Genomic DNA, 57,671 nt, shown 5'->3' with positions numbered 1-57,671 from the left:
TCGTCACAAATGCAAATCAAATTACTTCGTTTCTTAAATGACGGAACATTTCGCCGTGTAGGTGAAGAGAATGAAGTTAAAGTGAATGTCCGTATTATCTGCGCTACTCAGAAAAACTTAATTGAATTGGTACAAAAAGGGGAATTTCGTGAAGATCTCTATTATCGGCTGAATGTTTTAACCATTACATTGCCTCCTTTGCGGGAACGTCAGGCTGATATCATGCCATTGACGGACTATTTTGTAGCGCGTTTTGCGGCAGAACAAGGCTTAGATAAACCTAAATTTTCTTCTGACTTAGAGCAATTTCTTTGTAGTTATCATTGGCCCGGAAATGTTAGGCAACTTCGAAATGCTATCTATCATGCACTGACTCAACTTGAGAGCAACAAACTCAGTCCGCAGGATATTCAGCTACCTGAATTAGAAGCAGAAGTGGCATTTAATGAAGATATTCTGGTGGGATCTTTGGATGAAATCAGCAAGCGTTTTGAACGTTCTGTCTTGACACGCCTTTATCGTCATTATCCCAGTACGCGTAAACTAGCAAAACGGCTTAGTGTTTCTCACACAGCAATAGCCAATAAATTACGTGAATATGGTCTGAGTGGTAAGAAACACACAGTTGAACATGAAAATGATGAATAGGCAGCAAATTCATCATTAAGCGTATAGCATTGGCTGCATGCATCAAATTTTTGCTCACAGCCAATGCATACGACTCAATTAGGCGAGAATTGCAATAAAAAGGTAGCATATAGCGGGGTCAGAAATCATTTATTTTTTATCAAAAAAATCTTCTCTTGTATTATAGGCATCTAAAACTGAATTGATTATCTTTTGTCTTTTTATTTCTATCGAGTTGCTATAATTTTTTTGTTGACATTTGTTCTCTGGATTTTGACTTCTGACTTCTCCGACGATTTTATGCCTATTGAAATATTCCATTAATTTATCACCCTTATTATTTACTTTAAGTGTATTCATATCCAAGTATTTAAATTTTTCCAATCTTGATAAATAATCATTTAATCTACTTTTAGATTGTGTATGTTTCATGAATTCTGGTGGAAAAAATATATTTGATGATGCAGTTGGAGTAAATCCATCTTGAATGAAATCATTTCTCATGAATTTTTCACTTTTACGTAGATTGTTTAAGTATATTGAATGCTTAAACATTTTTTTGCAAAAGAAAATGCTGAAAATAATGCATTCCCCCATGCTTTTTTGAACATCAGATGAAATAACTATAAGAGGAATGTTAAGGTTGTTGGTTTTCAATAAAAGCTTTATGTCATTTATTAACATACTTGGTACATTACCTCTTTCATCAGAGCTTATTATTGTAGCAGATTCAATACCTATTAAAGACGGATTTCCTTCTAACTTTCTATAATCTAAGGCAATAAAGTGCGTCAGATCGTTATTGCCTGTGCCAACAATAAATCTGGCAGAAGTTTCATTCTTATTTCTTAATTCTATTATTTTCTGTATTAATTCATTGGGGCTTTTAGCAATGTAAAGATTTAAGCGAGAGTTTTTTTGGTTTTCTAATTCTACTATTTTTGGTAATAGACTGAGATCTGCTCCTACAGCATAATTGGCTTCTATTTGTTTCTTGTTTTCTATATTGTATTTAATTAAGTTTTTATATGCCTTTAATTGCGCGATAATGTCTCCGGAATTTCTAAAAAAAACTTCATCCATGTTGGCGTAAAGTTGTTTTTCTGTATACATAATATTTATTCTCTATAGGAAATCTATTTGCTCTTCAATAGTGGATTTATGAAAAATACCACGATCATTCTGAATACAAATCTAATTTGTAAATTTGAATTGGAACCCACCTTGTTTCAGGGATACGACCAACTGATGATATTTTTGATCATTGGCGCTGGCGGAAAGCAGATGTTGACTAATTTGTGGTAGCAGAGTATTGGTCAAGATAGCATCCACCATACGGCCACCCGATTCGATTTCTGTGCATCGACTGACGATATACTCAACCGTGGCATCATCGAATGTAGCTGTAATGCCATGATTTTCCAATAAACGTTTTTTAATTCTATCCAATTGAAGATGAACGATATTTTTCATTACCTCATCACTTAATGGATAGTAAGGAATAACCAGTAAACGCCCCAGTAAGGCAGCAGGAAATACCTTTAATAATGGTTTTCTCAGTGCCGTACTGAGTTTTTCCGGATCAGGCATGAGATCTTGTTGTGTGCATAATGAACAGACCAAGTCGGCACCTACGTTGGATGTCAGGATAATAATGGTGTTGCGGAAATCAATGTGGCGGCCTTCACCATCTTCCATCCACCCCTTGTCAAAGACTTGAAAGAAAATCTCATGAACATCAGGATGGGCTTTTTCAATTTCATCCAGTAATACTACACTGTAGGGACGTCGTCGTACGGCTTCGGTCAATACTCCACCTTCACCATAGCCCACATATCCCGGAGGCGCGCCTTTTAATGTGGATACTGTATGCGCTTCCTGAAATTCACTCATATTGATGGTGATTAAGTTCTGTTCCCCGCCATACAGAGTTTCCGCCAATGCCAGCGCTGTTTCGGTTTTACCGACACCAGAAGGCCCGCATAGCATGAACACACCAACAGGTTTATTGGGATCATCCAATTTAGCGCGTGAAGTGCGTACCCGTTTCGCTATTAATTCTAAAGCATGGTACTGTCCGATGACTCGTTGGTTAAGCGTATCAGCCAAATGTAGAACAGCATCAATTTCATCTTTTACCATGCGGCTAAGAGGAATTCCTGTCCAGTCTGATACAACGGAGGAAACAACATTGCTGTCTACTGAAGCAAAGATAAGAGGGGTTTCTTTTTGCAACATTTTCAATTGTTGCTGTAATGCCGGCAGCTCAGTATAAAGCACATTGATATCATCATCCTGCTGTTCATGAATTTGGGTTTGCAGATGAATGATTTTATCAACCAGAGTGAGTTCTTGTTGCCAGCGATGTTCCAACTGAATATTTTGTTCTTCCAAAATGGATAGCTCGTCAAGGATGATTTTTGATCGTTGCTGATTGTCGACACCCACTTTTGATTCTCGTACGACAATTTCTGATTCAATCTTCAAAGCATTAATTTGATGTCGGCAATTTTCCAATTGGGGCGGTTCGGCGTGTTGGCTAATAGCTACTCTGGCACAAGCTGTATCCAGCAGAGCCACGGCTTTATCTGGTAATTGACGGGCTGGAATATAGCGATGGGAGAGGCGTACAGCGGCTTCAACGGCTTCATCCAGTAAGAGGATACGGTGATGTTTTTCCAGCGCTCCCACTAGACTACGTAGCATCAGAAGTGCTTTATTTTCATCTGGCTCATGAACTTGGACAACTTGAAAACGGCGGGTGAGGGCAGGATCTTTTTCAATATATTTCTTGTATTCTGACCAAGTAGTAGCTCCAAGCGTTCGTAACTGACCTCGTGCTAATGCGGGTTTAAGTAAATTGGCCGCATCACCGGTTCCCTGTTGTCCGCCTGCACCTATTAGCGTATGGATTTCATCAATAAACAGAATAATGGGAATAGGGCTGGATTGTACTTCATCAATCACTTTGCGTAAGCGGGATTCGAACTCCCCTCTGACACCAGCTCCCGCTTGTAACATACCAATGTCCAATAGCCAGAGTTGAACGTTTTGCAGAGGAGGAGGGACTTCATTGGCTGCGATCCGTAAAGCCAGCCCTTCAATGACGGCGGTTTTTCCCACTCCTGCTTCACCTGTCAGTAAGGGATTATTTTGGCGGCGGCGCATCAGGATATCAATAATCTGGCGGATCTCTTCATCACGTCCTGATACGGGGTCAATATCCCCATTGCGGGCCCGATCTGTTAAATCTTGCCCATATTGTCGCAAGGTATTCTCAGTAGCTTGTGGTTGTGTGGATTGGGAACTGTTGGGTGATGGCTCGCTATCTTGGGCTTCATCACTACTGCCGCAGATAGCGTTGAAATTATCTACCAGCGTATCTACACTTATTTGCTCAAACTGTGGTGAAATAGCTTTCAGGGTATTGCGTAGATTGAAGGTTTTTAACATACCAATCAGCCAATGCGCACTACGGATCTTATTAACGCCAAATTTTAATGAACCATATACCCAAGCACGTTCTACAGCACTGTCAATATGTTCGGAGAGATCAGAAATCGCGCTGGCTCCACGCGGCAGGCGATCCAAAGCTGCAATAATGTCTTTTGTCAGTTTGGCCTCATCTAATGCAAAGTAGCGGATAATCGATTGTAAATCACAGTTTTGTTGCTGCATGAGCTGATGGAACCAATGTACTAACTCGACATAAGGGTTACTGCGCAGCTTGCAGAAGGTTGTGGCGTTTTCCAGTGAAATGAATAATATACGATTGAGCTTACCGAAGAGCACTGAACGACTGATTTCTGACATAAGTATAATCCGCAATATGTTGTGAATAATGAGAGAATTATTTCAAATTAGCTTTTCAATGAGGCAGGGTTATAGATTAAATCGTCATAATGGGTTGTTTTTTTAACTTTTCCCAACCAACTATTGAGGCCTAATTTCATGGTTGTTTTTGACAGATGCATTTCTGTTATATCTGATCTATCAAGAATTAATTTAATATCCCATGCGTACTCAATACCCAAATATTGATAAACCCAATCACATACTTGTTGAGATTTCGGCTGTCCAGGCAAAAAATTATCATACTCTGTTCGAGTTAATGGTCCCAATTCAATACGGAATTTATGTTGAATATCATATACAGCAATTCCCAAAATTGCAGATTTACCTAAATTAGGAATATGGCGTCCTGCCGCCAATCGAGCCTGATCCTTTGTTTCGGTTTTCAACCATTGTGGAATATTTTGGACAATTCTTACGGGTATCTTGAAATAAAAGAATAGTATTTTTCTCAACCCTTCTGCACTGTGTCTTTGACGGGAAAGATGACCAGCCAACGCATAACGGGTATGGTTGCTGATAATACTATCGGTGTTAGTGGCATCGTTATTAATCGAATTGAAACTCTGTTGGGCTGGTAGCCCTGTTCCTATCAGGCAATCCATATAATGACAAAACTGCTGATTGTCTGGTCGATCTAATGATGAGGTAGGTTGTGCATTGGCCCAGGCACGATAGAACAAGGTTATCAGCCGATGGTGAAATAAATTGGCAAAGGCTCCCAACGTTGGATCTTTATAATTATATTCCCGTGAATAAGCATATTCAGTCAGATGCAAAGGTAATGGGCCATTAGGGCCAAATAATCCGAAGCTGTAAATAAGCATTTCATACAACTTTGAATTTTCCAGCTTACGGACTTTTGAAATTGTGCTGGGGGCGAATTCCATTGAAGCTTTTTGTCCCAAGCGCAAAGGCTCATATCGTGGTAGTGGGGCAGTCCCTAACCGATAAAACTCTCCCGACTGGGCATCAATGCGTCGTAAGATCTGAAATAGATCAAACTGCCAAGGTGTTTGAGTGAGTTGTTTCCAGAAATTTTCAGGCAAGCGGCATACACGATGAATGGAAATGACATTTGTCTTTATATTCATATGGCTTTTACCCCAACTTATATTTTTTATACCCTTCGTATTTCAAGTTGCCTCTTTGTTGGCTGCGTTCACTCACCCCGGTCACATAGTTATCTATGCTCCCGGGGATTCGCTCCCTTGCCGCTGCGACGCATCTTGAAATCCATTGGGTATATACCAACTTATACCAGTTCTTATATCAGTTTTTTGTTGCCCATGCGGGCAGGCCAGAAACCGATCTGCCCGCGTTGCTGGCTATGTAGGGTCATTTCAGTAAAGGAATTTATGGTGACAAGGCGTGAGAATAATTTTTCCAGCACACTGCCCAGAATCCACGGGCTGGCACCGACAAACTCTTGTTCATCGACTTCTAGTCTGATGCTGATACCACGGGCAAAGACGATAGGGCCTGGTTCAGGTGCTCTACGGTAGATTTCTTTTAATGAGCAGTGACGTATTCCATTGATTTGGCGCATTACCGCTGGTTCAGCAAGATCGGCATAGAGACTTAATAATTGTCGTATTGCCTGAGTTCCTTCTTTTTTATCTTTATCCATAAAGTGTGTGTAATTCATTTGCAGTTGACTGATTAATTTCCATGATATTGCCCCCTCTGCCAGAGCAGGGCGGGGAATCGTCGGTCTTTTAAGAAATTCAATTTTACTGATGGGGATGGAGTCCAGCATAGCAAAGCTATTGATATCCTGCTGCCGCAACATGGCGGGTAAATCTCGGTTAGTACACATAACGTCAGCATTCAGATACTTCAATGTGTTAGACCATGGAGAGTGTTGTTCATCAACAATTGAAATGAACGTCTCTGTGCCAATATAGCTGGTGCGGGTTCCATAATGATGGGCATGTTCAGACAATATGCGGGGGGTCCGACGTAGTGAGAAATAAGCACCGTAATTACCCGTATCATCGCTGTTAGTTGACCAAAAAGGGCGAAATATGCGTTCTTGCTTTTGCTGTGCATCCACACCGTGCAAGCGTTGCACGGAAAAAATTTCGTAATCCAGTGGGCGGATATTATCCACGACCAGATGATATTCATTGCTACTTTCATCTACGATAACCCGCTCGGTCATTTTGGGGAATAAATTAATCACGGGAGTACAGTTCAATGCCAGATAGGAAGTATCGATCAGACTTTCCAGGCCCCTATCGGTTTTATCCAGCAGTATGATTAGCTCGAATTCATTGGTTTTCTTGGTCTCCTGAATCAAAGGTTGCATACCACGAATACTGAAGAACCGGAAACGTGCCGGAAAGGCAAAATACTCTTGAACTTGACGATAGCCACTGAAATTACGGGGATCATTAGGCAAAATGGCCTGCTCATCATCAAATCCTTCATGATGTGGAGAAATATCAGGCAATGTCAGATATTGCGGAGTTTCATCCAGAGTTTGGCATACCATGCCAACGGAATGTTCCATAATCAGCTCCATCAATTTCTGAGACTGAATATCTGGCCCTGATAGAAAAAATGTCAGTTTATTTAGATCCAAATCGTGGAGAAAAAATTTTCCTTTGCAGGTAAGGCGGATCCGCAATGCACTGACAGCACCATATTGGTTGAGGTTTAATCCCACAAGAGGGATATTGGCAGGGATCTTGCCAAGCTCAACTTTTTGCAGCTTCAGAGGTTGTAAAACCACATCTTGAGTAGTGGAATATTGAAAAGTAATTCCATCTTTTTTCAGTGATTGGCTGAGCATAATAGTACCGCGTGGCACTAGAAAACCATGGCTGATATCTCCTTTGCTCATGTCGGGTTGAAGTTCAGTGATTGCCATTGAGGGAGTGGGAGCCAGATAGTTGGGATATAGCATTTCCAGTAAGTGCTGGGAAAAGTGTTGAAATTCGGCATCCATCTTTAACTGAATGCGGGAAGTGAGGAAAGCGAAACCTTCTATCAGGCGTTCAACATAGGGATCGGTAACTTCAATACCGTGCATTCCCAAACGGTTGGCAATTTTGGGGTAGCGTTCAGCAAATTCTTTGCCCATTTCGCGTAAGTACACCAGCTCGCGATTATAGTATTCCAGCAGTTTGCTATCCATGGTTTTCCCTCGTCATTTTTTTGCAGCATGTTTTTTTACAAAGTGCTTTTTCCCGAATATTTTTCCAATCTAGTTTTAGCTGGCTTCTTCCATAGTGAAATAACAGTGCTCGAGATCAATGTCGCTGCGAAACAGGAATTCTATTGGCCAGGGGATGCACCATAAAACCCCTTTTATTTCTATTGATAATATGTTGTATAGAGACAGTGAATTTATATTAGAGATACAATTCACTTGAAGCTCATTGGGAATAATACGTGGTTCAAAAATATGAATGGCTTTAATGATTTTATTTTTAATATCATTCCATTCGATATCAGACATATTTTTACCAGCCAATGGTGCTATGCCGAAGTTATAAGTAGAATGTTGTATTTCAGCAAAAGAAGAAAGCTCTTGATTAGATTCATTATTGATGCTGTTGAGCAACCATTGCAAATCCCGTAGTACATTTTGTCGAAAGGTTCTGTGTGATAACAAATAGTTGCTGGCGGCTTCTTTTTCCTTATCAGGTTCGTTATCTGTAAGCCTGTCAAGTAAAGAAGACTGCATTCTATCTCTGGCAGTTATGCGTGCAGGAGGTTTTCGAGAATGATAACCGCCATGTAACATGGTTATATTATCTTTCATTAGGTATCTATTAAATAAATATTATTGTTATGAAGAATCTCAATTGAGATGACGAGAAATAGCAGATAAAAGTTTTCTATTTTTTTATTTTATCTTGAGAATCTTTATATCGAATCATTTCTGATTTATAGGCTTGCCGAAAATGTTTACCAAACATGGCATAATCATGTTCAGTTTCCATAGTGATTTTTTGATGATTTTTGGTGAAATACTCCCATATAGAGGCTTTATAATTTGATGATAATAACGAGTTGGGAAGGTTACCTTCTTCTCGTGCTTTTTGCTCAATCACTGAGGGATCGAATGATTGTAAAATATCTGTCTTAATAGTACGTAACCCTGCAATCATACCCAATTGATGTGCTTGTAACTCGACTAAAATATCTCGTGTTGCTTGTTCTGATGACATAAATCCCGGCATATGATCACCAAACATTTGAACCAGTACCGCTTGGCCGGAAGGAAGAAGTTTAAATGGATTGTTAGCATCTGCCAGAACCTGAGTCCTATCCATATCAGACAGATGTTTCAACAGTGAGCGTGAAGCGTTTAGCGCTATAATGCCCTGGAATAATTGACTGAGCAGCTTCCCTAATTTATACATCGCATGTTCATCAAATTGTGGACTTTGGATATGATTGAGTCCCATGCCGTCCAACAAGGCTGCCAATAGTTTTCCTTCTAATTTAACGTCATCTGTTTGGCGGTGATTGGAAGAATATGTCATTGGGTCGATATCAAGGCGCTCATAGGTACGCTTGCCATTATTATTATGGGTAGAATTTGGATTTGATGAGCTGGGAGAGAAAATATTTTCCTCCACTTTATCTGTGATATTTTGCGTTAAGTTTTCTGTTATTTTCTCTGTTGTTTTTTCAGTGGTAAGTGGTTCAGCATTATTTAGTATCAAATTGAGGGGATCATCATTTTTAATACCATGTATATGCTGATCGGAAAATAGTACCAGAGGGTCAACTTCCTGCTTATCATTCTGACTACTATATTTATTACTACTACATTTATTATTACTGTATTTATTACTGCTATATTGATCACTTTGCTGCAATAAAGTACTGGGAGTCGTGTCAGTGAGAATGTTTTCTTGCTGGGATTCAGCATCCGCATTAAACATTGTCATTGGATCTGTGGCTCGAAGTTGCAGAGAATCCAGCCCGATCGTTGTCTCCATTTGCTTAAGAGGGTCTATTGGATTGCGCTCTTGATTTTGTTGATGTTTTGTTAGCGGATTATTGTCATTTAATTCCTGAAAGGAATGTTGGGGGTTCGTAGATGAGTTTGCATTAGATTTGGTGGAAGCTGCTGTGGCAAAGGTACTCTCCAAGCCATCCCAAACCATACTGGGGATATTTTCAGGTTTTCCGGAAGATGCCCGTATCGTACCAAAAATATTAGCATCCAGAGTGCGAGTTTCTGCTAACGGTGGTGTACTTGCACTTTGGTGGGTATTAATAATTTGAATTTGGTAATCACCAATATTGAGCACATCACCATTACGTATTTCAATCTGGCGCTCAGGAGCCATAGGTATTGTATTTAACAAAATCTCAGAGGCTGATCCTCGATTGGTAATACGGCATTCTCCATCGGTGGAAATAGATACAACAGCTTGTAAACGGGCTATGGCCTGCGCTTCATCGGGCAAAACCCAGTTATTATCCGGGCTGCGACCAATTGTGCCACCGGGTGGTATGAAATCGTAGCTCAATTGTTGTGGCTGATTTGTACCGATATTTTTAACAATGGTGAATCGCATAATTATGGATGCCTATTGTTGGAGGGAAATAACCTCCCCTATGGGGAGGTTATTGGTTAATTGAATAAGATTATTCGACTTTTTGTTTACTTATATCCCAACCCCAGGTGACTTCAGCCTGTGCTGTGCCTTTATAATCTGATGGTTTGTAATGGAACTGAATTTTTTTCATTACCAGACCAACAGTGATGACATTGTCAGCAGGTTGGCCACTATTGATTTCAGTAATATAAGTGTCAGTAAGTGTGTATTTAGTCCATAAAGTCGGCTCTTTTTCCCCAACAGTGCGAAGTGTATGAATTTCTGTTTTCGGAATATGTTTACCACTTGCAGCATATTTTTCTAAGGCGGTGATAGCCTTATCATAATTAATATGAAGCATAAAATGACTGAGAAAGCCTTTACCTGTACCCCAGCTTCCAACATCGGCCATGTTAAGAGACGGGTTAACTATTGCACGACTAATAAATTGGACACCGATCCAACCTTTATAATTCTCAGCTTCAGCTTCACCTGTAATACCGTCAAATTTAACAAAAGAATGTGTGTTATTCATAGATTTATGCCTTAACTGTGTGTGAGATAATGATTTATAAATAGTATTTAATGCAGGATAATGTTTAGTTAATATGGTCGCAGTTATATATTAATGAGAAATTAAAGATAAAAAATGACGCTATGAATCGTACGTTATGAAACTGTACTTTATGGAATAATAAAACTATTCCTGATATTGAAAAATTAATTGTCTTTTAATGACGGCAATCTTGAGACCAGACGTAAAGAAACCGTTAAACCTTCTAATTGGTAATGAGGACGCAGGAAAAATTTAGCGTGATAATATCCTGGATTACTTTCGATTTCTTCGACTTGAACCTCTGCGGCAGCCAATGGTTTTCGTGCTTTGGTTCCCGGAGAAGAATTTACCGGATCACCATCAACATAATTGATAATCCAGTTATTGAGCCAATTTTCCATGTCGCTGCGTTCCTGAAATGAGCCAATTTTATCGCGTACAATACATTTCAAATAGTGGGCAAAACGGCAGCAGGCAAATAAATAAGGTAAACGAGCTGAAAGATTAGCGTTGGCGGTTGCATCTACATCGTAATATTCAGTAGGTTTCTGAAGTGATTGTGCGCCAATAAATGCCGCCATATCCGTATTTTTACGGTGTAATAATGGAATAAAACCATTTTTTGCTAATTCGGCCTCGCGGCGATCACTAATTGCAATTTCGGTGGGGCATTTCATATCAACCCCTCCGTCATCGGATGGGAAAACATAACAAGGCAAATTTTCCACAAGCCCACCGGACTCTACACCACGAATAGAAGTACACCAACCATACAATTTAAATGAACGGTTGATATTAACAGCCATAGCATAAGCGGCATTGGCCCATGTATAGTTACTGTGGGTAGGGCCTTCAGTATCCTCCTCAAAATTAAAATCATCTACAGGATTCGTTTTGCTGCCATAGGGCAGGCGCGAGAGAAACCTCGGTAAGGTTAATCCCACGTAGCGAATATCTTCTGATTCACGTAAGCTGTGCCAAGCGGCATATTCCGTATTTTGGAAAACTTTGGTCAGATCCCGTGGATTAGATAACTCTTGCCAACAATCCATTTGTATAACACTTGGTGCAGCTCCTGAAATAAAAGGACAATGCGTTGCTGCACTAATTTGTGCGACTTCACGCAAAAGCTCAACATCGGGAGCTGTATGATCGAAATAGTAATCTCCAATCAAGCAACCGTAAGGTTTACCACCAAACTGACCATATTCCGCTTCATAGATCTTTTTAAAGATAGGGCTTTGATCCCAACTGACACCTTTGAAACGTTTGAGTGTACTGCTTAACTCTTTTTTGGAAATGCACATTACACGGATTTTCAACATTTCATCGGTTTCCGTGTTATTGACTAGATAGTGCAGACCACGCCAAGCCCCTTCCAGATTCTGAAATTCATCATGATGTAGAACTTTATTGATTTGCTGTGATAGTTTGCTGTCGATTTCGGCAATCAGGGCTTGAATAGTGCGGTAAGTGTCGCCGGATACCGTAACTGCATTTTCTAATGCCTGTTGTGCCAGGGTTGTTACTGCGTTTTCAACAGCACTACGTGCCTGATCGCTTTGTGGGCGGAATTCTTTATTCAGCAATACACTCAGTTCATCGGGAGTATACTCTTTTGGTGCCTGTTCTTGCTGAAGTTCGGTTTCTTGTTCAGTAGTACTCATTAATTACTCCTTATTCTCAGACCCTTCTTCGGTGGCACTTTCTATATCAGCGGTACTTTCTATATCAGCGGTACTTTCTATATCAGCAGTACTTTCTATATCAGCAGTACTTTCGGCAGATTTTGGTGCTTCGGCCAGTGATTTCAGCAGGGCAGGGTTTTGCAGGATATCGGCGATCAGTTGTTCTGCACCGCTTTTACCATCCATATAGGATAATAAGTTTGCAAGTTCGGTTCGTGCTTCCAGTAGCTTAGCCAGTGGTTCCACTTTTTTAGCAATAGAGTCAGGCTGGAAATCTTCCATTTTTTCAAAGGTTAATTCGATATGTAGCTCTCCGTCATTTGTCAAAGTATTTTCTACCTGAAAAGCAACCCGAGGTTGTATTGATTTCATGCGCTCATCAAAGTTATCAATATCAATTTCCATGAAGTTTCGGGCACTAACTTCGGGTAGGGCTTCGAGCGGTTTTCCGGCTAAATCACTCATAACTCCCATAACAAATGGTAATTGAACTTTTTGTTCTGAACCGTAAAGTTCGACGTCATATTCAATTTGTACACGTGGGGGACGATTTCGAGCAATAAACTTTTGTCCACTGGATTTCATAACAAATTCTCCATTACTAGCTAAGTCACTAAGTTAGATTGATGGGGTATAAATAATCTGTTAAGGCAGATTGTGTTAAGGCAGATTGTATAAAGTTCTAATCAGGACTATCTGGGAGAGATAATCCGAAAATAATTGCGAGCTGATTTAATCCGTCTGGGGCAAGATCACAAACAATGTCAAGAAAGTTACGATCAATTAACTGCTGAATACGATCAATCATAATTGGAGCTGGATGACTGGGTTCATGCGTGAGAAAATAGTTTTTGGCCTTTTCTAATAACATACGTGCTTCATCACGATTACTGGCTTCAATTTCATGTAAATGAATAGACATCCTGTTCGTTGAAAGTGTTTCCGTTGATGCGGGATCTTTTTGTTCTGTATTCGTATATACTGATTCAAGAATATTTTTTTGGGATGATTCCTGAGGGTTATTTTTTGTTTCTTGAGGTGTGGGGAGAAACTCAATCACTTTATTTAACTGTTTTAATAACTGAGATAATTTAGGAGCATGGCTTTCTGATAATTTCTGGCTAATAATATCGAGTATTACAACAAGATGGTTACGAATACTTATTACTGCCAAAACTTCAGAGCTACTAATTTGTTGTTTTAATTCATCCAGCAACCGAGAACGTCCGCCTATATAGCCGCTAATTTCGCTTATTGTTCCATCCAGCAATGAACAAGCCTCTAGAAATGATAAATCTTTCGAAATATTTTTCAACAGAATGGAATGTTGCATTTGCAATGAAAGAGGCGAATTATCCTCAATAGCAGCGAGTATGTTCAGACGAAATAAAGGATCATATTCTCCTTCAAATTCTAATTTTGGCCAAACCTCTTCCCAATAGCGTTCTAACGTCTTCTGAAGCAAATTTAGTCCATCCGCATAGCCACATAATCCCCGTGTTTCTAACCATGATTGTGTTAGCGCCATGATGATACGTAGGTCTTTAGTGCGACTTAACAGCTTAATGGATTGTTTTTCAGCCAGTTTCCAGTCGGGCGGCTCTGCCGGAATTGTGATATCACCGAACTGCTGTTCTGCTTTTCCGAGTAAGGAGTACTCTAGTGACATAAATTCAGAGTCGTATTCCAAATTTTCTCCACAAGGAGATTCTGTACTGATCGGTTCAAGTAAAGCGTCAATGTTCATAATAACCTTTTGCCCTTATTTGATGATTCAACATTTTGCCTATTTATTATGAATTTTTAGGCTAGGAAAAACGAAATAGGGTAGTTGAAACGGGCTATAAGTACTGTCTGAAGTAACGCCCAATAATACGAAATGACCGTGAATGTTTAATCTTATCTTCTGGGTTTCATTATTTCTGGAACTTGAGTTTAGTTTAGGGTCTGTATATTCATCTATCAGTCGATTCAGTGCCCATGGGCCATCAGTGTTTACTTTGGAGGTTGTTCCATCCGCTAAATCCAATTGAATATAAACATTGTTGGTATGGTTGGGACCGGGCCACTTGAATGATTGTGAAATTTGTGGGCCGTGGCTATATTTTAATATTTGACCATCAACATTCAGTTCCATACTCGATATATTATTATCCATCTTAATCGGATGCACGATCACATGGAATGAGGGTGTGGTTGATCCAGAACTAAACAAGGTATCTCGGATGGTTTTGGCTTGTTGGAATGCTTTCAAAAAACTTGTACTTTTTGGCGATGTTTTCTCATCTATTTCTCCCGACATAAAATGCCAGTTTGCTTGAGAAATATTGACTTTTCCTGCCAGATTTTTCCTGAAAAAGCTGTCCATGATACCTGTTTGGGGAGCAAACATCTGTGCCATATCATGTGGTTTTATATCGTCATGTGCCTCACGTGTCAGAGGATAGCGGTTGGCAATAGATTGATTGTAAAAATCGCCAACTTCTGTATCCAGTTGGTTACTGAGATTCTCAAAATTACTGTGCTGTATATCACTGGTGGCGGCCTTTAACAATTCAGAAAATATATAATTAAATGGTATGGGCAGTTCTTTCGCCTTATTTTGTAGCTGAATGAAAGATTGATCTAATGGATTTGGTTTCTCCCCCTGTTGCGTAGATTTAATCTCATATTCTCTAAGTTTACTAAAAAATTGATTTAGTGTTTTATCAAAAGCAATTTTATTATTTTTTTTATCAGAAATTTCAGTTAATTCAATGTATGATGAAAAATGCTTTTTTAATTTTTGTTCTAATGCGATTTTAGCATCTTCTTGTATTAATTGATTAGGTGAAATTTTTATAAATGGGTTAGTTTTATGATTAAATAAATCACTTATTACACCTGATTTTCCACTGTTTTTCTTTTCCTCTAGAGTGACATTTTTAGTGATATTAATTATTAAATTTCGTATGGGAGAGTTATTTGAATTAAGAAGTTTTATTTTATAGTTTAGTTCGTTAAAATTGTGTTCTTTTTCCTTGTCAAGATGAATTTTTAACAAAAAATTATCCCATGATCTCATATAATCATTGATATAAAATTCTAATGCTGAAATAGCAATATCTTTTAGTGGATATTTTTTTGCATAACGACCAAGTACCCAGTCTTTTTCATCGTTCAACCTAGATATTTTCTTATCAAGAATTACTTTGAATTTTTTATATCCTATGGGAGTGAATATTCCTGATATATATTGAGAGTCTGATGCATCTCCAGTGAGTAAAATAGCGTGTTCATCGTCATTGACTGTAAGATCTGCTAAGTATATAGATGGTAAACTTGGATCATCTGATAGCTCTTTTTTAAGAAGGATATAATCGATCTGTGCTGGTGAAATGTTGCTGAATAATTTTTGTTTTTCCTTTACCAGTTGTAGTTGATAAATATAGGGTGATTTAACGACTGAATATTGAAATAGTTTATATAAGTGTTTCTTTATTTGTTCTAACTGTTCTTTCTGGATATTTAATGGTAGATGTTTTTGCAAATATAGTATCATCCAATTATACAAAAAATCACCGTCGTATTTAGATTTATTATCCCCAGTATAATGTAAAATCTGATACGCTTTCAGCATATTATAATTATTAGACAAATCATTGTCGTTATCTTGTTGTATTTGAGAAATTATTGCTTGTTCCACTTGTGGTAGTAATAATTTTTGTAACGCTTTGTAGTACAGTAAATTACAGGCATCATGAATTTGTTTACTATAAGGTAGAACTATCTGGTCTGGTGGTGAAATAACCAAATTTTCCAGAGAATTCAGAATAGGTAGCCCGGCATAAATATCAGAAGAATAGTTATTGATGTTCTTTTTAAAATCACCTTCTAAATCTAGAGGTGAATTAGAGATAGTTTGGATATTATTTTGTACTTTTATTAGGTAGTTTTTATTGTCGTTATAACTGATAAAAAAATAGATGACCATCAATCCAAGAAATACAGCCAGAGCAGTATAACTTAACCCATTCAGTAGACGATTCCTGTATACCCACCAACGATTTTGACTGGCAAGCCCTGCCTCTTGAGATATATTTTCCAGCAGACTTTTCAGAAAATAGGCTTGACTAACGGGGGGATGCTCCAGTGAGTTTTTATTGTTTCCACATACCTGATTATTTCGCCATGATAGCGAATGACTGTCATTATCCGTCGGTAATTGAAGATTATGATTGAGTCTTTCCATCACGCTATCAAATGATGTGCCTCCCTGTGTTCCGCTAGTGAAGTAAAGCCCTCGTAGTAAATAAGGTATGTCAAATCTTGATTGAGCGAATGCGATTTCAAGATGCTGTGCAATCAATGATCGCAGTGCGGCGAATTCTTGTGGAAATAAATAACTTTCAGCGCAATGCCGGGGATCATTTAATTGCAATAAAACATCGGGTAATTCCGCATCTAATCGTTTTTGTAATAAACTATATTGTTGCTCAAAAAATTGTTGCTCAAAAACTTCGTTCAGACTCCAGTCTGTTTTATCCCAAGGGAAGTTGAAACCCCAGGTTTGATCACGTTGTGCTTTATCAAAATGGCTAAAGTAAGCACTAAATCCTTTCAATAAATCAATTTTGGTGACGATGACGTAAATAGGAAACTGGATTTTAAACTGTTCATGTAATTCCGCCAGACGTCTGCGTAATAGATAAGCTTGTTGATCACGTGCTTTCTTTGATGGATTTAATAAATCTTCCACGCTAATGGTAAGAATGACTCCATTGAGTGGTTGACGTGTACGATATTTTTTCAACAGACTAATAAAATATTTCCATTCACCAGCATCTTGTTCGTATAGAGTGTCTTGAGTAGTATATCGCCCGGTTGTATCCAGCAGGACTGCATTATTGGTGAACCACCAGTTACAATTATCCGTTTCTTTCATGCTGTACGCAGTGAGATTCCCAAAATGTTCTGCCAATGGAAAGGGCAGGCCGGAATTTGCCAGCATGGTTGTTTTTCCGGAGTTAGGAGCACCGATAACGACATACCAGGGTAATTGATATAGATATCGACGACTGAAAAAAGTTCTCCAGTTTGATTTGTATCTGCTTGGTTTATATTTATTTGATTTGTATTTAGTGTCCAGATTATAAAAATAGGCATTTTTCAGTAGCCGTAGAGCATCAGAAAAGTGTTCTGATAACGCAGCATATTGTGAATATTTTGACTGTTTACTCTCATTATCGTTTTCGTTCAATTGATTAGGAACTTTTTGAGTAGACAGTTTTTTGTTCCTCCATGTCTGGTATAAGAGAAATATTGACAGGATGAATAACCAGATAAGATATAAAAATAAAATGGTGACTATTCGTACCGCACTTGATTTAAAAGGTACTGTATTACCAATGGAAATAATCGGGCCAATAAACCAGATAATCGAAGAAATGATTGTGATTCCGAAGAAATTCCATGTTAACCGATTAGTAAAAATAGAAAGAATGGCATTTAACATATTTCAATTTTCTCACTCAGCCTGATTTACAGGAGAAACTAACAGTGTGATTTCTACTCGTCTATTTTTGGCTCTATGACTTGGCGTATCATTTGGTAATAGCGGATTACTATCTCCTTTTCCTTCTGTACTTATACGTTCGGGTTGATCCAGATATTTCTGAAGCTCTTTTTTTACAGAGTCAGCCCTAACGAGTGATAATTGGTTGTTGGATAAGTAATAGATGTTGTTAATAGGAACATTATCGGTATGACCAATAACTAAAATTTTCCCCTTAGTGTGGTTCATTTCCTCAGCAATACGTTTGATAACACTTAAATAACGGTTTCTAATCCGGGATGACCCCGTATTGAATAACCCATCACCTTGTAACGTGACGATACTCTTATTAGATGAATCACTTACTGTCAGTAATCCCTCTGCAATTTCGTTGCTCAGCATATCTTTCAGGTGTGGGGTTGGTAATATGGAGGAAGATATTCGATTATCGACTGACATATTGGGCAAATTGGTTCTTTCTATTATATCTGCGATTTTGTCTATTTTCGTTAATGATGGTTTGGCTATATATCCCAATGTCCAATTTAACCCGATATACAAAATACACGCCAGAACAATGACCAAGATTATATAGACCCACATAGGAAAAGGAGATTGTCGGCGTTTATTCGGTGCTACAGTTTTTTGTAATATGGGTGATTTTTGTAGTGTAGGTGACAATTCGGGGGAATAAGAGCCACGAACTGAATGAATTAACTGGAACAGGCGTTGTTTCAAGGTTTCCAATTGAGAGTGTCCATTATCCATAATACGGTAACGCCCTTCAAACCCAAGCTGGAGACAAAAATTAATGAGTTCCAGCAATAACAAATTCTCTTTAGGTTTTTGAGATAATGTGGCCAATAACTGGAAAAATTTCTCACCTCCCCACGTTTCATTGTGAAACGTGACCAGCAATCCACTGGTAGACCAAACACTGCGAGTCCCCCAAGGAGTCAGTGCTGCTGCTTCATCCAATGTTGTGCATAGACAGTAGCGCGCCCCAATGATGACTTCATAAGGAAGTTTGGCGTGTTGGCATTTCAGCTCAAAACTGCGAATGTCATCGATCAATTTTTGCCGCAGGTCTATTGGATCAGGGTGCGTGGTGGAATGACGAATCAGTGGAATACTGTTTAATAAAGGGTTTGCGGCAGTAACTAATGGATTATCCTGAGTGTCACCAGAAAGTACAGCATGTATATTTTGGGTATTTTTTTCCTGAGTCATTATGAATTGTTCCCGCTATTTGGGCGCCCTTTTTTGAGTGAACTTTTGAGCTGATTACGAAGAGCCCAAAATTCGATGCGCAGACCAGGAAATTCACCTGCCAGATGTAACGCAAAACCACCGGATTGTTCCATTTGGTTCCATAATTCACCCTCTTTTTCTAATTCGAAGTATAGGTAACCGGAATGCCAGGGAAGTTGTCTGGGGACTGATGGCATTGCACTTATCGAAATGCCGGGTAGCTGTAACTGAACCAGTTCACGTATGCGGCTAACAGGGGCAATCTTCATTTGGGCGGGAAAGTGATACATCAGTGTCTCTTTGGGCACATCAGCATAAACGGCCAGCACAAAGCTGAATGTATGTAGCATATTGGCATCAGGTAAAGTAGCAACATTCAGGCCATGAGAATATTCGGTCAAAGGCAATTGTATTGCCTGTTCTTCCAGAATGATTGATAATCCTTGACGCAACTGGAGCATTAGGTGATTGAAACATAATTTCAAATTGTCATGATCATAAACGGGCAGTTTCTCCTCCGGGACACGCGTCGGAGAGAAACTTGCCAATTCAGTGGAAAATTGCAGCCATTCACTGAACAGCCGTTCTGGATGTAATAATGGTATATGCTGTATGTGGCTCACTTGACCGCTATAACGATTTAATAATGACAATAGAAGGAAGTACATAACTTCTGAACTGCTTTGTTGATCTAATTGAAACATGCATTGACTCATCTGCTGGCGGCGTTGTTCCAGCAAGCCTTGCAAATCATTAATGAAACTCACAACTTGAGGATGTGCATGGCAGTTGAGCAGGGGAGGAATAAAGCGTGAATCAAGGTGTAATTTATTATTACGGGCTTTATTTATAACATGCACAATATTGAGTGAAGTCCATTCCGGTGTCAGCTCTGATTCCAACATCAGCCGCAGACGCATTTGACCAAACTGCACTGTGGCACTTCCGACTGACATAGCATTAAAATCATTGACCTCGGCGTCAATACTGACAAAACGCGCCATAGAATCTTTGCTCTCATGAAAAATGACTTCTTCTCTTCCTCCCCGAAATATTGGCAGTGCCAATACGACATTTTCCCCGGTTTGATTTTCTTCAATTTGTAACGGTACAGGGGCGTGTGCTTCGGTAAAACTAAATGGTGTTCCGTCAGGAAAGATACCACTGGCTGATGCAACCCTCACTTTGCCTTGTTCGAGGAATGACTGGTCTAACGATAAAGTTAAAAAACCCCAGTAGTATGGAGCCTGAGCCACGCCCCAATCACGGACATAAGCCTCTAGGTAGTTTTCAGACTGCTGAAAGTGATGGGGACGTAAGAACATGCCTTCTGTCCAGATAACTTTTCCTGCTCTACTCATGTAATTCTTTCTCTTGCGGCATAATCTCTTGCGGCATAATGTTAGTTGCATTTATTTATTGATGAGATTTAAAGCATTGGCTGTGACTTGAATGTATATGTCTAATGTGTCGGGTGGTGACACCCAAAATTTGTAGAAAGCAGATTTTTTAGGACTCGGTACTGGCAATGAAATACGCCATTTTTTCCCATTCAGTTGCTTATATTCAGCCAGAATGCCGATATAGCTGGCTTCTGGAGTGTTTTTTTCCAACAAGAAATATTTATGCTGGGAAGGCAGTAAAAAAAATGCATCAGAATTAATCAAACTATTACCCAACTCCTTCTGAGCATTATCTTGAAGTGAAAATAAATCAGCAGATATAAACCTAGAATTTGATTTCAATAAAAAGACGCGTATTTTAAGTGGGGATGAATCATTCACGTTATTTGTGGCGTAGAAAATCAAATTATAGGGAGGCAATTTTTTCTGTTCTGATGATGAACAACCTGTCAATGTTATTAATGGAAAAAACAGTAATATCATCATTGCCCATTTAAAACTTAATCTATTGATAGAAAACGCATCTCTTTTTTTATTATTGATTGTCTTGGCATAGATTATCTTTGCGCAGAATATCTTGTCACTGAAAGTAGATTTTTCATGAGTGGCATTTTTTATATTAACCATGATTTATCTTATCTTTCATTTTGTTGTAATTTGAAAAAAGAGAGATCAAGCTCCTGCAATATAAACCTTTGTCTGACTGGGACTGATGCGTGAGCCAATAGCATTGGTTGAATTTTGCATAGTGAGACTTGATAGCCGGGTTGCCGGTGATCCCTTAATCAAAACACTATTGGCCCCAAGCAAATGGCGGGATGGCCCCATGACAGTTCCTGATAGGATGCCCAATTCGATCCCGAGACTATCGCCGTTCGTTATGGCAATGGTTGTCGCCATGTTATGGGCTGGGTTACCCACAAAGAGGATATTGGCGGTACTGGGACTAATACCGTTAGTACCTTGAGCTATATTGAGATAAACCATCGGTATAATACCTAGAAGAGGATCGGGAGTCAGGCAGATATCTGGTATTGCCAGATCCATGCCGCCTCCTTGGGTATTGGCAAACATAATTTTTCCTCTTTTATCCTATGTGGATCTGTTCGGCATCTATTTTTGTGATGGCTTTGGCGGAAACAACAGTATTTTGAGCGTGTAGACGCACATAGCTCTCAGCTTGCATATCTAATTGCCCTGCATGTACTTGCTCTGTTTGCGTGGTATGACGGAAAAGACGATTACTCAACTGTGTTACCGTTTGCCAAACGGATTCAAATTGGTTGCCTATCATTTTTGTGATGGACACCCAGACGGACAATGATTCACCACTGTATTGCATTTCATTGATATGGCAATTTCCATTATCAGCCGTGATATTTAATCCGTTACTGTTCAAATTCAAGTTACCCTGAGCAGTAATGGATAGATCGCCCGATACACTGATTTCAGCCGGATTTTGTTGTTCTGTCCGCTCTAATATTGCCAATATCCAGAACTGATCATCAGCCTTCATAAGTAATACCGTGTCTCCCATTTCGGGTGCTAATAAGCAGCTGGCTGCACGCCGACAATGCCAACCACGGTTTTGGCTTTCGACCATTAAACTACCATCCTGAAGGATATTAACAATTTGGCCTACAACTTGTTGTAGCGGCTCCGGGGCAAGAGTATATGAAAAAAGGGCATAAGAAGATTTCATCATATTGATTCTCCAGATTAAATCTTATATTGGCGTTGTTTTATACTCCACTCTTCAGCCGCAAATAGTTCAGGATCATTTTCCAATATGCCCTGACGATCAGAGAAGAGTGCTCCAACTTGTTGAGTACGATGAAAAAGGGTCCTCATAAAATGAGCTGTACGAAAATCACTCTGATTAAAATTGGAATAGGAAAGATCAGCGTAGGTCATATCACAGTTAACAAACTGTGCATTTACAGCACGGACTTTCTGCATGATGGCTTGTTGAAGCTGGCTCTGTCGGAAATCCGCCCACTCAAGGCAAGCATCGATAAAAATCGCTTCATTAAACAGGCTGTTATGGCAGCATGCACGGGTTAAATCAGCATTGATGAATAAGGCTTGGGTTGCATTGACATTCGATAATTGAGCGTTATGCAGTGTGCTTCCTTTGAAGCTGCAATTGGTTAACTTTGCGTGATTAAAATTTACTGCATCAAGTTGGTTATCTGTGAATTGGCATTCCTGAAATTGCATGTTTTGGTAATTTTGATTGCGTTGGTCACATTCAAAAAAAACGGTTTTGATAAATCGACTTGCATAAAAATCAGTCTCTCTTAAATCCTGACGAAAAAACGTGACCAAAAAGCAGTGGCAATTGCGTAATATTGCGTAATCCAGTGTTGAGTTGATAAATGTCACGCGATCAAATTCACTTTCAATAAAGTCCGCATATTGAAGGTGACAGGATGAAAATTGGGTGCTGTTTTGTTTTGTGGCTTTAAATTGTGTCTTTTTTAAAACGCATTGCGTGAACATACTATTGTTCACTGTAGCCTCATTGAACATTGCGCGTATCATATGACATTGCTCAAACAAGGTCTTTTCACATATGGCAGAATTGAAGACAGTTTCTTCAAGCAGGCATTCAGTAAAGACCGTTTCTTTAAGTATGGCATGGGAAAAATCAGCATCTGAAAAATCTACTTCTCTGAATTGACCCCCTGATAAATTTTGTCCAACCAGCGATATTCCCTGCAAAGTGACCTTTTCAATGACACCACCCTGCTTGATTTTCGTCATGACATCATCAGCCGTTAGTATATTCATATCACTTCCTGATCGCGTTTGGGTAAAGTTTTGGTACGTTGCGTATAGGCATGATCAATCAAAGTTGAGTCGTCAATGATTGATTGGGACATATCAGTGCGGAACAGATTGGCTTCTCGTAGATCAGCGCCATTAAAAGTGCATTTCTGCATAAAAGCACCTATCAGGTTGGCATAATTCAGCAATGCTTCCCGAAAATCCGTTCTGATAAATATACTTTTGGTTGTATTCAGATACTGCATGTCGGCCAATTGGCAGTTAGCTTCGCTTAAGTCACTGCTATGCAATATTGCCGCATGAAAAGAGGCCTGAATCAGAGGCATCTGGCGTAAATTACATTCTGTTAAAGTGGCATAACTGAAATCAGCCTGATTAAGAACACTTTCCATAGTAAAGACACAATTTAGCAGTTTTGCTGTTAGGAACCTGATTGACTCTGCTTTTGTTTCTATCCATGAACAATTATCGAGTGTAGCCTGATCAAAAATGGCGTTTTCTAACTGGCACTTGATAAACGAAACTTTATTCAAGTTAGCGTAATTAAAATTTAATGCAGGCAGGATCATCTCGAGAAAAGTACAGCCTTGCCATTGCGAATGGTGAAAATGACAGTGCTTGATAAAGGTTTTTTGTAGGAACAGATCTGAGAAGGTCGCATTGTTAAATCGGCAATGGTCAAACAACGTTTCTTGCAATTGCGTTTCTTTAAAACTTGCCGCTGAAAAATCACTTTTTTCACATTTTGCCTGTATCAGACTGGCATTATCTAGTTGTACACCATATAGAGAGGCGTGACATATCTCCGTTCTGGCCAACATTGCTTCACTAAAATCTGCACCATCCAGTTGGCAATCATTAAAACAGGCACTTTCCAGCAAACTACGAGAAAAATTGGCACCACGCAGATCCATCCCGGATAAATCCGCTCCCGTAAAGTCTATCCCACTGAAATCTTTCCCTTCCAGCATGGTGTATTGGACTCGTTTGCGAATAATTTGTGACAAATCACCTGTCAAGCGCAGAGCTGGCTCTCGTGCTTGTACAGAGGCCAGATACATTTTATGGAGGGATTGCTCAACCTGCGCCAGCTTCTTATCGTCTAGTTCTATTTGTTGATGCAATATATCCCGCATTTGATGGACGTTTTGTAGTCCTCTGGGGGGATTTTTCATAGCAGTTTGTTCAACCGAAATGCCTTTTTTTTGAGCTATTGCACGAATTTTTTCCCGTTGTTGCTTGGCTTCATTATATTTTTGGGCAGCATCTTGCTCCGCTTTGTGAACAAACTCGGGTAATTCATCTGGTTTAGGGTTGGAAGATTGTTCATTAGGGGAGGTTATGAGTGTGTTGATATCTTTTCCATATTTCGCCATACGTTCTTTTTGTTGCTCCCGCAGGCGTTTTTCTCGATTTTGCAGGTTCTCCCTCAAAGGACTGCCATTTTCTGGTTGTTCTGTATCTACCCATGGGCCAATGATGTTTTCAGGGATCAGATCCTTTTCTCGGAAGGCATATAATGCGCCTTTTTCTTTATCTGTACGCTGGTTGAGTATTTGCAGGTAATGATTTTCAGAGTGTACTTCATGCTTCAGCTCCATTGCGGAGAGCATTTGTAAAACATCAGAAGCATCATCTTCATTAATGCGTGCACAACCGTGCCAAATCAGGATCATCTGTTCCAGATGAGGAAAAAACCACACTGTTGTATTGCGCATTGCAATTTCTTCGAAAATCTCTTCATCAGCACGCAGTCGTTTGATAAAGCAACGAGCTTGCCATGATGGAAGTTTACCTTCTTGTATGGGTTTTTCGGGATGCATATTCCAGATGCGCCATGCCGCTTTTTCTGGCAGCGCCTTATATTGTTCCCACCACTGATCGCAGGGAGCGGAATTAAATAACCGCCAGTCAATATCATCGGAAAAACCAGGAAATTCATTTTCCAGCCATTCTTTGTCATATTTTTTACCGATACGAGTGAAACGGCGTGGCCACATGAATTCCAGAGGGCAAAAACTGGCGGGATTCGGCTTATCTTGTGGTGACAAAAATTGCTGGTTTGAGGCTTCTATATTCGGCAATCGGTGGATCTCCAGACCATTTTCCTGTGTTTCTGGAGTAAAGCCGATACCGTACGGATTTTCGTCATAAATTTCCCCGCCGAAAGCCCGGCTCCAATCCAGCCGCATTTGTTCGAACTCTTGAGGCTTGGAGGGTTTATCACCAACCCAATGGCGATCCCCGGAAGCAATCAGAGTCTTATCCAATTGTTCTATCTGAATGCGTACAGGACAAATCGTTTTATCTGTCTGGTGATGGGTATAGGCATAACCAGTCGCGAGAAATTCAGCAGAGGACTTAGGAATGGCGAGATCGATGATGCCATTGCAGGTTTTTAATTCGGCTTCTGCAAGTTGCCAAAGCTCTGGCTCCGGTCGCAGGCGAGGGGAGGTACTCATATCGGCTAAGGCCATAATGGAGATCCCAAGATAATTTTGTTGTCGCCAGCGATAAGAGCGATGCAGCATACTTAAGCGCAGAGGTTTAATAATTTTCATTGAAAATCACCGAATGAATTCCATTAAGATAGAAATAATGTTTTTTATTTTTTCTTTAATAGAATAGAGAAACTAATGAGCACTTAACCTAATTGAATAAGCCCGGCTGTGATGGCGATTCTTATTGTACTGTTAACATCCAATATAGAATTGGATTCTAGGGATAACTTACTTGCTTTAATATCAGCACTTCCTGTTACAGATTCATTTTTATTGCCTGTAACATCCAGCTTATAACTTCCACGGATATTTTCGGATTTACTGCCAGTAATAGATGCTTTATATCCACCCGAAATAGTATATTGAATTCCACCACTTGTTACTTCGACTTCTTTACCATTGCTGACGGTAGTCTTTTGCTTATTCTTGTAAGTGGCATTTTCTTCTTGCTCTACCGTTGTTTCGTGTTTCGCCTTGTAGTGAAATGTGGCGTCTTGTTCTACGGTGTCTTGCTGTTTTTTCTTGATCTCTGTGATACGAGAACCATCAATGGAAACGGTTTTATCATTTTCCACGGAGATCTTCATATCCTTCTCAGCATGAATTTCAAAAGATTCTTTTCCTTGGGCATCATCAATAAATAAATAACTGGCATTATCTTTTCCTCCCTCCAGACTGCGTGTCATTATTCCCATTTTGGTGGCTTCTTTTGGTAATTCCCAGGGAGGCATATTATTTTGGTTAAAACTACGTCCTACTATGAGAGGTTCGTCCGGATTGTTATTAATGAAACTGACAATAACTTCTTCGCCCACTCTGGGTATTTGTATCGCACCAAACTTTGCACCTGCCCAATCGTTAGATACCCGCACCCAACAGGAACTCTTATCGTCTTTTGTATCGCTTCTATCCCAATGAAACTTAAGTTTGACTCTACCATGTTCATCAGTCCAAATGGTTTTCCCATTTGCTCCGACAACAGTAGCCCGGTCAGTGCCTGCGATTGGCCATGGTGTGATGCGAGGAGCACGCCAATTCACTTTGGCGGGAATAGCGGTGAACTCAGTGATTATTTTGCACGAGCTGCCAGCACTAGAAGAATTTATGCCTACAATGTATGGGCTTTCATAGAGTTCATAGTCTGCACTGACAATAAGATAGTCATCGTTATCTTTATCCCGCAGGGCTTTTGATAAAGTGAAGATATAACCCGGAGCAATATCTGATTCTATGCTTTTCGCTTTTATATACTGACTCTGTGCGGTACAGGATTGCTGTAGTATTCGAACGTAGAATTGTCCTTGCGCATTTTCAGTATAATTTCCCGGCCACTCAAACAGTTCTGTTTTTGGCACATTAGGATCTGGATTCTGTTGGGTTTCTTTCAGCAGTGCATTTGGTTTAAGAAAATTATAGTCATTCATCGTATAAAGCTTTGGCGTTATTGAATAACTTACAGTCCAGTCGTACAGATAATGTTTGTCGTTGTCCTTAGGTGGGGAATGATTTGGATAATATTCAATGGAAGGGTATTCTGGCAGCATTGAATGGGATTGTGGGGAATCCGCTAATATTAAGGTATGATCATTCTTATTGTGTTGAAAATAATAATAAATTCCTTCACGTTCCATTAACCGACTCAAAAAATCGAAATCAGTTTCTTTGTACTGAGTACAGTATTCTAATGGTTGATATTTAGAATTGAGCTCACTCTTAAATTTTACTTTATGTTTATTGAGAACATCCTTAATAATCTCAGGAACTGTCTTTTTCTGCCAGATTCTGAAATCTTTGTTTAAAGTGAGTATAAACAACGTAGGTTGGATGATGACCTTATATAAGTAGTAATATTCATCATAATAATCACAAATGATAGCTTCACGGATAATCCCGCTTAGAAACCGTGATTTTTCTGCAATGTTTGCTGGATTCTTTATTTCTATTGATATGGGTTTATTTCTTAATTCCTTGATATCAACATCTTTGTTTTTACTGAAGAGTTCAACTTCAAAACTGTAAATAGTTGATAGTTTCTCTTTTCCTTTTAAGGAATTAAAAATTAAAGTGTCATCACTTAATGCAGAGTGAGCAATAATAACTCTTTCCATTTGAAACCTCTTTTTTCTTAAGGCGATAGCTACCGCACGGCCTTTGGGCTAAAACCCAGAGAACAAATTAAATTTTCTTATGTCCCTGATTGCCCTTATTGAGCGACAACGTTTCATTTGTTATTATCTTGTATGTAATATTTGACTCTTAAAAATATTTTGCAACAAGATTATAATCATAGTTATTATTTTGTTTTATTATGGTTTATGTTGTGAATGTAAATAGTGGTTTGAAAGGAATTTATAATGGCGTAATGCTTTGATATTAAAGATATTTTTTAGAATGAATAAGAAAGGGGTTTGATGTAGAACAGAATAACTATTCTTAATGGTGATCGTGTCTTAATGGTGATCGTGGGATGATTTTATATGTGGAATAAGCTGGCGACGATAAAATTACAATTAATAATTCCATCGTCGCCAGAAAATAAACTTTTAAAAACAATATGTTGCTGCGTTAAAAAACAAAAGCAATATTATTAATAATGAAACAATTATTTCAATGCGGATAACGCACTGTCATAGTCAGGTTCATTGGTGATTTCATCGACCAACTGGCTATAAATAACTTGGTTGTTTTCATCCAGAACAACGACAGCACGTGCAGTCAGTCCACCCAATGGACCTTCGTTTATTGCAACGCCGTAATCTTCCCGGAAGTTCCCGCTGCGAAGCGTTGAAAGAGTTACGACATTAGATAAACCTTCAGAGCCACAGAAACGAGACTGGGCAAAAGGTAAGTCTGCTGAAATACACAATACGACAGTATTGTCTAATTCGCTGGCGAACTGATTAAATGTACGGACAGATGTGGCACACACACCGGTATCAATGCTTGGGAAGATATTAAGCACTTTGCGTTTACCTGCGTAGTGGCTCAATGCTACATCAGCAAGATCTTTAGCGACCAGCGTGAATTCTTTTGCTGCCTGACCTGCTTGTGGAAAATCGCCGTTGACGGTGATATCACTGCCTTGAAACTTGACTGTCTGTGTCATGGTTTTATCTCTCTATAAAGTAAACTGCGTCGCCAGTGTAAAGGAATAGTGCGATCTTGCCCACAAAAATAGATTCAATATCCATGAAATACTCTCCCACCCTTTAATTAACAATGTCTTATAATTTATTTTAGGACGATTATTAGACTCACAAGGCACAAAAATCATGCATAATTTTACGTTGCTTCCCTCTGTGTTGTTGAAAACAGGATTGTTGATGGCAGGGCTTTCCTTTTCTTTATCTGTTGCTGCTGCTCAAGTTCCTGTTGGCACTCAGCTTGATCCCGACCAAGAGTTGGTTCGTCAGTTAAAAGATGAACCAGCATCGCTGGATCCAATAAAATCTTTCGGTTTAACAGAAGCGCAAGTATTACGTGATCTGTTTGAAGGTTTGGTCAACCAAGATGCCCACGGTCAGGCCATTCCAGGTGTTGCCATTGATTGGAAGACGAAAGATAACAAGATATGGATATTCAAATTACGTCAGGATGCTCGTTGGTCTAATGGTGACAGCGTCACGGCATCTGATTTTGTTTATAGCTGGCAGAGACTGGTCAATCCTGAAAATGCCTCTCCTTTTTCTTGGTTTGCTGCTTTATCAGGTATTGAGAATGCTCAGGAAATCATTGATGGAAAGCTGCCATCAGAGAAATTGGGTGTTGAGGTCATCGATCCTTATACACTGAAAGTTACCCTGAACCGTCCTGTACCTTATTTCCCCAGTATGACAACCAACTTTAGTCTTTATCCGGTTAACAGACAGTGCATTGATAAATACGGTAAAGATTGGACTCGGGTAGGGCATTTGATGGGGAATGGGGCATTTATGCTAACCGGACGCGTCGTGAATGAAAAAATTGTCCTGAAACCAAATCCGTATTACTGGGATAACAAAAATACGGTACTGAAAAAAGTTACTTTTATGCCCATTAATCAGGAGTCCCATGCAACCAAGCGTTATCTGGCGGACGATTTGGATATTACGGAATCTTTTCCTAAAAACATGTACCAGAAATTGCTGAAGGATCTTCCCGGACAAGTCTTTACGCCGGATCAATTGGGAACATACTACTATGCTTTTAATACCCAACGAGCACCAATGAATGATGTTCGGGTCAGGCAAGCGCTTTCAATGACGATAGACAAGAACCTGATTGCGAAAAAAGTCGTCGGAACGGGAGAAAAGCCTGCATGGCATTTCACTCCGGATGTTACGGCAGGGTTCAAGCCAGAGACAAGCCGATTGGAAACATTGACTCAACAAGAGTTGGATGCTCAGGCAAAAGAATTACTGAAAGCGGCTGGGTATGGCTCTGAAAATCCATTAAAGATCTCATTACTTTATAACAAATTAGAAAACAACCAGCGAATAGCGATTGCGATTAGTTCTGAATGGAAGAAAAAACTGGGAGTGGAAGTGAAACTGGTGAATCAAGAATGGAAAACTTACGTGGATAACCGTAATACGGGTAACTTCGATGTGGTGAGAGCCTCTTGGACCGGCGACTATAATGAGGCATCCAGTTTTCTGTCTCTTCTGACATCCACTCACAGTGGCAATATCGCGAAGTTCCATAATGCTGACTATGATGCGCTGCTCGAAGCTGCCAGCTATAAAACTGACGATGTAGCCAGAAATCGTGATTACAACCGGGCAGAAAAAATGATTGCGGAGCAAGCACCAATCGCCCCGATTTATCAGTATACCAATGGCCGATTAATCAAACCGTGGTTAAAAGGATACCCGATCACTAATCCTGAAGATGTCGCTTATAGTCATACCATGTATATCATCAAGAAAAACAATTAGTCACGAACGTTAGGTACAAAAATTAAGCACGAAAATTAAATACGAACAAGGAGCAGATGTGGATACGATCTATGGCTCGGTATTTAAAGGTTCAAATGCCATTTACGCCTGTCAATTAAATGGCAAGGGAGGCATTACGGCATTTGAGGAAGATTCACTTGTAACCGCAGAACAGCCAGTATGGCAACATCTTGATTATAAAAATCCGGATAGTCATCAATGGCTCATGAATACAACCTTGCTACCGTCTCCGGTAAAGGAGGGGTTAGTGAGTGAAAGTATTCGCCCGAAGATGCTGCGCACAGGCGAAGGAACTTTGATTACCTTGAGATCGGTAAACCGCAATGATAATGCGCGCCCTGATCACCTAGTTTCGTTCCGTATCTATATTAATGACAAAATTATTATCTCCAGCCGACATCGGAAAATTCATTCCATCGATCAAGTTCAGGAAGATTTGCATAACGGTGTTGGTGCGAAAAGTACCGGAAATTGGTTGATTGAAATAGCCGGAGCCATTACTGATGAAGTTAATGACTTCATTGAAGAGCTACATGACAATCTGATTGAGCTTGAAGATGATATTTTGGAGCAGAAAATACCTGGTCGCGGAGAATTGGTGTTGCTGCGTAAACAGCTCATTGTGCTGCGCCGGTACATGGCTCCGCAGCGGGATGTTTTTATTCGTCTGACCAGTGAGCGACTGCCTTGGATGAGCGATGAAGAGCGTCATTTAATGCAGGAAATTGCTGATCGACTGGGGAGGGGAATGGATGATCTTGATGGTTGCATTGCCCGAACCGCAGTCCTTGCGGATGAAATCACTTCCATGATGGCGGATGCCATGAACCGCCGTATTTACATGATGTCTCTGTTGACGATGATATTCTTGCCAACAACCTTTTTGACGGGATTATTCGGTGTCAACCTAGGGGGGATACCGGGTAATAAATATCAGTTTGGATTCGGTTTATTCAGTTTTTTGCTGTCACTACTGATGGTGGTTTTTGCTTGGTGGTTAAGGCGAAGTAAATGGCTGTAGAAGTAAATGGTTATAGAAGTAAATAGTTATAGAAAGAAAAATCAATTGAGCAAATAATCATCATGTACTCCCAGAGGACGCCAATAGTGCTATCAGATTTGAGATATATCAATAATCGTTACCCATAATTGAGGCACTATAGGCCTTGCAGGTGAATACAATGTTGAGCGATGAACGTTGTACTCCATAATTGTAGTTTTTCTCACATTGAGTTTTAACAGAATAATTGCTCATTAATTATGCCGATGCTTGTTTTAGTATCGGCTATTTTTTCTGTTGTTACTGAGTGCGTCCCCCCAGTTCTAATCCGCAGCAAACCTGCTTTATAACCCCGTATAATCTGCGTTTTGAAAGAATTAGATGTCGATGAACGGTAAATTACACATAAAAAACGATCAATGTCTCATAGTTACACACAAAAAGGCCGAAAAATATTCATGCGTTAGCCCTGAGTAATAGAAGGTGATGCTGACGATATGTTAAATTCCATTTCACCTTCTCTATTTCTGCTAGGATTACTGGTGAAAGTCAATTAGTTCACCTTTATTGAGTGTTCTGCTCAAGAGAAATCGGACACTTCTTTGAAGGCTATTTCGATTTGGCAGGATAGTTTTCCACTCTTAATGGTGAACAGAAATAAATAATGGTGAACAGAAATAAATTTCAAGCAGTCTGTAATAAGACTGCTTTCAGTTTAACTTAATTTAATTTAAACGTTTGTGATATCGATAAACATAGCTTCATCAATGTTAGTTGACGATACTACTGCTTCATTAAAAGCATACTCTTCTCTTTCTCCATCACGAGACAATGGCAAGTTGACAAAGTCGAAAAGTGTTTTATCTGCTAATTGGCTTGGGCTAACATTTTGAATAGATTTGAAAATACTCTCAACCCGGCCTGGTGTTTTCTTATCCCAATCTACCAACATCGCTTTGATTGTCTGCCGCTGTAGGTTTTCCTGCGAACCACATAAATTGCAAGGAATGATTGGGAATTGTTTGTGTTCCGCATACTGGATAAGGTCTGTCTCACGGCAATAGGCCATTGGCCTTATGACAACATTACGGCCATCGTCAGAGCGCAATTTTGGCGGCATGGCTTTCATACGTGCGCCATGGAACATATTCAGGAACAGAGTTTCAACGGTGTCATCAAGATGATGTCCGAGTGCAATTTTTGTTGCCCCGATCTTTTCTGCAAAGGAATAGAGTGTGCCGCGACGCAGTCTTGAACACAATCCACAGGTAGTTTTTCCTTCAGGAACTTTTTCTTTAACAACCGAATAGGTATCTTTATCTACAATGTAGTAAGGAATATCCAGACTTTCAAAATATTCGGGTAAAATATGCTCAGGAAAACCGGGTTGCTTCTGATCAAGATTCACTGCAACTACACTGAAGTTTATTGGTGCCGCCTTTTGCAGATTCAACAGGATATCTAACATCGCAAATGAATCTTTGCCACCACTGATACATGCCATTACAACATCATTATTTTCAATCATATTGTAATCAATAATGGCATTACCAACGTTCCTCCTCAGGCGTTTTTGGAGTTTGTTGAATTCAAGTGTCTCTTTTCTCGTATCTTTTTGATTCATTGCGACTTCTCACATTGTCGATTGTATCGACGATAGATTTCCTATATGGATTCTTTGCAGGGAGATGGATTATACGGATTTTTCTTTTTTGAGCAATACGAGGCCAACATTGCTGGCCTCGTTTCTTAATCAAGTTAACTTATATTTATTGATATATTATCCCTCATTGACAAGGTATTAATTATTTCTGTGCTTATAAGAGTAACGGATTCAATAATATTTTCGTGATAACAATCATCAATCAATGTAATCACTAATGGATTGATTGCCCATTGTGAAATATTGTTATCCGGTATTTTGGCTATCAATTTACCCATCGCTAATCCAATTCCTTCTTGATGATATGGGCTTTCTTGGCCTGCTTTAAATAAGGTGATGTTTGTATGTGTTAATTTTCCGCTAAAATTACAGTTCGCTATGCCAGATTCAAACGGTATTGCTTCCAATACCTTATTGATATAGGTGTCACTTGCTCCCATTTCCTGTAATTTCCTGATGACCTTACTATATTCACTTGGTATATCGAGTTTATTTCTAAGTTCTGTCATCTCATCATTATTGATTATGGTATCTAATAAGAACAACTGAATCTCTTTTGCACCAAGTTGTTCTAATTGAAATGCAATCTCCATAGCCATTTGCCCTCCTAATGACCAACCTAAAATACGAATAGGTTTATCAATGGAAGTTTCTGTCAGAATTAACTCCATGTAGATTTGAGCTATCTGTTGTAATGCGTTTATTTGGTTGTCTGTACAGAGATTATAATTATCGATACCGATGCAGTTATACATATCAGATAAAGCATTTGCCAATGGCTCATATACCTCACTGCCACAATTGGCTGCATGGATCATAAACAGTTTATTTGTTGCGGTTGATTCTGGTGTTAAGAAATTAAGTAAGCTGGATTTAACGCTACCTGCTTCCAGCCATTGGGATAATAAAGAAATGCATTTATAGCTAAATAAAATATTTAAAGGAATATCAATGTCTATTTCATTACGGATTGCTGTGGTCAGTTTAATAGCTATCAGAGAATTACCACCAATGCGGAAGAAGTTATCTTCAATACCCACCCGATCCAGTCCCAATACCTCCTGCCAAATAGCACATAGTCGGGTTTCCAGTATATTGCGGGGAGCGATATAACTGTTTCGGTTTCCCCATACCGGCTCCGGCAGGGCGCGGCGGTCCAGTTTGCCGTTCAGGGTTAACGGTATGGATTCAATGCGGGTAAAACTGGCGGGCAGCATATATTCCGGCAGACGGGCGGAGAGATGCCCAATCAGGGTTTCATCAGATAGTGCGCCATCTATCACCAGATAGGCGACCAACATTTTATTCCCTTTGTGCTCTCGGTCAATCACTGTTGCCTGTTTCACCTGCGGATGGGAAGTGAGGGCACTTTCAATTTCTCCCAATTCAATGCGGTAGCCGCGGATTTTAACCTGAAAGTCATTGCGTCCCAGATATTCCAGCTCCCCGTTCGTTTGCCAGCGGACTAAGTCACCGGTTTTGTACAGGCGGGTATAGCCTTTGGCCTTGTCTTTTGCCGTTGCAAATGGATTAGCCACAAAACGTTCGGCGGTCAGTTCAGGCCGGTTCAAATAGCCCCGCGCCAGTCCGGCTCCGCCGATATACAATTCTCCCGGTGTCCCGATAGGCGATAGGTTGCCGTAACCATCGAGAACATAGAGACGAGCGTTATTAATGGCCTTGCCAATACTCGTTGCAATATCCCCACGTTGATACCGCTTCCCGGTCGCACAAACGGTAACTTCAGTCGGGCCGTAAGAGTTCAGCACATTGCTGTGATGGCTGAAATATTCAAGAAAATCTAAAGAGGGTGATTCACCTGCCGTTACCAATAATTGTAAGGAGGGTAATTCAGCGCCAATTAGTAGCTTCAGCATGGCTGGGGGTAAAGCAGCTATTTCAATACCTTCTTGTTGAATCAGTTTTTCAACCGCAGGGGCATTACGTTCTGTTTCGCTGCAAATATAAATGGTCAGGCCATTCAGTAAACTGGAAAATAATTCGAAAACCGAACCATCAAAGACATAAGCAGCAAACATTAATGCTTTTTTTCTCTTGGTGGCATCAAAAATCTCTGCCTGTGCGGTAACCATGTGCGTAACATTTTTATGCTCGATCATGACACCTTTAGGCTGACCGGTGGTTCCAGATGTATAGATGATATACGCCAAATCAGTTGGTTTATTTGCCGGAGCCGGATTATCCACGGGCTGTCCCACGGTTATTGTCCGGTCATCTGTGGCTATCAGTGTGGGTTGTATCCATACTGACTGTTCAGCGAGTGTTTGGCGGTATTCCGCCAGTGTCGTCAAATGTCGTTGCTGAGTAATAATACAGGGGGTCTGGATGTCTTGCAGAATAAAATTGACCCTCTCCGATGGGTATTCCGGTGAAATGGGCACATAAGCACCGCCGGCTTTCAGTACCGCCAATATACTAATAACCATGTCCAGACTGCGGTTGAGGTAAAGGGCTATCGGGGTATCTGCTTGCATAGGGGCATTACGCTGTTGCTGACAACTTTCGCGGATAACACCAGCCAACTGATTCGCCTGTTCGTTGAGCTGGCGGTAGGTCAACGTTTCTCCTTCAAATACCAGCGCCACGTTATCTGGTGTCCTTTCTGCCTGTGCTTCAAACAGTTGTTGCAGGGTTTCATCCTGCGGGTAGGGCGCGTCGGTCTGGTTCCAGGTATGCAGCAGAGTATGGCGTTCTTCCTCACTGAGGAACATGATTGATGCGTGCGGTTGATGTGGATCACAGGATACGGCGTACAGAATACGTTCAAGCTGACAAAGCAAGCGCTGTGCCTGTTTATCTGTCAGCCAGTCTTCACCATAACTCAGTTTTATTATTAGACGGTTATCCTGCTCATAGGCCATCAGCGATACCGGATAATCCACTTTTTCGATGGCACGGCGGAATGTCAGTGTAGTTTCAATACCTTTCTCGTTTTCGTTTGTCGCTGGGACAGGGTAGTTTTCAAAGACCAGCAGGCTATGAAATAACCGTTCTCCGTCGGATTGCAAGCTGGCAAGTGAGACAGCACTATGACTGTTGAGTGTGGCGATATCCTTCTGTATGTCTTGTAAAACCGCAGCCACGCTGTCAGTCTGAGTCCATTGCACTGCCAACGGCAGTGTATTGATATACAGGCCAACACTGGACTCAATACCTTCTACTGGTACATCACGCCCCGATACAGTAGTGCCGACAATGGTTTGTTCATCCCCGGTATAACTGTGCAGTAATTTATGCCAGGCAAATTGCAAGGCTACATTCAGGGTCACGCCTTGCGTCCGGCACGTATTCTTGAGCTGCTCATAAGCGCCTCCCTGTACAGTGAGCACTTGTTCAGCCGGTTTTTCAACGGTTTTTATCTGCGCCAGGTCAACGTGATGACTTAACAGGGCAGACAGATCGTTGGCGCCTTGGCATGATGTTTTGTGGAATCGTGCTTTGCGCTCCGCCCAATAAGCCTCAGACTCTGCTTTATTATCCAGATGATATTGCTGGGTTGCCAGATAGGCTTTATCTACCATTACCTGAGGGAGTCGTCCCTGCATGAGTTCGTTGTAATATTTATGCACGGTTTGCAATAAAATCGGGTTGCTCCAGCCGTCAGTAATACTGTGGTGTTGCGTGATCAGTACTGTTAACAGTTGTTCATTCTGCTTAATTAAGGTGAAGCGGGTTAAACCGGGCTGACTTAAGTCAAAGGGCAGGTTACGGTCACTTTGTTGGATCGCTTCAATTGCTTGCTCTTTCTCTTCTGGCAGTAACTGGCTGATATCCTTTATGGTGAAATTTTCCGAACTCAGGCTTGCGCCCTCAGTCACAATCTGCAAAATTTCCTCTTCCCAATCAAATGCTGTTCTGAGAATAGGGAAGTGCAGTGAAGCCAGCGACCAGGCTTGCTGATAAGCGGAAAGATCGACATGAGTGTGATAATCCAACAGCAATTGTACACGATAGGCATCATCCTGTGGCTGAGCCAGATGATGATAAATAAATCCTTGCTGCAAGCTGGTGGCGGGATAGAGTGTTTCAATCGGATACATCTGCTGAAGACGGCGCAAAAGCTTGATTGAAAGCCCTTCAATGCCATAATCACTGGGCGTTTTTATCCCACCCGATTGAGCCTGTTTTTGACCTGCCGTGATAACAGAATCAAGTGCCTGCTCAAATGCTGCGATAAACAATTGTGTCTGAGTCTGTGGCAAGCACGAGCTGACACTAAATTGCAGCCTGTTTGCTTGGATCAATCCATTAATATTCAGCAGTAAATGACTATGGTTATCGTCTGCCACTACGTTCCCACAATCGTCGCTGGTCAGTGACCAGTCTTGTCCGGCTTCTCCACCCAACTGGCCGAGGTAATTGAAGCCGATCGTTGGCAAATCTTCAATCAAATATCCAGCCTGACGTAATGCGCCATAACCAATGCCTTTATTCGGCACAGCACGGAGCATCTCTTTGGTGTGAATAATTGTCTCCGCAATATCATTTTGCATTGCCAGACGAACGGGATACAAAATCGTAAACCAGCCGACGGTTTCTGATACATCCAGTGTATTGTCGATGGTTTCCCGACCGTGGCCTTCAAGCATGATGTGATTAACAGGTTGTGAGAAAACGGTCTGTAATGCCAGTGTGAGAGCACTGAGCAGTAAGTCATTGATCTCGGTATGGTAACCGGCATTGGCTTCACGCAGCAGAATATCAGTCAATTCAGCAGAAATGCCCAGCATGTGCTGACTGATTTCACCCGCAGCAGAGTGAACATGATTCCCTGCCATCACTTGTTGCCAGTAGAGAACTTCCTGTTGATGGTGTTCCTCTTGTTGGTTGCTCTCTGCCTGTTGATTATGCTCGGCATAGTTATGGACAGCATTGACCCACTGCCGATAGCTACTGGTTTTCGCTGGCAGTGTTTCACCCTGCAATAATCTACGCATATCTTCAGTAATAATTTGCCAAGACACTACGTCAATAATCAAATGGTGAAATGCGAAGAATAATCGAGCACTGCTGTCGGCGTAACCGGTCAGATGAGCGGCTTGCCATAAAGGCCCCGCGCAGTAATCAAAGCCATTCTGCCATTGGGTCAGTTGCTGGTGTCGTTCAGTATCATCCAACTCGCTAATATCATAATGCAGTAATATAGGCAGCCAAGACGGCATTTCTGTGGGATAACACTGACGATAACCCTGTTCTGTGGAGACAAAATGGGCACGTAACATATCATGCCGTTCGACCAGCTTTGTCAGAGCCTGTGCAATATCTGCGTGTTTGATATTTCCGGGAATCTGGAACATAAATGCCTGATTCCAATGGTATGGACTCGACAAATTCCAGTTAAAGAAATCTTGCTGGATAGGCAATAGACCGAATTCCCCATTTAATAATCCCTGTTCTGCGATTACTTTTACTGTGGATGATGTTTGTGTCAGTAACTGAGCCAAGCGTGCTACTGTCGGCGCTTCAAAAATCAATTTAACTTGCAGAGAAAAGCCCGCTTGCCGCAGCTTGGAAACTAACTTGATGCTGATGATGGAATCACCACCGATACGGAAGAAATTATCTTCAATGCCAACCCGCTCCAGACCCAGTACTTCTTGCCAAATGGCACACAGTCGGGTTTCTAAGGCATTGCGAGGTGCGATATAACTGTTCCGGTTTCCCCATACTGGCTCCGGTAGGGCGCGGCGATCCAGTTTGCCGTTCAGGGTTAACGGTACGGATTCAATGCGGGTAAAGCTGGCGGGTAGCATATATTCCGGCAGGCGGGCGGAGAGATGGTTAATCAGAGTATCATCGGCCAGCACACTATCTGTGACCAGATAAGCGACCAATACTTGCTTCCCGTTGTACTCGCGGTCAATCACCACTGCCTGTTTTATCTGTGGATGTGAAGAGAGGGCGTTTTCAATTTCTCCCGGTTCAATGCGATAGCCGCGGACTTTAACCTGAAAGTCATTGCGTCCCAGATACTCCAGCTTTCCATCCGGCAGCCAGCGGACTAAGTCACCGGTTTTGTACAGACGGGTATAGCCTTTAGCTTTGTCTTCTATTGTCGCAAAGGGATTCTCCACAAAGCGCTCGGCGGTCAGTTCAGGCCGGTTCAAATAGCCCCGCGCCAGTCCGGCACCACCAATATACAGTTCTCCCGGCGCTCCGATAGGCGACAGGTTGCCGTAATCATCAAGAACATAGAGACGGACGTTATTAATGGCTTTGCCAATATTTGTTGCAATATCCCCATATTGATACCGCTTTCCGGTCGCACAAACGGTAACCTCAGTCGGGCCGTAAGCATTCAGGACATCACTGTGTTGGCTGAAATATTCAAGAAAATCTAAGGAAGGAGATTCGCCCGCTGTCACTAATAATTGCAGAGAGGGTAATTCAGCACCAATTAGTAACTTCAATATGGCAGGCGGTAAAGTAACGAGTTCAATGCCTTCCCGTTGAATAAGTTTTTCAACCGCAGGAGCATTGCGCTCTGTTTCACTGCAAATGTAAGTGGTCAGGCCATGCAATAAACTGAGAAATAATTCGGAAACCGAAGCATCAAAGACATAAGCGGCAAACATTAAGGCTTTTTTTCTCTTTGCCACATCAAAAAGCTCTGTCTGTGCAGCAACCAAATGAGCCGCATTTTTGTGCTCAATCATGACGCCTTTGGGTTGACCAGTGGTTCCAGAGGTATAGATGATATAGGTCAAATCGGTCGGGGTGTTTATCAATGCCGGATTTTCCACGGGCTGGCCTGTGGTTATTGTCTGGTCATCCGCCGCTATCAGTGTGGGTTGTCTCCGTGCTGACTGTTCAGCGAGTGCTTGAGTGTATTCCGCCAATGCTGCGAAGTGTCGTTGCTGGGTCACGACACAAGGGGCGGCGGTATCAGCCAGAATAAACTGCACTCGTTCTGCTGGATATTCCGGTGAAATGGGCACATAAGCGCCACCAGATTTCAGTACCGCCAATATACTGATAACCATATCTAGACTGCGGTCGAGGTAGAGGGCTATCGGGGTATCGGCTTGCATGGGGGCCGCATGATATTGCTGACAGCGCTCGCGGATCACACAGGCAAGTTGGTTCGCCTGTTCGTTTAACTGGCGATAGGTCAGTGTTTCTCCTTCAAATACTAGTGCCACGTTATCCGGTGTCTTTTCCACTTGTGCTTCAAACAATTGTTGCAGGGTTTTGTCCTGCGGATAGGACGCATCGGTCTGGTTCCGGGTATGCAGCAAGGTATGGTGTTCTTCCTCACTGAGGAACATGATTGACGAATGGGGTTGGTGTGGGTGACAGGCCACAATGTGCAGAATACGCTCAAGCTGACCAAGCAAACGCCGAGCCTGTTCATCTTCCAACCAGTCTTCACCATAACTCAATTTTATTATTAGACTGTTGCCTTGCTCATAGGCCAGCAGCGATATCGGATAATCTACTTTTTCGACGGCCCGGCGGAATGTCAGGGTGTGTTCTATGCCTTCCCCATTTTCATTCTCCGCGGGGTCAGGATAGTTTTCAAAGACAAATAGGCTATGGAATAAGCGTTCCCCGTCGGATTGTAAATTGGCGAGTGAGACGGCACTGTAGCTGTTGAGTGCGGCAATATCCTTCTGTATGTCTTGTAAAACCGCAGCCACACTGTCAGCCTGAGCCCATTGCACTATTAGCGGCAATGTATTGATATACAAGCCGACACTGGACTCAATACCTTCCACCGGCACATCACGCCCGGATACAGTAGTGCCGACAATAGTCTGTTCATCCGCGGTGTAACTGTGCAGTAATTTATGCCAGGCAAATTGCAGGGCTACATTCAGGGTCACGCCTTGCGTCCGGCACGTGTTCTTAAGCTGCTCATAAGCGTCTCCCTGAATAGTAAACATTTGTTCGGCCGGTTTTTCGATGGTTTTTATCTGCGTTAAATCAACGTGGTGACTTAACAGGGCAGAAAGATCATTAGCGCCTTGGCATGATGTTTTGTGAAATTGTGTTTTGCGTTCTGTCCAATATGCCTCTGATTCAGCCTGATGATCCAGATGATATTGCTGGGTTGCCAGATAAGCTTGTTCCACCATGATCTGTGGCACTCGTCCCTTTATGAGTTGGTTGTAATACTCATGTACAGCCTGCAATAAAATCGGGCCACTCCAACCGTCTGCAATGCAGTGATGTTGCGTGATCAACACGGTTACCAGCTGTTTATCCTGCTTGATGAAAGTGAAGCGGATTAAGCCGGGCTGGCTTAAATTAAAAGGCAGAGCACGGTCATTTTGTTGAATTGCTTCTATCGCTTTATCCCGTTCTTCTGTTGGTAATTGGCTGATATCTTTGGTAGTAAAATTTGCTGACCCAATACTGGCACCTATGGTCACAATCTGCAAAATTTCCCCTTCCCAATCAAATGCTGTTCTGAGGATGGGGAAACGCAGTGAAGCCAGCGACCAGGCTTGCTGATAGGTGGTAAGGTCGAGTTGGGTGTGATAATCCAACAGCAGTTGCACACGATAGGCATCATCCTGTGGTTGGGCCAGATGATGGTAAATAAAACCCTGTTGCAAACTGGTAGCAGGAAGTATCGCTTCAATTTTGTTTCCGGAGGATATGCTGGGATCATTAGAACCAGAATAGCTACTACCAGAATAACGACCATTAAAGATAAAACTCTCAAAATCCTCTTCGGAGAAGATATTTCTTTCATTCAAAAAATCTAAAATGTTTTCTCTTTTCTCTTTAACCCTATCAATAAGTTGAATAGGGGGAGTTTCACCGGTAAACGCCAGTTTTAAGTTGTTTTCACGGACCCATACTGATACATGGTTTTTCTGAAGTTCTTTAAATAGCATCAACATTTTTTACACGTCCAAAATTGTTTTCTTTTCTGAGTGGAGGTGTGAATTTTCATTATTCACATGACCAAAACGATGAGTAAGCTGATTTAGCTGCTCCATTGAAACGTCTTTTATCCCGTAATCACTGGGGGTTTTTATTCCACCCGATTGGGCCTGTTTTTGGCTGGCAGTGATGACGCTATAAAGTGCCTGCTCAAATGCTGTGATAAACGTTTCTGTCCGGAGCTTTGGCAAGCGGGAGTCCACACTAAATTGCAGTTTTCCCGCTTGAACTGCGCCATTAATACCCAGCAGTAAATGACTACTATTCTCACTGGCTACCACAGTCCCACAATCGTCGCTGGTCAGTGACCAGTCTTGATGGTGGGTTCCTCCTAATTGGCCGAGGTAGTTGAAGCTAATAGCCGGCAAATCGTCGGTCAGGTATCCCGCTTGATGTAACGCACTGTAACCAATGCCTTTGTTTGGCACGGCGCGAAGCATCTCTTTGGTGTGAATGATGGTTTCTGCAATATCAGCCTGCATTTCCAGACGAACGGGGTACATTGTTGTGAACCAGCCGACAGTTTCGGAAAGATCCAATGTGTTATCAATGGACTCCCGCCCATGTCCTTCCAGAATGATGTGGTTTACTGTTTGGGAGAAAGTCGCTTGCAATGCCAGTGCCAGTGCACTCAAAAGTAAGTCGTTAATTTCAGTGTGGTAACCGGTGTTGGCTTCATGCAATAGGATGCCAGTCATTTCGGCAGAAATGACCAGTAGGTGCTGAGTGATTTCATCCAGTGCTGGATTGGTGTCGCTACCTGCCATTACCCGTTGCCAGTAGGACACTTCATTTTGATGCTGTTGTGCATAGTGATGGACAGTGTTAACCCATTGCCGATAGCTACTGGTTTTCGTTGGCAGTGTTTCGCCCTGCAATAATCGGCGTATATCTTCGGCAATGATTCGCCAGGAGACGGCGTCAATAATCAGATGGTGGAATGCGAAGAATAACCGGGCACTGCCATCCGTGTATCCGGTCAGGTGACCCACTTGCCATAATGGCCCGTGATAATAATCAAAACCACTTTGCCATTGGGTCAATTGCTGGTGTTGTTCAGCCTCATCCAATCCGCTGATATCACAGTGTTGCAACGAGGGATGCGAAGATGGCATTTCTACGGGTATTTCCACGGAATAGCACTGACGGTAGCCGTTTTCGGTATATATAAAACGAGCACGTAGCATATCGTGCCGCTCAGTCAGCATTATCAGGGCCTGTTCAATCTGTGTGGATTGGATATCTCCGGGAATCTGAATCATAAATGCCTGATTCCAATGGTGTGGATTCGACAAATCCCAGTTGAAGAAATTCTGTTGGATGGGTAATAGCCCAAATTCCCCGCTTAATAATCCCTGTTCTGCAACCACAGTTACCGTGGATGATGTGTGTGTCAGCAACTGCGCTAGCCGCGCCACTGTCGGCGCCTCGAAAATTGATTTCACTTGAAGGGAAAAACCTGCCTGCCGTAGTTTGGAGACCAACTGGATACTGACTATGGAATCACCACCGATACGGAAGAAATTATCTTCAATACCGATCTGCTCCAGACCCAATTCCTCCTGCCAAATAACACATAGCCGGGTTTCCAGCGCATTGCGGGGTGCGACATAATTGTTCCGGTTTCCCCATACCGGCTCCGGCAGGGCGCGGCGATCCAGTTTGCCATTCAGGGTCAGTGGCACGGACTTAATGCGGGTAAAGCTGGCAGGTAACATATATTCCGGCAGACGGGTAGAGAGATGTTCAACCAGAGTTTTATCGGACAGTTCTTCGTCTGTGACCAGATAGGCAACCAACACTTGATTCCCGTTGTGCTCGCGGTCAATCACCACTGCTTGTTTTACCTGCAGATGGGAAGTCAGGACACTTTCGATTTCTCCCGGCTCAATGCGGTAACCGCGGATTTTGACCTGAAAGTCGTTGCGTCCCAGATATTCCAGAGTGCCATCCGGTTGCCAGCGGACTAAGTCACCGGTTTTGTACAGGCGGGTGTAGCCTTTGGCCTTGTCTTCGGCGCGGGCAAAAGGGTTTGCCACAAAACGTTCGGCAGTCAGTTCAGGCCGGTTCAAATAGCCCCGCGCCAGTCCGGCTCCGCCGATATACAGCTCTCCCGGTGTCCCGATAGGCGACAGGTTGCCGTGACCATCAAGAACATAAAGACGGGCGTTATTAATGGCCCTGCCAATATTTGTTGCAATATCCCCGTGCTGATACCGCTTCCCGGTCGCACAAACGGTAACTTCTGTCGGGCCGTAAGCATTCAGGACATCGCTGTGCTGGCTGAAATATTCAAGAAAATCTAAGGAAGGCGATTCGCCCGCGGTCACCAATAATTGCAGGGAGGGTAACTCAGTGCCAATTAATAGCTTCAGCATAGCAGGCGGTAAAGTGACCATTTCAATGCCTTCTCGCTGAATGAGTGCGGCAACCGCAAGGGCATTGCGTTCTGATTCACTGCAAATGTAAATGGTCAGGCCATGCAGTAAACTGAGGAATAATTCGGAAACCGAAGCATCAAAGACATAAGCGGCAAACATCAAGGCTTTTTTTCTCTTTGCCACATCAAACAGTTCTGCCTGTGCCGCCATCAGATGAGCCGCATTTTTATGTTCAATCATGACGCCTTTGGGGTGACCGGTGGTTCCGGAGGTATAGATGATATAGGCCAAATCGGTCGGTTTATTTATCGGTGCCGGATTTTCCACGGGCTGGCCTGCGGTGATAGTCTGGTCATCCGCCGCTATCAGTGTAGGTTGTATCCGTGCTGGCTGTTCAGCGAGTGTTCGGGTGTATGCTGTCAGTGCCGTACAGTGCCGTTGCTGGGTCACGACACAAGGAGCGGCGGTATCAGCCAGAATAAACTGCACTCGCTCCGATGGGTATTCCGGTGAAATGGGCACATAAGCGCCGCCGGCTTTCAGTACCGCCAATATACTGATAACCATATCCAGACTGCGGTCGAGATAAAGGGCTATTGGGGTATCGGCTTGCAGGGGGACAGCATGATATTGCTGACAACGTTCGCGGATCACACCAGCCAGCTGGTTCGCCCGTTGGTTTAATTGGCGATAGGTCAGCGTTTCCCCTTCAAATACCAGCGCCACATTATCCGGTGTCCTTTCCACTTGGGCTTCAAACAGTTGTTGCAGGGTTTTGTCCTGCGGGTAGGGGGCATCGGTCTGATTCCGGGTATACAGCAGGGTCTGGCGCTCTTGTGCAGATAGAATATCAAGCCCAGACAGCGATTGTTTCTGATCTGCCACGAATGCGGTCAGCACTCGTTGATAGATACCCGCCAGTCGCACGATGGTTGCTTCGTCGAACAGGCTGGTTGCGTAATTCAGGCAACCCGTAATGTTGGCTTGTTCATCAGAAAGAAGCAGGCTCAGGTCAAATTTGGCGGGACTGTTTAGGAACTCATCCAGTGCAACCGGACTAAATGGCAGACTGACCCTGTTTGGCAGGTTCTCCCCAAAATTTTGCAGGCTGAACATCACCTGAAAAATCGGGTGACGGGAGGTGTCTCGTTCAATTTCCAGTGCTTCAACCAAATGTTCAAACGGCATGTCCTGATGGGCTTTGGCTTCGGCAATCAACTTATGGGTTTGTTTAATCAGGGTTGTCACGCTGATCGTCTGCTCAAACTGTGCCCGCAAGACCAGTGAGTTGACAAACATACCGATCAGGGACTGAGTTTGGGCATGGTGGCGGTTATCGGTAGGCGTACCCAATACGATATCATTTTGTCCGGACAATTTTGCCAGCATGACATAAAAGCCACTGAGCAGCACAGTATACAGGGTAGTTTCCTGATTTTGTGCCAGTGCTCTTAATTGCTCAGATAGCGTTGCGTCCAGCATAAAATTGAAATCCCGTCCTTGATAGCTCACTTGTACCGGTCTGGGATGGTCTGTTGGCAAAGCCAGAGCTTCGTAGCTGGCTAAAGTCTGTCGCCAGTAGGTAAGCTGGCGTTCCCGCTCATCACCCTGTAAATACTCTCTCTGCCATGCAGCATAGTCGCCATAAGTGATGTCCAGAGGAGGCAGTTGGCTGTTACGGTCTTCTAACAAGGAATGATAAATCTCTGCCAGTTCACCCAGAAAAATATCAATGGACCAGCCATCAATGGCGATATGGTGCCACAGCATTAATAAATAATGCCTATCGGCAACCTGATAGTGACACAGGCGCAGGCTTGGTTCGGTGGTCAGATTGAATGGCGTGGTTATCTCAGCACCAACCGTGTTCAGAAGCGTGTCGATATCTTCGCAATGCGATGTCCTTGATTCGATAACCAAATTCCTATTCAACATCTGTTGGTGGATCTGTCCTGCATCATTACTTGGACTTGGGTACACCATTTTCATCACAGAATGGCGTTCAACCAGTTGGTTAATGGCAGTTTCTAACAATGGCAGACAAGCGTCGTTATCCAGTTGAACCAGATAAGGGATATGGTAGGCATAGGTGCCTTGTTCAAACTGTTCGATAAACAGCATTCGCTCTTGGGCAAACGATAAAGGATAGCGATCTAGCCCGAGGTGGGGGATGATCGTATAGGCTTGCTGTCCTATGCGGGTCACCAAACCAGCGATGGTTTTCAGCTCAAACAATTGCGTCAGTGATACTTCCATTGTCAGAATTCGACGAATAGCTGCCGTCAGTTTAATTGCGGTCAGGGAGTTACCACCAATGCGGAAAAAATTATCTTCAATACCCACTCGCTCCAGCCCCAATACTTCCTGCCAAATCGCACATAGCCGGGTTTCCAGCGCATTGCGGGGAGCGACATAATTGTTCCGGTTTCCCCATACCGGCTCCGGCAGGGCGCGGCGATCCAGTTTGCCATTCAGGGTCAGTGGCACGGATTCAATGCGGGTAAAGCTGGCAGGTAACATATATTCCGGCAGACGGGTAGAGAGATGTTCAACCAGAGTTTTATCGGACAGTTCTTCGTCTGTGACCAGATAGGCAACCAACACTTGATTCCCGTTGTGCTCGCGGTCAATCACCACTGCTTGTTTTACCTGCGGATGGGAAGTCAGGACACTTTCGATTTCTCCTGGCTCAATGCGGTAACCGCGGATTTTGACCTGAAAGTCGTTGCGTCCCAGATATTCCAGAGTGCCATCCGGTTGCCAGCGGACTAAGTCACCGGTTTTGTACAGGCGGGTGTAGCCTTTGGCCTTGTCTTCGGCGCGGGCAAAAGGGTTTGCCACAAAACGTTCGGCAGTCAGTTCAGGCCGGTTCAAATAGCCCCGCGCCAGTCCGGCTCCGCCGATATACAGCTCTCCCGGTGTCCCGATAGGCGACAGGTTGCCGTGACCATCAAAAACATAAAGACGGGCGTTATTAATGGCCCTGCCAATATTTGTTGCAATATCCCCGTGCTGATACCGCTTCCCGGTCGCACAAACGGTAACTTCTGTCGGGCCGTAAGCATTCAGGACATCGCTGTGCTGGCTGAAATATTCAAGAAAATCTAAGGAAGGCGATTCGCCCGCGGTCACCAATAATTGCAGGGAGGGTAACTCAGTGCCAATTAATAGTTTCAGCATAGCAGGCGGTAAAGTGACCATTTCAATGCCTTCTCGCTGAATGAGTGCGGCAACCGCAGGGGCATTGCGTTCTGTTTCACTGCAAATGTAAACCGTCAGGCCATGCAGTAAACTGAGGAATAATTCGGAAACCGAAGCATCAAAGACATAAGCGGCAAACATCAAGGCTTTTTTTCTCTTTGCCACATCAAACAGTTCTGCCTGTGCCGCCATCAGATGAGCCGCATTTTTATGTTCAATCATGACGCCTTTGGGGTGACCGGTGGTTCCGGAGGTATAGATGATATAGGCCAAATCGGTCGGTTTATTTATCGGTGCCGGATTTTCCACGGGCTGGCCTGCGGTGATAGTCTGGTCATCCGCCGCTATCAGTGTAGGTTGTATCCGTGCTGGCTGTTCAGCGAATGTTCGGGTGTATGCTGTCAGTGCCGTACAGTGCCGTTGCTGGGTCACGATACAAGGAGCGGCGGTATCAGCCAGAATAAACTGCACTCGCTCCGATGGGTATTCCGGTGAAATGGGCACATAAGCGCCGCCGGCTTTCAGTACCGCCAACATACTGATAACCATATCCAGACTGCGGTCGAGATAAAGGGCTATCGGGGTATCGGCTTGCAGGGGGGCAGCATGATATTGCTGACAACGTTCGCGGATCACACCAGCCAGCTGGTTCGCCTGTTGGTTGAGCTGGCGATAGGTCAGCGTTTCGCCTTCAAATACCAGCGCCACATTATCCGGTGTCCTTTCCACTTGGGCTTCAAACAGTTGTTGCAGGGTTTTATCCTGCGGGTAGAGGGCATCGGTCTGGTTCCAGGTGTGCAGCAGGGTCTGGCGCTCACCCTCACTGAGGAACATGATTGACGCATGTGGCTGGTGTGGATCACAGGCTACGGTGTGCAGAATGCGTTCAAGCTGACTGAGCAAGCGCTGTACCTGTTTATCCGTCAGCCAGTCTTCACCATAACTCAGTTTTATTCTTAAACTATGATCCTGTTCATAGGCCATCAGTGACACCGGATAATCCACTTTTTCAATGGACCGGCGGAATGTCAGGGTATTTTCGACACCTTCCTTGTTTTCGTTCACGACGGGGACAGGGTAATTTTCAAAGACCAACAGGCTATAGAATAACCGTTCCCCGCCGGATTGCAGGCTGGAGAGTGAGACGGCACTGTGGCTGTTGAGTGCGGCGATATCTAGCTGTATGTCTTGTAAGACGCTGATAATACTGTTTGTCTTGTCCCACTGCACTGTCAACGGCAGGGTATTGATATACAGGCCGACACTGGACTCAATACCTTCTACTGGTACATCACGCCCGGATACGGTGGTGCCGACAATAGTTTGTTCATCTCCGGTGTAACTGAGCAGTAATTTATGCCAGGCAAATTGCAGTACCACATTCAGGGTTACGCCTTGCGTCCGACACATATTCTTAAGCTGCTCATAAGCGCCTCCTTGTACAGTGAGCATCTGTTCGGCCGGTTTTTCAACGGTTTTTATTTGCGTCAGGTCAACGTGATGACTTAACAGGGCAGACAGATCATTGGCACCTTGGAATCGTGTTTTACGTTCTGCCCAATAGGCTTCTGATTCAGCCTGATGATCCAGATGATATTGCAGGGTTGCCAGATAAGTCTGTTCCACCACAATCTGAGGCACTCGCCCCTTTACCAATTCGTTGTAATACTCATGTACAGCCTGCAATAAAATCGGGCCACTCCAGCCATCAGCAATGCAGTGATGCTGGGTGATCAGCACCGTTACCAGCCGTTCATGTTGCCTGATGAAAGTCAAACGGGTTAAACCGGGCTGACTCAAATCAAAAGGCAGGGTACGGTCATGTTGTTGGATCACTGTAATCGCGTTGTCCCGTGCTTCTTCGGGTAATTGACTGATATCTTCAATCTTGACATTCGCCGAGCTAATACTGGCTCCCGCAGTCACAACCTGCAAAATTTCTCCTTCCCAATCAAATGCCGTTCTGAGGATGGGGAAACGTAATGAGGCCAGTGACCAGGCTTGCTGATAGGCGGCAAGGTCGAGTTGGGTGTAATAATCCAACAACATCTGCACGCGATAGGCATCATCTTGTGGCTGAACCAGATGATGATAAATAAATCCCTGCTGCAAACTGGTGGCAGGGTATAGATTTTCCACCTGATGGCTTTGTTGCAAACGATTTAAGCGTTCAATTGAAACTGTTTTAAACTCATAATCACTGGGTGTTTTGATCCCGCCCAATTGAGCCTGTTTCTGGCCGGCAGCGATAACATCATTGAGGGCTTGCTCAAAAGCCGTGATAAACATTTGTGTCTGGGCTGATGGCAAGCGAGACAATACACTGAATTGCAATCTTCCTGCCTGAACTGCCCCATTGATATCCAGCAGTAAAGGGCTACCATTCTCCCCGGCTATCAGCAAACCACAGTCATCGTAGGTGAGTGCCCAGTCCTGATGGCCGGATTGTCCGGCCTCAGCGCCCAATTGACCAAGATAGTTAAAGCTGATGGGTGGCAAATCTCCGGTCAGGTATCCGGCCTGATGTAAGGCTCCGTAGCCAATGCCTCTATTGGGTACAGCGCGGAGCATTTCTTTGGTATGAATAATGGTTTTCGCAATATCGGCCTGCATTGCCAGACGAACAGGGTAGATTGTTGTAAACCAGCCAACGGTTTCGGAGACATCCAGCGTGCTGTCGATGGTTTCTCGTCCATGCCCCTCAAGAATAATCGGGTTCACCGGTCGGGAGAAGGTTGTCTGCAATGCCAGAGTGAGAGCACTGAGCAGTAAATCGTTAATTTCAGTGTGATAACCTGAATTGGCTTCACGCAGTAGTGTATCGGTCAGTTCAGCCGAGAAACTTAGCTGATACGGAGTGATTTCACCCATTGCCGGATAAGTTTCTTTCCCTGTCATTACGTTCTGCCAGTAGGGTACTTCGTCTTGCTGTTGTCCAGCATAGCTCTGGACAGCAGCGACCCATTGGCGATAACTGCTGGTCTTCGCTGGCAGCGTTGTTCCTTGTAATGGCAGATGCATATGTAGCAGCAGACGCATATCTTCAACAATAATTCGCCACGATACCGCGTCAATAATCAGGTGGTGAAATGCAAAGAATAACCGGGCGCTGCCGTCGGCGTATCCGGTCAGATGAGCGGTTTGCCATAAAGGCCCCGCACAATAATCAAAGTTACTCTGCCATTGGGTCAGTTGCTGGTGTCGTTCAGTATCATCCAACTCGCTAATATCACAATGCAGTAATATAGGCAGCCAAGACGGCATTTCTGTGGGATAACACTGACGATAACCCTGCTCTGTGGAGACAAAATGGGCACGTAGCATATCATGCCGTTCGACCAGCTTTATCAGAGCCTGTGCAATATCTGCATGTTTGATATTTCCGGGAATCTGGAACATAAACGCCTGATTCCAATGGTGCGGACACGGCAGATTCTGGTTGAAGAAATCTTGCTGAATAGGCAGCAAGCCAAACTCTCCACTCAATAATCCCTGCTCTGCAACCACGGTGACCGAGGATGAGGTTTGAGTCAGCAATTGTGCCAAGCGTGACACCGTTGGTGCCTCAAAAATCGATTTGACCTGAAGGGAGAAACCTATCTGCCGCAGTTTAGAAACTAACCGGATGCCGATAATCGAATCGCCACCGATACGGAAGAAGTTATCCTCAATGCCAATCCGTTCTAACCCCAAGACATCTTGCCATAGCGCGCACAACTGGGTTTCCAACTCAGTACGTGGCGCCACATAACGATCCTGATCTTCCCATACGGGAGTTGGCAAAGCATGACGGTCGAGCTTGCCGTTGATGGTCAGGGGAATAGCATCAATGCGGGTAAAGCTGGCAGGGATCATATATTCCGGCAGGCGGGTTAAGAGATGTTCCATCAGAATGTCATTGGTCAGGGCTTCATCTGTGACCAGATAAGCCGCCAGTGCTTTATGGCCTGCATGCTCCCGGTCAATCACCACTGCCTGTTTCACTTGAGGATGAGAGGACAATGCCGTTTCAATTTCCCCCAGTTCAATGCGGTAACCACGGATTTTGACCTGAAAATCATTGCGTCCCAGATACTCAAGGTTGCCGTCCGGCAGCCAGCGCACCTGATCGCCGGTTTTATACAGGCGGGTGTAGCCTTTGGCCTTATCTTCGTCTGTGGCAAACGGGTTTTCCACAAAACGCTCGGCAGTCAGTTCCGGACGGTTCCAATATCCTCGTGCCAGGCTGGCACCACCGATATACAACTCTCCGGGGGCACCTATAGGAGATAGTTTTCCGTAATTATTAACGACATACAGACGGGTATTATGATGCGCCTTGCCGATGGGAACATTGCCACTAAATTCATCAACTACATCAAAATGAGTAATATCATTTGTCGTTTCTGTGGGGCCATAGAGGTTAATTAAGGTACTCGAATTACTATTTATGGCTCTGAACGCATTGACATGGGACATCGTCAAGGCTTCTCCGCCACACAGAACATAACGGATAGTGCCGGGCAACTGCTGTCCTAAATCCCGCACTATTTGGCAAAAGGCACCTAACATGGACGGGACAAATTGCACCACTGTCACGCCAGTTTTTTGTATCAGTTGATACAAAGTCTCGGGCTGTTTATGAATATCCGGTGAGGCTATCACGATACTGGCACCGAACCAGTTAGCTGCGATTAGTTCCCAGACTGAGGCATCAAAGGTATAAGGGATTTGTTGCAGGACTTTATCCGACGCACTTAATGGATATTCGGATTGCATCCAACTTAGGTGATTGATGACGTTTCGATGGGTCAACTCCACGCCTTTCGGCTGACCGGTTGTTCCGGAGGTATAGATAATATATGCCAGATCAGTACTTGTGTTCACCGGCACCAAATTTTCCACTGATTGGTTTTGGGTTACTGTGCTGTCATCTGCGGCTATCAGTGCCGGTTGACTTGATAAAGTGTGCGTACATTTCTCCAACGCCGTCAGATGTCGTTGCTGAGTCAGCACGCACGGGCTTCCGGTGTCTTCCAGAATAAACTGAACCCGCTCCGGTGGATATTCCGGGGAAATCGGCACATAGGCACCGCCGGCTTTCAGTACCGCCAAAATACTAACCACCATCTCCAGACTACGGTCGAGATAGAGGGCTATTGGTGTGTCCGCTTGCATTGGTGCTTTACACTGCTGCTGACAGTGTTCACGTATCACAACGGCGAGCTGGTTTGCCTGTTCGTTAAGCTGGCGATAAGTCAGAGTTTCCTCTTCAAATATCAACGCCACATTATCTGGAGTAGCTGCTGCCTGAGTCTCAAACTGCTGTTGCAAAATTTGATCCTGCGGGTAGGGGACATCGTTTTGGTTCCAGCTGTGCAGTAGAGTGTGGAGTTCTTCTTCTAATAAAATAGGTAATTCACTGACTAATAAAGAAGGAGAGTTAAGCAAAGTAGTCAATAAGTTTGGCAATCGTTCAAGTATTTTTTTTATCTCTTGCTCACTAAAATATGCCTGTAAATAATTTATCGTTATCATTAACTCCTGATCATATCCAAAGTCTTTCAATCGAAAAAGGATAGGATCAGTATCAAATATTCCTTCTATAAAATAATGCTGTGCTTGGTTGATTTCAGATGCTGATTCTGAAAGCCTTTCATACAATATAAATATATTGGGTAAAGCAATTCCATGGTTATTAGCTATTCTAATCAGGTGAGAATGAGGAAATTGACCGTGGTGAAAGCTCTCTTTTAATGCTAACTCTATTAATTTAATCTGTTCAATTACACTGACTGAGTTAGAAACATGGCAATGTACCGGATACAAATTTGCCTGCATTCCCACAATATATTTCTCTAATTTTGTCTTTCTTCCATGTGTGATGGTATTAAACGTTAATTCTTGTTGTCCTGTCAGCTCTGACATCATCATCATGACCAAGCCTGAAAAGACAGAAAGAATATTCGTTTTATTTTCTTCACAAAAATCACGCAAAGCTGCTTTCATTGAAAAAGGCAATATACAAGTATCGTTACCAGAGCCACTATTTTGATAATAAGGCGTTAATTGATGTATGTCGTTTTTTGTTAAAAAAGAATGCCAGTGGTTTTTATCTTTTTCGTAATGAGGAGAGTTAAGATAATCTTTCGATTTCTCTATTGTATCTAAATATTGCGGAATTTCTGATAACCAAACTATTGGTGTTCCATTTTTCAGACATGCATACAACTTATGGGTATATTCATGGAATCGGAACAAACCGACTCCATCAATGATAATATGATGGAATTTAGTGAAAAAATAATATCGTTCACCAGTAATACGAATTAATGAAGCTTGGTATAAAGTTTCATTGGGGAAATTTATAGGCTGATCTATCTGTTGTTGCATCCACAGCTTTGCTTTTTTTTCAGGGTCAGGCTGAGTTGCAAAATCATGGAATATAACTGATTCAGGAACACTCTGATTTTGAATATATTGGATTGCTTTATTATCCGAATTAACAGATATATGCAACCTTAGTATATCAACATGTTGATGTAGTAATCTCCACGCTTGTTGTAAGATGACTATATCAACCTCTCCTTCCATCAAGGTATACCAGCCTAAGTTATGCTGTGGAATGTTTCCATGGAGGGCTTGCTCGTTAAATACATCCTCTTGAGAGGGGTGAAGGTTATATAAGTTCGAATTCAACGAACCTTCAGGTGTTATCATAATAAATTATATGAATGCATTCCGTTTACAAGTTATTTGTAATTTTTGCTACAGATGAGTAGATTTCAGTATTTGCCTAACCTTAATTTGTTTATGTTTCGGCATTAACATAACTCAATGCCTTATGTCTTCTTCTTTATAGTTTTTAATATCAACTTGCTATTTTATTTAATAGGTTCTGGCATTATCTATCATAGTGTCATTACAGCTAATCTCGCAACCTTTCAGCATTCTTCCTTATGCAAAGTAGTTAATATTCTTTGGCCAATGGTTAAAGTTTTACTTTTAATATATTTAAGTCTACATCCTTGTCACCTGCCTTCTTTTATTCAGTTTGTTTTTATTTTCAGTAACGATCATTATTTATTACTCATTATTCCATGGTTGCGATTAAATAGTCATACTTATATCTCTTTGAACTGTAATAGTGGTTATCAATTGTGTTTAAGTCTATATTATTTTTTATTTAATATGGATGTGTTTTTTATTGCTCATGGATGCAAGGTGGTATAGTTAAGTCTCTTTATGGTTATTTTCCAATTTTTAAAATTCTATCATGTTGTTTTTATTTAAAATAAATGATTCTGAATCATTTTTATATTGAAATAAATAGTTCCTTTGAGTCATTTTATCAATGGATTGTAATATTTTTTATTAGTTGAAAAAAGTATTTTAATTAAATTTATTGGAGGTGGTCGTGTTGATTGTAATGAGTGGCGGTATTGTTGAAGCATGTAGGTAAATCAATGTATTGTTCGATTTTGATTTTAATTGGAGTATTTTATTGTTGAATACAATAAATCTGATTATAAAAATCATTACTCTAATAAACGCAATAAAATAAAAATATAAAGTGTTGCTTTCATAGTTATATAATTTGGTGTTAATAATGATAGAAAACACTTCATTTCGTTAAAGCATTGCATTTCAACTTGTGATATGTTAACCAGTTTTTTGGGAAAAAGTGGTCTATCTTATAAATTTGCATTCTAAAAAATGCAGGGTGCTGATTTATATATCGTTCGTCATTAATAATCAGGAGAAAATATGCTGTTAAAGCGAGGCATTATTCTTAGCAATCTGTTACTGGCTGGAGCTATATTGGTAGGTTGCAGCGGGCATCAGGCGGGTGCTTTATCAAACCGTCATAAACATTATCAATATTCTGATTTGGGCATTAACTTGAGTAAAGATGCCAGTGACAGTTGTTCTGATGCGGGAGGAATTCCAGCATTAACCAAACAATTGAATGGGCGTCATATTCCTGTTTGCCAATTGGCGAATGGTCGTCGCTGTAATGAACAAGCTTTATTGGATGGTGGGTGTACATCCATCTAATTCTTTTATTTTTCTAATTTTTCTATGATAGAGACATTTATTGTTCATAAAAATGTTTCTGTCAATTTTTGATCTAAACTTTTCCTCATATTTATGATGTTTCCTCCTCTTGTAAAAAGGAAAATATTTTCTGGAATATAAAAATATTTATTTTTACTTATTAACTGAAACGATACAGTAATGATAAATATTAGGAAAAAAGGTAAATAATATTTTTTATTTCAGAGTCTTTTTCCAGAAAAGCACCAAATTATTTTGTCGTTAACATTGCAGTCTACAAATAATGAGCAAGAATAATTCAGGTATCCTTCATGACTTCTTTTCTAATTATCATCTGGAGATAAAGACCATGTTAAAACGCAAGTATCTGACTCAGACTGAGATTGAATTATTACTTAATGAATTAAATAAACATGCTCATGCCGCTCGTAATATCTGCATGATGTTTATGGGATTTATTCATGGATTTCGTGTATCCGAATTATTAAGTTTGAGAATTTCTGATGTTGACTTGGAAGGAAAAAGTTTGCGGGTTCAACGATTGAAAAATGGTTTTTCTACCGTTCATCCGATGGTATTCCGTGAAGTTCAATTAATACGTCAGTGGCTGGCTGAACGTTCGAAGTATTTACCGAAGAAATCGGAATTATGGGATGGGCAGCAAATCGGCAATGAGCAACCTGACTGGTTATTTTTGTCCCGGGATGGTCAGCGTCTGTCACGTCAGCAGGTCTATAAGATCATCCGACAGACCAGCTTAAAGGCAAAATTGTCGATTTGCGCGAATCCGCACATGTTAAGACATGCTTGTGGTTATGCACTGGCTGATAATGGGGTGGATACACGCTTGATTCAGGACTATTTAGGGCATCGTAATATTCGCCACACAGTGCGCTATACGGCGAGTAATGCAGGGCGGTTTGAGACGATATGGGATGGCAAAGGGAAACGAAAACAGTTGACATTTAGAACCAAACTGTCAACTGCATTAATTGAACCCATTTTAAAGTTAGTCCATTTTTTTATTATCAGCCAAAAATTGTGTAATACGCTGATATTAAATAATTAATAAATTATCTTTTTTAAGCCTATTCCTCTTTTGTCGCCCATAATATTTTTTCCTCTCTCCCTATGCATTTTTTCAACTTTACATACCACTCAAATACGAAAGATTAATTACCTTAAATGTTTGTTTAAGCAGGTTTATTTGACTTAAATATCGTCATTTTCAGGTAAAAAATCCTCAGTTGACAGTTTGGTTCTAAATGTCAACTCACCGTGTAAATAACAATATGTGAGTAACAACATGGGGATAGCAACACCGTTCTGGGATGAGTCAATGGCATCGGCGTTTGGTTACGCCTGATGGAGATCGTGTTGATTCTGAAGGTTGATAACTATGCTAAAGAAACAAAACAAGCCGTGGACAGATAAGCAACGCCATCGCCTTAAGCGGGTGGCGCGGATGACTATTTTTGCTCAGGCCGCTTTTCCTGTGGTCGGCGCTTTTACGCCCGCACTGGCAGTGGGCGATGAAATGGAGGGGCCCCAATCTTTATCCCATAAATTGCTGGCAGAGAGTTTGCGGCAGGCTTCTGTGCCTGAAACACCGGCAAACGAGACGGAACGCTGGCTGGCAGGGGCCGCTTCCCGTGCGGCGGGGATGCTGAAAAGCGGCAATCTTGTCGAGAGTACCAAAAACCAGTTGCGCGGCCTGGCGGTCAGTGAAGCTAACCAAACGTTGCAAAACTGGCTGCAACGTTACGGG

General features: G+C 42.1%; 28 protein-coding genes and 1 pseudogene (1 of these 29 running past the window's edge). 6 read left to right on the top strand and 23 right to left on the bottom strand.

The genetic code is table 11. The features are described from left to right. Positions 1-648, top strand: partial view of a transcriptional regulator TyrR gene (tyrR, locus tag PSI23_RS13325; RefSeq protein ID WP_273555546.1) — the 3' end only. 945 nt of this gene lie to the left of the window's left edge; 648 of the gene's 1,593 nt are visible here — the last part of the coding sequence; its start codon lies off the left edge, out of view; the stop codon is at positions 646-648. Positions 649-777: 129 nt separating this feature from the next. Here tyrR and PSI23_RS13320 read toward each other — a convergent pair whose 3' ends face one another. The 20 genes from PSI23_RS13320 to tpx form a co-directional block, all read right to left on the bottom strand. Then, entirely contained in the window at positions 778-1,740 is a 963-nt protein-coding gene (locus PSI23_RS13320; RefSeq protein WP_273555545.1) for a YopJ family acetyltransferase, read from the bottom strand. A gap of 81 nt (positions 1,741-1,821) precedes the next feature. After that, positions 1,822-4,440, bottom strand: coding sequence for a type VI secretion system ATPase TssH (tssH, locus tag PSI23_RS13315; RefSeq protein ID WP_273555544.1), 2,619 nt, complete (start codon positions 4,438-4,440; stop codon positions 1,822-1,824). Positions 4,441-4,487: 47 nt separating this feature from the next. Then, positions 4,488-5,573: a type VI secretion system baseplate subunit TssG gene (gene tssG / locus PSI23_RS13310; protein WP_273555543.1), complete on the bottom strand. Its 1,086-nt coding sequence runs from the start codon at positions 5,571-5,573 to the stop codon at positions 4,488-4,490. A gap of 173 nt (positions 5,574-5,746) precedes the next feature. Next, entirely contained in the window at positions 5,747-7,621 is a 1,875-nt protein-coding gene (tssF, locus tag PSI23_RS13305) for a type VI secretion system baseplate subunit TssF (protein ID WP_273555542.1), read from the bottom strand. Positions 7,622-7,696: 75 nt separating this feature from the next. Next, positions 7,697-8,251 carry a type VI secretion system baseplate subunit TssE gene (tssE, locus tag PSI23_RS13300; protein ID WP_273555541.1) on the bottom strand — a complete coding sequence of 185 codons (555 nt, stop codon included), beginning with the start codon at positions 8,249-8,251 and terminating at the stop codon, positions 7,697-7,699. A 76-nt stretch (positions 8,252-8,327) separates the two neighbouring features. After that, the gene (locus PSI23_RS13295; protein WP_273555540.1) at positions 8,328-10,025 is read right to left on the bottom strand and encodes a type VI secretion system-associated FHA domain protein; all 1,698 of its coding nucleotides are present in this window, start codon (positions 10,023-10,025) and stop codon (positions 8,328-8,330) included. Positions 10,026-10,095: 70 nt separating this feature from the next. After that, a complete protein-coding gene (locus PSI23_RS13290; protein WP_273555539.1) occupies positions 10,096-10,581 on the bottom strand; it encodes an Hcp family type VI secretion system effector in 486 nt (161 codons plus the stop codon). A 185-nt stretch (positions 10,582-10,766) separates the two neighbouring features. Beyond that, the gene (tssC, locus tag PSI23_RS13285) at positions 10,767-12,269 is read right to left on the bottom strand and encodes a type VI secretion system contractile sheath large subunit (RefSeq protein ID WP_273555538.1); all 1,503 of its coding nucleotides are present in this window, start codon (positions 12,267-12,269) and stop codon (positions 10,767-10,769) included. Between the two features lie 3 nt (positions 12,270-12,272). After that, positions 12,273-12,875, bottom strand: coding sequence for a type VI secretion system contractile sheath small subunit (gene tssB / locus PSI23_RS13280; RefSeq protein ID WP_273555537.1), 603 nt, complete (start codon positions 12,873-12,875; stop codon positions 12,273-12,275). Positions 12,876-12,972: 97 nt separating this feature from the next. After that, the gene (tssA, locus tag PSI23_RS13275) at positions 12,973-14,037 is read right to left on the bottom strand and encodes a type VI secretion system protein TssA (RefSeq protein WP_273555536.1); all 1,065 of its coding nucleotides are present in this window, start codon (positions 14,035-14,037) and stop codon (positions 12,973-12,975) included. A gap of 39 nt (positions 14,038-14,076) precedes the next feature. After that, positions 14,077-17,784 (bottom strand): type VI secretion system membrane subunit TssM, encoded by a 3,708-nt coding sequence (gene tssM, locus PSI23_RS13270; protein ID WP_273555535.1) that lies wholly within the window; start codon positions 17,782-17,784, stop codon positions 14,077-14,079. A gap of 12 nt (positions 17,785-17,796) precedes the next feature. Continuing rightward, positions 17,797-19,053 carry a DotU family type VI secretion system protein gene (locus PSI23_RS13265; RefSeq protein ID WP_273555534.1) on the bottom strand — a complete coding sequence of 419 codons (1,257 nt, stop codon included), beginning with the start codon at positions 19,051-19,053 and terminating at the stop codon, positions 17,797-17,799. Then, positions 19,053-20,435, bottom strand: a complete 1,383-nt coding sequence (gene tssK / locus PSI23_RS13260; RefSeq protein WP_273555533.1) for a type VI secretion system baseplate subunit TssK — start codon at positions 20,433-20,435, stop codon at positions 19,053-19,055. The genes PSI23_RS13265 and tssK overlap by 1 nt, the downstream gene beginning before the upstream one ends. A 51-nt stretch (positions 20,436-20,486) precedes the next feature. Next, a complete protein-coding gene (gene tssJ, locus PSI23_RS13255; RefSeq protein WP_273555532.1) occupies positions 20,487-21,104 on the bottom strand; it encodes a type VI secretion system lipoprotein TssJ in 618 nt (205 codons plus the stop codon). 45 nt (positions 21,105-21,149) lie between these two features. Continuing rightward, positions 21,150-21,551 (bottom strand): DUF4150 domain-containing protein, encoded by a 402-nt coding sequence (locus tag PSI23_RS13250; RefSeq protein WP_273555531.1) that lies wholly within the window; start codon positions 21,549-21,551, stop codon positions 21,150-21,152. 13 nt (positions 21,552-21,564) lie between these two features. Beyond that, complete coding sequence (locus tag PSI23_RS13245) at positions 21,565-22,182, bottom strand: DUF3540 domain-containing protein (RefSeq protein ID WP_273555530.1); 618 nt, start codon at positions 22,180-22,182, stop codon at positions 21,565-21,567. A gap of 14 nt (positions 22,183-22,196) precedes the next feature. Further along, positions 22,197-23,270 (bottom strand): pentapeptide repeat-containing protein, encoded by a 1,074-nt coding sequence (locus tag PSI23_RS13240; protein WP_273555529.1) that lies wholly within the window; start codon positions 23,268-23,270, stop codon positions 22,197-22,199. Continuing rightward, the gene (locus tag PSI23_RS13235; RefSeq protein ID WP_273555528.1) at positions 23,267-25,828 is read right to left on the bottom strand and encodes a DUF2169 family type VI secretion system accessory protein; all 2,562 of its coding nucleotides are present in this window, start codon (positions 25,826-25,828) and stop codon (positions 23,267-23,269) included. The genes PSI23_RS13240 and PSI23_RS13235 overlap by 4 nt, the downstream gene beginning before the upstream one ends. A gap of 83 nt (positions 25,829-25,911) precedes the next feature. Continuing rightward, on the bottom strand, positions 25,912-27,876 hold the full coding sequence (locus tag PSI23_RS13230) for a type VI secretion system Vgr family protein (RefSeq protein ID WP_273555527.1): 1,965 nt from the start codon (positions 27,874-27,876) through the stop codon (positions 25,912-25,914). Positions 27,877-28,370: 494 nt separating this feature from the next. Then, entirely contained in the window at positions 28,371-28,874 is a 504-nt protein-coding gene (gene tpx / locus PSI23_RS13225) for a thiol peroxidase (RefSeq protein WP_273555526.1), read from the bottom strand. Positions 28,875-29,091: 217 nt separating this feature from the next. Here tpx and PSI23_RS13220 point away from each other — a divergent pair, with 217 nt between their 5' ends. Further along, a complete protein-coding gene (locus PSI23_RS13220) occupies positions 29,092-30,684 on the top strand; it encodes a peptide ABC transporter substrate-binding protein (protein WP_273555547.1) in 1,593 nt (530 codons plus the stop codon). Positions 30,685-30,742: 58 nt separating this feature from the next. Beyond that, positions 30,743-31,726 (top strand): zinc transporter ZntB, encoded by a 984-nt coding sequence (gene zntB, locus PSI23_RS13215; protein ID WP_273555525.1) that lies wholly within the window; start codon positions 30,743-30,745, stop codon positions 31,724-31,726. A 709-nt stretch (positions 31,727-32,435) separates the two neighbouring features. On the opposite strand, the gene ttcA is transcribed toward zntB, so the two are convergent. The 3 genes from ttcA to PSI23_RS13200 form a co-directional block, all read right to left on the bottom strand. Next, a complete protein-coding gene (ttcA, locus tag PSI23_RS13210) occupies positions 32,436-33,329 on the bottom strand; it encodes a tRNA 2-thiocytidine(32) synthetase TtcA (protein ID WP_273555524.1) in 894 nt (297 codons plus the stop codon). A 134-nt stretch (positions 33,330-33,463) separates the two neighbouring features. Beyond that, a complete protein-coding gene (locus PSI23_RS13205) occupies positions 33,464-42,241 on the bottom strand; it encodes a non-ribosomal peptide synthetase (protein ID WP_273555523.1) in 8,778 nt (2,925 codons plus the stop codon). 3 nt (positions 42,242-42,244) lie between these two features. Continuing rightward, on the bottom strand, positions 42,245-54,565 hold the full coding sequence (locus tag PSI23_RS13200; RefSeq protein ID WP_444876157.1) for a non-ribosomal peptide synthetase: 12,321 nt from the start codon (positions 54,563-54,565) through the stop codon (positions 42,245-42,247). Positions 54,566-55,612: 1,047 nt separating this feature from the next. Here PSI23_RS13200 and PSI23_RS13195 point away from each other — a divergent pair. The 3 genes and pseudogenes from PSI23_RS13195 to PSI23_RS13185 all read left to right on the top strand — a co-directional run. After that, positions 55,613-55,903, top strand: a complete 291-nt coding sequence (locus PSI23_RS13195; protein WP_273555521.1) for a putative hemolysin — start codon at positions 55,613-55,615, stop codon at positions 55,901-55,903. 349 nt (positions 55,904-56,252) lie between these two features. Continuing rightward, positions 56,253-56,972 (top strand): tyrosine-type DNA invertase, encoded by a 720-nt coding sequence (locus PSI23_RS13190; protein ID WP_273555520.1) that lies wholly within the window; start codon positions 56,253-56,255, stop codon positions 56,970-56,972. A 321-nt stretch (positions 56,973-57,293) separates the two neighbouring features. Next, positions 57,294-57,671: pseudogene (locus PSI23_RS13185) on the top strand (hypothetical protein); the annotation flags it as partial.

It is taken from the genome of Xenorhabdus yunnanensis, assembly GCF_028598805.1.
Taxonomy (GTDB): Bacteria; Pseudomonadota; Gammaproteobacteria; order Enterobacterales; family Enterobacteriaceae; genus Xenorhabdus; species Xenorhabdus yunnanensis.
The sequence above is the reverse complement of the archived record's forward strand: the minus strand, read 5'-3'. Positions and strand labels throughout refer to the sequence as shown.

Coding starts and splice junctions, on each gene's coding strand:
- PSI23_RS13320 (WP_273555545.1), bottom strand. CDS start 1,740: ATGTATACAGAAAAACAACTTTACGCCAACATGGATGAAGTTTTTTTT.
- tssH (WP_273555544.1), bottom strand. CDS start 4,440: ATGTCAGAAATCAGTCGTTCAGTGCTCTTCGGTAAGCTCAATCGTATA.
- tssG (WP_273555543.1), bottom strand. CDS start 5,573: ATGAATATAAAGACAAATGTCATTTCCATTCATCGTGTATGCCGCTTG.
- tssF (WP_273555542.1), bottom strand. CDS start 7,621: ATGGATAGCAAACTGCTGGAATACTATAATCGCGAGCTGGTGTACTTA.
- tssE (WP_273555541.1), bottom strand. CDS start 8,251: ATGAAAGATAATATAACCATGTTACATGGCGGTTATCATTCTCGAAAA.
- PSI23_RS13295 (WP_273555540.1), bottom strand. CDS start 10,025: ATGCGATTCACCATTGTTAAAAATATCGGTACAAATCAGCCACAACAA.
- PSI23_RS13290 (WP_273555539.1), bottom strand. CDS start 10,581: ATGAATAACACACATTCTTTTGTTAAATTTGACGGTATTACAGGTGAA.
- tssC (WP_273555538.1), bottom strand. CDS start 12,269: ATGAGTACTACTGAACAAGAAACCGAACTTCAGCAAGAACAGGCACCA.
- tssB (WP_273555537.1), bottom strand. CDS start 12,875: ATGAAATCCAGTGGACAAAAGTTTATTGCTCGAAATCGTCCCCCACGT.
- tssA (WP_273555536.1), bottom strand. CDS start 14,037: ATGAACATTGACGCTTTACTTGAACCGATCAGTACAGAATCTCCTTGT.
- tssM (WP_273555535.1), bottom strand. CDS start 17,784: ATGTTAAATGCCATTCTTTCTATTTTTACTAATCGGTTAACATGGAAT.
- PSI23_RS13265 (WP_273555534.1), bottom strand. CDS start 19,053: ATGACTCAGGAAAAAAATACCCAAAATATACATGCTGTACTTTCTGGT.
- tssK (WP_273555533.1), bottom strand. CDS start 20,435: ATGAGTAGAGCAGGAAAAGTTATCTGGACAGAAGGCATGTTCTTACGT.
- tssJ (WP_273555532.1), bottom strand. CDS start 21,104: ATGGTTAATATAAAAAATGCCACTCATGAAAAATCTACTTTCAGTGAC.
- PSI23_RS13250 (WP_273555531.1), bottom strand. CDS start 21,551: ATGTTTGCCAATACCCAAGGAGGCGGCATGGATCTGGCAATACCAGAT.
- PSI23_RS13245 (WP_273555530.1), bottom strand. CDS start 22,182: ATGATGAAATCTTCTTATGCCCTTTTTTCATATACTCTTGCCCCGGAG.
- PSI23_RS13240 (WP_273555529.1), bottom strand. CDS start 23,270: ATGAATATACTAACGGCTGATGATGTCATGACGAAAATCAAGCAGGGT.
- PSI23_RS13235 (WP_273555528.1), bottom strand. CDS start 25,828: ATGAAAATTATTAAACCTCTGCGCTTAAGTATGCTGCATCGCTCTTAT.
- PSI23_RS13230 (WP_273555527.1), bottom strand. CDS start 27,876: ATGGAAAGAGTTATTATTGCTCACTCTGCATTAAGTGATGACACTTTA.
- tpx (WP_273555526.1), bottom strand. CDS start 28,874: ATGACACAGACAGTCAAGTTTCAAGGCAGTGATATCACCGTCAACGGC.
- PSI23_RS13220 (WP_273555547.1), top strand. CDS start 29,092: ATGGCAGGGCTTTCCTTTTCTTTATCTGTTGCTGCTGCTCAAGTTCCT.
- ttcA (WP_273555524.1), bottom strand. CDS start 33,329: ATGAATCAAAAAGATACGAGAAAAGAGACACTTGAATTCAACAAACTC.
- PSI23_RS13205 (WP_273555523.1), bottom strand. CDS start 42,241: ATGTTGATGCTATTTAAAGAACTTCAGAAAAACCATGTATCAGTATGG.
- PSI23_RS13200 (WP_444876157.1), bottom strand. CDS start 54,565: ATGATAACACCTGAAGGTTCGTTGAATTCGAACTTATATAACCTTCAC.
- PSI23_RS13195 (WP_273555521.1), top strand. CDS start 55,613: ATGCTGTTAAAGCGAGGCATTATTCTTAGCAATCTGTTACTGGCTGGA.
- PSI23_RS13190 (WP_273555520.1), top strand. CDS start 56,253: ATGTTAAAACGCAAGTATCTGACTCAGACTGAGATTGAATTATTACTT.